The 57,671-nt window shown below is 67.3% G+C and carries 47 protein-coding genes and 2 pseudogenes (1 of these 49 running past the window's edge); 27 read left to right on the top strand and 22 right to left on the bottom strand.

The window, feature by feature from the left end; translation table 11 throughout:
- On the bottom strand, positions 1-27 hold the start of the coding sequence (locus AC5WS7_RS38200) for a DUF3048 domain-containing protein (protein WP_495959525.1). The gene continues 960 nt to the left of window position 1, outside the view; the window shows 27 of its 987 coding nt (coding positions 1-27); the start codon lies at positions 25-27; the stop codon falls past the left edge of the window.
- A 141-nt stretch (positions 28-168) separates the two neighbouring features.
- Here AC5WS7_RS38200 and dapA point away from each other — a divergent pair, with 141 nt between their 5' ends.
- From dapA to AC5WS7_RS38185, 3 genes are all read left to right on the top strand, one after another.
- Entirely contained in the window at positions 169-1,059 is an 891-nt protein-coding gene (dapA, locus tag AC5WS7_RS38195; protein ID WP_495959524.1) for a 4-hydroxy-tetrahydrodipicolinate synthase, read from the top strand.
- A 238-nt stretch (positions 1,060-1,297) separates the two neighbouring features.
- On the top strand, positions 1,298-1,600 hold the full coding sequence (locus AC5WS7_RS38190) for a helix-turn-helix transcriptional regulator (RefSeq protein ID WP_495959523.1): 303 nt from the start codon (positions 1,298-1,300) through the stop codon (positions 1,598-1,600).
- On the top strand, positions 1,597-2,877 hold the full coding sequence (locus tag AC5WS7_RS38185) for a type II toxin-antitoxin system HipA family toxin (protein ID WP_495959522.1): 1,281 nt from the start codon (positions 1,597-1,599) through the stop codon (positions 2,875-2,877). The genes AC5WS7_RS38190 and AC5WS7_RS38185 overlap by 4 nt, the downstream gene beginning before the upstream one ends.
- A 39-nt stretch (positions 2,878-2,916) precedes the next feature.
- Here AC5WS7_RS38185 and AC5WS7_RS38180 read toward each other — a convergent pair whose 3' ends face one another.
- Positions 2,917-4,422 carry a plasmid pRiA4b ORF-3 family protein gene (locus AC5WS7_RS38180; protein WP_495959521.1) on the bottom strand — a complete coding sequence of 502 codons (1,506 nt, stop codon included), beginning with the start codon at positions 4,420-4,422 and terminating at the stop codon, positions 2,917-2,919.
- A 235-nt stretch (positions 4,423-4,657) separates the two neighbouring features.
- On the opposite strand from AC5WS7_RS38180, the pseudogene AC5WS7_RS38175 reads away from it, so the two are divergent.
- The 3 genes and pseudogenes from AC5WS7_RS38175 to AC5WS7_RS38165 all read left to right on the top strand — a co-directional run.
- A pseudogene (locus AC5WS7_RS38175) lies at positions 4,658-4,834 on the top strand (Fic family protein); the annotation flags it as partial.
- An 88-nt stretch (positions 4,835-4,922) separates the two neighbouring features.
- The gene (locus tag AC5WS7_RS38170; protein WP_495959520.1) at positions 4,923-11,273 is read left to right on the top strand and encodes a DEAD/DEAH box helicase; all 6,351 of its coding nucleotides are present in this window, start codon (positions 4,923-4,925) and stop codon (positions 11,271-11,273) included.
- The gene (locus tag AC5WS7_RS38165; protein ID WP_495959519.1) at positions 11,273-13,504 is read left to right on the top strand and encodes a 3'-5' exonuclease; all 2,232 of its coding nucleotides are present in this window, start codon (positions 11,273-11,275) and stop codon (positions 13,502-13,504) included. The genes AC5WS7_RS38170 and AC5WS7_RS38165 overlap by 1 nt, the downstream gene beginning before the upstream one ends.
- A 22-nt stretch (positions 13,505-13,526) precedes the next feature.
- Here AC5WS7_RS38165 and AC5WS7_RS38160 read toward each other — a convergent pair whose 3' ends face one another.
- On the bottom strand, positions 13,527-14,099 hold the full coding sequence (locus tag AC5WS7_RS38160; RefSeq protein WP_495959518.1) for a TetR/AcrR family transcriptional regulator: 573 nt from the start codon (positions 14,097-14,099) through the stop codon (positions 13,527-13,529).
- 164 nt (positions 14,100-14,263) lie between these two features.
- On the opposite strand from AC5WS7_RS38160, the gene AC5WS7_RS38155 reads away from it, so the two are divergent.
- On the top strand, positions 14,264-14,845 hold the full coding sequence (locus AC5WS7_RS38155) for a hypothetical protein (protein WP_495959517.1): 582 nt from the start codon (positions 14,264-14,266) through the stop codon (positions 14,843-14,845).
- Between the two features lie 31 nt (positions 14,846-14,876).
- On the opposite strand, the gene AC5WS7_RS38150 is transcribed toward AC5WS7_RS38155, so the two are convergent.
- Positions 14,877-15,794: an NmrA/HSCARG family protein gene (locus tag AC5WS7_RS38150; RefSeq protein ID WP_495959516.1), complete on the bottom strand. Its 918-nt coding sequence runs from the start codon at positions 15,792-15,794 to the stop codon at positions 14,877-14,879.
- Positions 15,795-15,901: 107 nt separating this feature from the next.
- On the opposite strand from AC5WS7_RS38150, the gene AC5WS7_RS38145 reads away from it, so the two are divergent.
- Positions 15,902-16,474: a TetR/AcrR family transcriptional regulator gene (locus AC5WS7_RS38145; protein ID WP_495959515.1), complete on the top strand. Its 573-nt coding sequence runs from the start codon at positions 15,902-15,904 to the stop codon at positions 16,472-16,474.
- A 281-nt stretch (positions 16,475-16,755) separates the two neighbouring features.
- On the opposite strand, the gene AC5WS7_RS38140 is transcribed toward AC5WS7_RS38145, so the two are convergent.
- From AC5WS7_RS38140 to AC5WS7_RS38115, 6 genes are all read right to left on the bottom strand, one after another.
- Positions 16,756-17,931, bottom strand: coding sequence for a lipid-transfer protein (locus AC5WS7_RS38140; RefSeq protein ID WP_495959514.1), 1,176 nt, complete (start codon positions 17,929-17,931; stop codon positions 16,756-16,758).
- Between the two features lie 71 nt (positions 17,932-18,002).
- The gene (locus tag AC5WS7_RS38135) at positions 18,003-18,407 is read right to left on the bottom strand and encodes a MaoC family dehydratase (RefSeq protein ID WP_495959565.1); all 405 of its coding nucleotides are present in this window, start codon (positions 18,405-18,407) and stop codon (positions 18,003-18,005) included.
- 8 nt (positions 18,408-18,415) lie between these two features.
- Positions 18,416-19,438, bottom strand: coding sequence for a bifunctional MaoC family dehydratase N-terminal/OB-fold nucleic acid binding domain-containing protein (locus tag AC5WS7_RS38130; protein WP_495959513.1), 1,023 nt, complete (start codon positions 19,436-19,438; stop codon positions 18,416-18,418).
- A 9-nt stretch (positions 19,439-19,447) separates the two neighbouring features.
- Positions 19,448-20,617, bottom strand: a complete 1,170-nt coding sequence (locus AC5WS7_RS38125; RefSeq protein WP_495959512.1) for an acyl-CoA dehydrogenase family protein — start codon at positions 20,615-20,617, stop codon at positions 19,448-19,450.
- Positions 20,602-21,666 carry an acyl-CoA dehydrogenase family protein gene (locus AC5WS7_RS38120; protein WP_495959511.1) on the bottom strand — a complete coding sequence of 355 codons (1,065 nt, stop codon included), beginning with the start codon at positions 21,664-21,666 and terminating at the stop codon, positions 20,602-20,604. The genes AC5WS7_RS38125 and AC5WS7_RS38120 overlap by 16 nt, the downstream gene beginning before the upstream one ends.
- Positions 21,667-21,693: 27 nt before the next feature.
- On the bottom strand, positions 21,694-23,946 hold the full coding sequence (locus AC5WS7_RS38115) for an acyl-CoA dehydrogenase family protein (protein WP_495959510.1): 2,253 nt from the start codon (positions 23,944-23,946) through the stop codon (positions 21,694-21,696).
- A 147-nt stretch (positions 23,947-24,093) separates the two neighbouring features.
- Here AC5WS7_RS38115 and kstR point away from each other — a divergent pair, with 147 nt between their 5' ends.
- The 5 genes from kstR (at position 24,094) to AC5WS7_RS38090 (ending at position 31,190) form a co-directional block, all read left to right on the top strand.
- On the top strand, positions 24,094-24,747 hold the full coding sequence (gene kstR / locus AC5WS7_RS38110; RefSeq protein ID WP_495959509.1) for a cholesterol catabolism transcriptional regulator KstR: 654 nt from the start codon (positions 24,094-24,096) through the stop codon (positions 24,745-24,747).
- Between the two features lie 252 nt (positions 24,748-24,999).
- A complete protein-coding gene (gene otsB / locus AC5WS7_RS38105) occupies positions 25,000-27,573 on the top strand; it encodes a trehalose-phosphatase (protein WP_495959508.1) in 2,574 nt (857 codons plus the stop codon).
- Positions 27,574-27,756: 183 nt separating this feature from the next.
- Positions 27,757-28,647 carry a metal ABC transporter solute-binding protein, Zn/Mn family gene (locus AC5WS7_RS38100; protein WP_495959507.1) on the top strand — a complete coding sequence of 297 codons (891 nt, stop codon included), beginning with the start codon at positions 27,757-27,759 and terminating at the stop codon, positions 28,645-28,647.
- Between the two features lie 789 nt (positions 28,648-29,436).
- Positions 29,437-30,270, top strand: a complete 834-nt coding sequence (locus AC5WS7_RS38095) for a metal ABC transporter ATP-binding protein (protein WP_495959564.1) — start codon at positions 29,437-29,439, stop codon at positions 30,268-30,270.
- On the top strand, positions 30,267-31,190 hold the full coding sequence (locus AC5WS7_RS38090; RefSeq protein WP_495959506.1) for a metal ABC transporter permease: 924 nt from the start codon (positions 30,267-30,269) through the stop codon (positions 31,188-31,190). Before AC5WS7_RS38095 ends, AC5WS7_RS38090 begins: the two co-directional genes overlap by 4 nt.
- Before the next feature lie 115 nt (positions 31,191-31,305).
- Here AC5WS7_RS38090 and AC5WS7_RS38085 read toward each other — a convergent pair whose 3' ends face one another.
- Positions 31,306-32,181 (bottom strand): HhH-GPD family protein, encoded by an 876-nt coding sequence (locus tag AC5WS7_RS38085; RefSeq protein ID WP_495959505.1) that lies wholly within the window; start codon positions 32,179-32,181, stop codon positions 31,306-31,308.
- A 246-nt stretch (positions 32,182-32,427) separates the two neighbouring features.
- Here AC5WS7_RS38085 and AC5WS7_RS38080 point away from each other — a divergent pair, with 246 nt between their 5' ends.
- The gene (locus AC5WS7_RS38080) at positions 32,428-33,051 is read left to right on the top strand and encodes a carbonic anhydrase (RefSeq protein ID WP_495959504.1); all 624 of its coding nucleotides are present in this window, start codon (positions 32,428-32,430) and stop codon (positions 33,049-33,051) included.
- Between the two features lie 107 nt (positions 33,052-33,158).
- Positions 33,159-33,842, top strand: coding sequence for a hypothetical protein (locus AC5WS7_RS38075; RefSeq protein WP_495959503.1), 684 nt, complete (start codon positions 33,159-33,161; stop codon positions 33,840-33,842).
- Positions 33,843-33,848: 6 nt separating this feature from the next.
- Here the strand turns inward: AC5WS7_RS38075 and disA are convergent, their stop codons facing one another.
- From disA to AC5WS7_RS38060, 3 genes are all read right to left on the bottom strand, one after another.
- On the bottom strand, positions 33,849-34,994 hold the full coding sequence (gene disA, locus AC5WS7_RS38070) for a DNA integrity scanning diadenylate cyclase DisA (protein ID WP_495959502.1): 1,146 nt from the start codon (positions 34,992-34,994) through the stop codon (positions 33,849-33,851).
- Entirely contained in the window at positions 34,991-36,385 is a 1,395-nt protein-coding gene (gene radA, locus AC5WS7_RS38065; protein ID WP_495959501.1) for a DNA repair protein RadA, read from the bottom strand. Before radA ends, disA begins: the two co-directional genes overlap by 4 nt.
- 570 nt (positions 36,386-36,955) lie before the next feature.
- Positions 36,956-37,639: a copper chaperone PCu(A)C domain-containing protein gene (locus tag AC5WS7_RS38060; RefSeq protein WP_495959500.1), complete on the bottom strand. Its 684-nt coding sequence runs from the start codon at positions 37,637-37,639 to the stop codon at positions 36,956-36,958.
- 282 nt (positions 37,640-37,921) lie between these two features.
- On the opposite strand from AC5WS7_RS38060, the gene carD reads away from it, so the two are divergent.
- The 6 genes from carD (at position 37,922) to AC5WS7_RS38030 (ending at position 42,581) form a co-directional block, all read left to right on the top strand.
- Entirely contained in the window at positions 37,922-38,410 is a 489-nt protein-coding gene (gene carD / locus AC5WS7_RS38055; protein WP_019931623.1) for an RNA polymerase-binding transcription factor CarD, read from the top strand.
- 80 nt (positions 38,411-38,490) lie between these two features.
- Positions 38,491-39,198, top strand: a complete 708-nt coding sequence (gene ispD, locus AC5WS7_RS38050) for a 2-C-methyl-D-erythritol 4-phosphate cytidylyltransferase (protein ID WP_495959499.1) — start codon at positions 38,491-38,493, stop codon at positions 39,196-39,198.
- Positions 39,199-39,212: 14 nt separating this feature from the next.
- On the top strand, positions 39,213-39,680 hold the full coding sequence (ispF, locus tag AC5WS7_RS38045; RefSeq protein WP_495959563.1) for a 2-C-methyl-D-erythritol 2,4-cyclodiphosphate synthase: 468 nt from the start codon (positions 39,213-39,215) through the stop codon (positions 39,678-39,680).
- An 89-nt stretch (positions 39,681-39,769) separates the two neighbouring features.
- A complete protein-coding gene (gene cysS, locus AC5WS7_RS38040) occupies positions 39,770-41,176 on the top strand; it encodes a cysteine--tRNA ligase (protein ID WP_495959498.1) in 1,407 nt (468 codons plus the stop codon).
- The gene (gene rlmB / locus AC5WS7_RS38035; protein WP_495959497.1) at positions 41,176-42,156 is read left to right on the top strand and encodes a 23S rRNA (guanosine(2251)-2'-O)-methyltransferase RlmB; all 981 of its coding nucleotides are present in this window, start codon (positions 41,176-41,178) and stop codon (positions 42,154-42,156) included. The genes cysS and rlmB overlap by 1 nt, the downstream gene beginning before the upstream one ends.
- A gap of 119 nt (positions 42,157-42,275) precedes the next feature.
- Complete coding sequence (locus AC5WS7_RS38030) at positions 42,276-42,581, top strand: DUF4190 domain-containing protein (RefSeq protein ID WP_495959562.1); 306 nt, start codon at positions 42,276-42,278, stop codon at positions 42,579-42,581.
- A 12-nt stretch (positions 42,582-42,593) separates the two neighbouring features.
- On the opposite strand, the gene AC5WS7_RS38025 is transcribed toward AC5WS7_RS38030, so the two are convergent.
- Complete coding sequence (locus AC5WS7_RS38025; protein ID WP_495959496.1) at positions 42,594-43,403, bottom strand: enoyl-CoA hydratase/isomerase family protein; 810 nt, start codon at positions 43,401-43,403, stop codon at positions 42,594-42,596.
- A 414-nt stretch (positions 43,404-43,817) separates the two neighbouring features.
- Here AC5WS7_RS38025 and AC5WS7_RS38020 point away from each other — a divergent pair, with 414 nt between their 5' ends.
- The 3 genes from AC5WS7_RS38020 (at position 43,818) to AC5WS7_RS38010 (ending at position 46,395) form a co-directional block, all read left to right on the top strand.
- Positions 43,818-44,561, top strand: a complete 744-nt coding sequence (locus tag AC5WS7_RS38020; protein ID WP_495959495.1) for an alpha/beta fold hydrolase — start codon at positions 43,818-43,820, stop codon at positions 44,559-44,561.
- A gap of 304 nt (positions 44,562-44,865) precedes the next feature.
- On the top strand, positions 44,866-46,038 hold the full coding sequence (locus tag AC5WS7_RS38015) for an acyl-CoA dehydrogenase family protein (protein WP_495959494.1): 1,173 nt from the start codon (positions 44,866-44,868) through the stop codon (positions 46,036-46,038).
- A gap of 42 nt (positions 46,039-46,080) precedes the next feature.
- Complete coding sequence (locus tag AC5WS7_RS38010) at positions 46,081-46,395, top strand: antibiotic biosynthesis monooxygenase family protein (protein WP_040828321.1); 315 nt, start codon at positions 46,081-46,083, stop codon at positions 46,393-46,395.
- 102 nt (positions 46,396-46,497) lie between these two features.
- Here AC5WS7_RS38010 and AC5WS7_RS38005 read toward each other — a convergent pair whose 3' ends face one another.
- From AC5WS7_RS38005 to AC5WS7_RS37995, 3 genes are all read right to left on the bottom strand, one after another.
- A complete protein-coding gene (locus tag AC5WS7_RS38005; RefSeq protein ID WP_495959493.1) occupies positions 46,498-46,941 on the bottom strand; it encodes an OsmC family peroxiredoxin in 444 nt (147 codons plus the stop codon).
- A gap of 225 nt (positions 46,942-47,166) precedes the next feature.
- Positions 47,167-48,015, bottom strand: a complete 849-nt coding sequence (locus AC5WS7_RS38000; RefSeq protein ID WP_495959492.1) for an ABC transporter permease — start codon at positions 48,013-48,015, stop codon at positions 47,167-47,169.
- Positions 48,012-49,055, bottom strand: coding sequence for an ABC transporter ATP-binding protein (locus AC5WS7_RS37995; protein ID WP_495959491.1), 1,044 nt, complete (start codon positions 49,053-49,055; stop codon positions 48,012-48,014). The genes AC5WS7_RS38000 and AC5WS7_RS37995 overlap by 4 nt, the downstream gene beginning before the upstream one ends.
- 493 nt (positions 49,056-49,548) lie before the next feature.
- Here AC5WS7_RS37995 and AC5WS7_RS37990 point away from each other — a divergent pair, with 493 nt between their 5' ends.
- From AC5WS7_RS37990 to AC5WS7_RS37980, 3 genes are all read left to right on the top strand, one after another.
- On the top strand, positions 49,549-50,745 hold the full coding sequence (locus tag AC5WS7_RS37990) for a sensor histidine kinase (RefSeq protein WP_495959490.1): 1,197 nt from the start codon (positions 49,549-49,551) through the stop codon (positions 50,743-50,745).
- Entirely contained in the window at positions 50,742-51,419 is a 678-nt protein-coding gene (locus AC5WS7_RS37985) for a response regulator (protein ID WP_495959489.1), read from the top strand. The genes AC5WS7_RS37990 and AC5WS7_RS37985 overlap by 4 nt, the downstream gene beginning before the upstream one ends.
- 77 nt (positions 51,420-51,496) lie before the next feature.
- Positions 51,497-52,291 carry an LLM class flavin-dependent oxidoreductase gene (locus AC5WS7_RS37980; RefSeq protein WP_495959488.1) on the top strand — a complete coding sequence of 265 codons (795 nt, stop codon included), beginning with the start codon at positions 51,497-51,499 and terminating at the stop codon, positions 52,289-52,291.
- A gap of 224 nt (positions 52,292-52,515) precedes the next feature.
- Here AC5WS7_RS37980 and AC5WS7_RS37975 read toward each other — a convergent pair whose 3' ends face one another.
- From AC5WS7_RS37975 to AC5WS7_RS37960, 4 genes and pseudogenes are all read right to left on the bottom strand, one after another.
- On the bottom strand, positions 52,516-53,385 hold the full coding sequence (locus AC5WS7_RS37975; protein ID WP_495959487.1) for a TrmH family RNA methyltransferase: 870 nt from the start codon (positions 53,383-53,385) through the stop codon (positions 52,516-52,518).
- Between the two features lie 68 nt (positions 53,386-53,453).
- Positions 53,454-54,233 (bottom strand): phytanoyl-CoA dioxygenase family protein, encoded by a 780-nt coding sequence (locus AC5WS7_RS37970; RefSeq protein WP_495959486.1) that lies wholly within the window; start codon positions 54,231-54,233, stop codon positions 53,454-53,456.
- 184 nt (positions 54,234-54,417) lie between these two features.
- Positions 54,418-56,964 (bottom strand): ATP-dependent Clp protease ATP-binding subunit, encoded by a 2,547-nt coding sequence (locus tag AC5WS7_RS37965; RefSeq protein WP_495959561.1) that lies wholly within the window; start codon positions 56,962-56,964, stop codon positions 54,418-54,420.
- Between the two features lie 242 nt (positions 56,965-57,206).
- Positions 57,207-57,671, bottom strand: a pseudogene (locus AC5WS7_RS37960) (hypothetical protein); the annotation flags it as partial.

Below are 57,671 nucleotides of genomic sequence, written 5' to 3'. Positions count from 1 at the left end.
ACGCGATTTTACGCCGCGCTCGACCACGGCAAGAGTGGTCGGGCCGGTCGCCGGTTGAGGCTTTTGTCCCCGGCCAGCGCCCGTGGAACCACCCCGACGACGCACTTCGCGTGGGCACGGGCCTTGCACACGGGCGGTGAGGTGCTCGCCGGATGTAATCTCACGATCATGGTGGACACCCCCTTCGGTCGAGTCATCACGGCGATGGTGACCCCCATGCACGCCGACGGCTCGATCGACTACGACGGCCTGCAGAACCTCGCCGTATATCTCGCCGACCACGGCCATGACGGATTGCTGGTCAACGGAACCACGGGTGAGTCCGCCACCACCACCGACGAGGAGGACTACGCCTGCGTGCGGGCGGTGGTCGAGGCTGTGGGCGACCGCGTCGCGGTGATGGCCGGCTGCGGCACCAACGACACCGAGCATTCCACTCGTGCGGCGCGCGAGATGGTTGCCTGCGGGGCCGACGCTCTGCTCGTTGTCACGCCGTACTACAACAAGCCGCCGCAGGACTGCATCCTCGAACACTTCCGTCTGGTCGCCGAGGCCGGTGGCGGTGTGCCGGTCATGCTGTACGACATCCCGGGCCGGACCGGGACGGCGCTGAGCACCGATACCATTCGCCGCGCGGCCGACATTCCCGCCGTGCGCGCCGTCAAAGATGCCAAGGGTGATTTCTTCGAGGCCAGCCGGCTCATGTCGCAGACCGACCTGCTCTGGTATTCCGGCGACGACGTCGTCAACCTCCCACACCTCGCTCAAGGCGCGACCGGCATCGTGTCGGTGGTCGGTCACGTCGCGGGCGACCGCTACGCGGAGATGATCGCCGCCGTCGACCGCGGCGACCTGTCTCGGGCACGCGAGATCCACCGGCGTCTCATCCCCGCCGTCGACGCGATCATGCACGTCTCACAGGGCGCCATCCAGTCCAAAGCCGCGATGAAAATGCTCGGCGTCATCTCCTCCGACGCGCTGCGTATGCCATACCGGCAGGGCCCGCCGGAGCATCAGCAACGCCTGCGCGCCGGGCTCGAGGAATCCGGTCTGTTGTAGACAGGCACGTGAACATCACCGTGCAGCAGCCCCGATTACCCTGCTGTACAGCGACCACGACCTGCTGCGGAGGCCGAAGAGTTGTTCTGAATGTCGCCGTACGACGACATCTTCTATTGTCGCCATACGGCGACAGCGCAGCAGATGCGGCCGACGCCTCAAGCGCTCTACTCGGGTCCGACTGAAGTCGCATTGCGGACTCGTGTCGCCATACGGCGACATAAGGTAATGTCGCCGTATGGCGACAGCAAGGGTGGATCGAGCCGACGACCTGGGACCTGCCCTGCGCGAGGTCAGGGTTGCCGACGGCGTCACCCAGTCCGCGCTGGCGGCGCTGGCCGACGTGGGGCGGCAGTGGCTCAACTCCTTCGAGATGGGTGACAAGCCATCCGCACCGCTCGACATGGTCATGCGTGTTGCCGCGGCCCTGGGCGTGACACTCATGCTGACTCCGCCGGAAAGATTCCGAACCGGCACAGACAAGTCCATCGACGATGAACCAATCGACCTCGAAGCGCACCTCGAGAAGTACAACCAATGAGCATCGCGAACGAGCGTCAGTTATTTGTCGTGATGAACGGCCGCGTGATCGGCGATGTCCAGCGCACGGGAAAACGCCGGATGCGACTGCGCTATTCGGACTCTCGCGGGCAGAGTTTCACCCCGCTGTCGGTGTCGATGCCTGGCCCGATAGGGCGATACCGAGAATCGATCTTGGATCCGTGGCTCTCCGGCCTTCTGCCGGATCGCCCCGAAACCCTTCGACAGTGGCGACGTCAGTTCGGCATCTCCCACGAAACCGACGCCTACTCTCTCTTGCGGCATGTCGGCGAGGACCTCGCCGGCGCTGCGCAGTTCGTTCGCCCCGAACGCCTCGACGCCGTGCTGGAACGATCCGGACGCCTGATCAAATTGGATGGTCCTCGAATCGCGGAAATGCTTCGCCGCGCCAAGGCGGACCTGCCTGTATCGGATATCGACAACGGGCAGGGCAAGTTCTCCCTCGCGGGGGCTCAAGCGAAAATCGCACTTCACCGCACCGAAGACGGCTGGACCGACCCGTCAGGCAGCGTGCCGTCCACTCACATCGTCAAACCTGCCATTCCCGGCATGACCGACCAGGATCTGGTGGAGGCCGTGACGTTACGCACGGCGAGCAACCTCGGACTGAGCGTCGCAAAGTGTTCGGTCGAAGAGTTCGGCGATGAGCGCGCCATCGTCGTGGAGCGCTACGACCGCGCCCAGCAATCCGACGGCCGGTGGATTCGCGTGCACCAGGAAGACATGTGCCAGGCACTGGGCATGTGGCCCACCCGCAAGTACGAAAGCCAGGGCGGTCCGGGCGCAGTCTCGCTGGCCGATCTGATTCGCCGCGAAAGTCGGCAACCATCGGATGACGTGCGCCGACTCGTTCGGGCGCTCATCTTCAATTGGCTCGTCTGCGGCACGGACGCTCACGCCCGCAACTATTCGCTTCTACTCAGCGGACAGACCATCCGTCTGGCACCGCTGTACGACCTCAACTCCCATCTCGCCTATTCCGACGGTTCCGGGAACAGCTTGTCGATGTCCGTCGGAGGGATGTTCCATGCCGATCGAATTACGGTCGACAATTGGGTGCGGTTCGCTCCGGCCCTGCACATCCAGCCCGACTGGCTGCGAATTGAGATCGACCGGCAGCGTGAGGGCCTGCTGGACGCAATGGCAGCGGCCGCGGCCTCAGCCGACATCGCCACCTACGACAGCCCGGCCGTTCGTCGACTGTTGTCCAACGCCGCCGACTGGGTGGATCGGCGGTTCGGACGAGGCGGTAAGTGAGTTCGGTCAAGATGCCGTTCCAGGTTGATACATCGGCGATCAGTCGACCAGCGCGGCCTTCGCGAACAGGCGCGCTCCATGCGTCGGTTCGGTATGCAGGCCAAGACGATCCGCGCGTCGAAGTAGGCCAAGCCTGTCGAGCATGTCCCGCACATGCCGTACTCCCGCGGCGGCATCGGCTGAGGTGCAGCAAATATTGTCAGCGGAGCACCAGCCCAGCGCCGTCAACGATCGCGCGGTGACGTCGACGGGTTCCGCGGCGCCGCCGGCGAGCGCGCACAGATAGAAGAGCCCGGCCTCTCGTTCGAAGGTGTTGCGAGTCAGTTCGGGGGTCTTCGCGGCGAGATGTCGCCACAGCGCGACCGGATCCTCCCGCAGCGACTGCGCCGTCTTCGTAACATGCAGTCGCCCACGATGTTTACGAACCAATCCAAGTTTCTGCGCGGACTCGCGAAGCTCGAGCACCTGCGGTGTCATATCCTCCCGGTTCCCCTTGCCGATCCAATGCTCATCCATCCCCAACTCGGTGAATACGGCCGAGACCACACGTGGCGGCAGATAACCCGCCTGCGTCAGCGCGACCCCGTCGACGCCGATGTGGTCGAGCAGGCATCGGTAAGGCCGCACGACACGCTCGGCTTCATCCGCATCGATCTGTACGGGGCAGTCGAATTCGGTTCGACCGATGAGCGCCAACAGTTTTCGCCGAGCGGTCGAGGCCGGCAACCGAGCCCAGAGCGCCGCGAGTACCGCGGGCGCATGCAGTATCGCGCCATCGGCGTCATCGGGCCGCGGCGCAGCCTCGCCGGTACCGAATTCCGTCAGGGCAGAATTGATTCCGTCGATATCGAATGGTGTGGGCCGAAAGTGATCCGGATCGACGTCCCCATGCCACTCGCGGAAGGTCCGTAGCGCCTCGGCGTGATCTGGATGTCCGGCATCGGCTGCCGCGGCGACAAGTTCGTATCCGCCGATCCCACCGCAATCCTCGGGCGGCCCGGGACGCCGCCCGGCCGTGCAGATCGCCCGGCGCGTCACGGCAGAGTGCGGCAATACCGCCTCGAGCGCGACCACATGCAGCCAGTCGTCACCGAAGTCGTAGCAATAGGAGAGGCAGTCGCCGGGATCGACGAGCAGCTCATCCAGACGAACGCGCTCCTCCGCCACTCCGTCGTCATCCTCTTCGAGCATGAATGGACACAGATACCGTTCAACCTCGAGATCGTGATAGCCCGGTCCGCTACGAAATTCGTGCAGATGGCTGTCGGTCCAGCCGAAGGCAGCCTGTAGTACCTCGTGCAGTTCGTCGAGAAACAGATCGGATGACAGTTCCAAACGACGCCACAGAGCAGGCTCGGCGTCCTGCAGGTCGACCCGCACCCGGTAGGTCACCACCTTGGCTCGCCGTGGACGTCGCGGCGAGGGGACGGGGTGGTCATAGTGATCGCCCAGCGTCGACGACTTGCTCGGCGCGGCATCGAACACTGTTCCTGGAACAGCAGCCGGGAAGCCGCTGACGTTTGAAAACCTGGCGTCGTCGGTCACGCCGCGAGGATACGCAGGCCACGCCGAGACGTAGTGCGGCACTGCTTGCTCACACTGGGCAGAGTGGTGAACGGGGTCCCGCACCTCGACAGCCCATACGCCCGAGCAGGAACAGCGGCTACCGATGTCGTGACTCACAACCGCCACCAACCGAGCGATTTCCTGAGCTTGGACCCCATAAACTCAGGGAAGCTCGAGGTTGGCTGCGGTTCGGCGAACGGAGATCACACAGCGTCTTGCAGGCACGAACGACGGGCGTGTCTATCGAGCATTGGGAAAGCTCACCGACATCGGCATTCTCGAAGTGCTGTCGTCGAGCAAGCGTAACCAAATCTGGGCCGCAACCGATGTGCTCGCTGAACTCGATGCGCTCAGCCCGGCCATCGGCAAGCGAGTAACCGAATACGATTGAGCGTCAGACGTATTCACCGAACACAAGGCCGTAATCCGAGTTACAGCAAACGGGGCCTGAACCACCGAACGTCGGAGGGGAGTCGATCATGGGGGCACTGCTGCCCACACTGCAGGCCGACAGGCTGCGGGAAGGTCTGACCGACTACCTCGCCACCACCTTCGCGTTGACCGATGCAGATACCAAGGGTGCGCTGGTCGACTTCATCGACCATCCCCGCGACGGCATGTTCAAGGGCCCCTACCTGCGGCTTCGGTTGCCGTTCGCACCAGCGCGCGGCAACTGGGGCATGCACCTGGACTGGTGGCCGGACGAGTTCGTGCCGTACGGGCACCAGGCGCAGGCGTTCGAGCAGCTGTCGACGAAGTTCCAGTCGCGGCCGCAGCCGACGCTGGTCACCACCGGCACCGGTTCGGGTAAGACCGAATCGTTTCTGATCCCCATCCTCGACCACGTGCTGCGCGCCAAGAAGGCCGGTGTGGCCGGGATGAAGGCGCTCATCATCTATCCGATGAACGCCCTGGCCAACGACCAGGAACAACGTCTAGCGCGGATGATCAGCAGCAATCCGGCACTTGCGGGGGTGACTGCCGGTCTCTATACCGGCGAGAGTTCGACGAGCAGCCGCACGCTGGTCTCGCAGGACGGGCTGATCACCGATCGCCGCATCATGCACGATTCGCCGCCGGACATCCTGCTCACCAACTATAAGATGCTCGACCACATGCTGTTGCGTCCGGACCGGGCGCCGATGTGGCGGCAGTCGGCGGAGTCGCTGCAGTATCTGGTGCTCGACGAGTTCCACACCTACGACGGCGCGCAAGGCACCGATGTGGCCATGCTGCTGCGGCGGCTGGGGTTGACGATCAAGTCGTATTGGACCGAGGACACGGCGGTCACCGACGAGGACCGGGCACGGCCGCTCGGCCGGATCACCCCCGTCGCGACGTCGGCGACGCTCGGGTCCGAAAAGACGCCGACCGCCATGCTCGATTTCGCACACACGGTCTTCGGCGAGGTCTTCACCGAGGGCGCGGTCGTCGGCGAAACCCGGCTGAGCCCGGACCAATGGCTCGCCGATCGCAGCCCCGCCCTGGATCACCTGTACCGCCCGATCCGCCACCCGGCGATCGACGAGGAGAACCTCGACGACCTGAAAAATCGCGTCGCCGACGCGCCGAACAACGCCGCGGCCACCGCATTGATTCTTGCCACCCTGTTCGAACGGGTCGATGCGGAAGGCGGTCTCGCCGAGCGTGCTGCCGATCTGCGAAAGCTCGACGACACCGAACTACTCGACCTGCTGAAGAATCACGACCTCTTCCGGAACCTACTTCGCAAGTGCGTCGACGCGACTTCTCTCGCCGAGCTCGCCGACACCATCTTGGAGACCACGACCAGCAGCCGTGAGCAGCCGCGCGACGTTGCCCGTCGGCAGCGCTATCTGGACTACCTGTTCGCATCGCTGTCTCATCTGCGAGCAGGCATCGGGCGCAGTGCATTGAATGTCGATGTGCACCTGTGGATTCGGGAATTGTCCCGGATCGACCGGAATCTGGCCGCCGCCACCGTATTTCATTGGGCCGATGACGGCGCCGTAGATACGCCCGGCACGACCTACCTGCCCGCCGTGTTCTGCCGGCACTGCGGAAGATCGGGCTGGGGTGCACGTCTGGCGCCTACGGGTATGGCGCTGGACGTCTCCGATGATGACATCCGTCGTCAGCACGCTACGGACGGCCAGCGTATCCGTGCATTGATCTCCGCACCCGTCGAAGCACAACTCGGCAAAGATATCGAGGGCTTGCGGTGGTTACGTGTCGACGAACGCGAAATCATCGAGGAGACACCGGATCCCGAAGGCACCGAGATACTGGAAGGTCGCGTTCTTCCGATCTTGGTGCTCACCGGGCCAGATGCCGAGGAAAATTCCAAGAAGGATATGTGCCCGGCCTGCCGGACCGCGGACGGTATCCGATTCCTCGGCAGCGCGGTGGCCACCCAGCTCTCGGTGGCGTTGTCGAGCATGTTCGGCGATCCCGGACTCGACTCCGCCGAGAAGAAGGCGCTGATGTTCACCGACAGCGTGCAGGATGCGGCGCATCGCGCCGGGTTCGTGCAGGCACGCTCGCACACCCTCAGCCTGCGGTCGACTCTCCGAAATGCCCTCGGGACAACAACTTCCGACGCCGGACTGCTGCCTCTGACAGATCTGTGCGAGGCCGTGATCGACCTGGCCGAACCGAATGCCATGCGCCGGTATCACCTGCTGGCACCGGACATCGTCGAGCGCGACGAGTTCAAGGCGTTCTGGGACGATCAAGCTGTCTCGACCGCTCGCAACAAGGCCCTGCGTCTGGTGCGTAAGCGCCTCCAGTTCGATATCAACCTCGAATTCGGCTTGCAGTCACGACTCGGCCGCACCCTCGAGCTCACCGGAAGCGTTGTCGCCGAAGCAGATCTGGGATCACCGGAGCGAATCGTCGAGCTGGGCACGCGCGCGCTCGGCAACACCGAACACCAGCTGACCTTCGCCGAGCCGGATCCCGTGGCGGTGACCCGATGGGTGCGCGGGACCGTCGAACGGATGCGCACCCAGGGCGCGATCGGGCATCCCTGGCTCGACAAATACATCGCCAAGGATGCGAACCGTCGGTGGGTGTGGGGCGGGCGGCCCAAACACGAAGGGATGCCGGCCTTTCCGAAAGGTCGTCCGGCGCCCGCATTTCCGGCTATCGGGTCACGCACGATTCCCGAGGGTTTCGATGCGATCACTTCCCCGGCTGCCTGGTACGCACGTTGGGCCAGCAAATGCCTGGGGGTGTCGGCCTTCGAGGGAGGTTTCGCGGCACGGGCGCTGTTCGCGGCGCTCGCCGAGCAGCGGATCCTGACCACGAGAACCACCGAGAAAGACCTCACCGTCTACCAACTGGGCTCGGCCTCCGTGTTGGTGGGTGCCACCCGACTGGCAGATCTCGAGGCCGGATCGAATCTGCTCACCTGTGATGTCTGCCAGACACAGATTCCCGGAACAGACACTGTCACAACACAACTCGACGGCGCGTCCTGTCTGCTCGACCGATGCCCCGGCACCCTGCATCGCACGCCGCGCGGGTCGAACTTCTACCGCAAGCTCTACGGCGACTCGGAGATGAAGCGCGTCGTCGCTCGCGAGCACACCTCACTGCTGCCTACCGAGACTCGGCTCGAATACGAGACCAAGTTCAAGCAGACCACCCCCGATCCGACCGCGCCCAACGTCCTCGTCGCGACACCGACGCTGGAGATGGGTATCGACATCGGCGATCTGTCGACGGTCATGCTCGGCTCGATGCCGCGTACGGTGTCCTCCTATCTGCAGCGCGTCGGCCGCGCCGGACGTGCCACCGGTAACTCGTTGGTACTGGCCTTCGTCCGCGGGCGGGGTGAGCACCTGCCCAAGCTCTACGAACCGACCTCCGTGATCCAGGGCGATGTGCGCCCACCGGCCACCTTCCTCACCGCCGAGGAAATCCTGCAACGACAGTACGTCGCGCACATCGTCGACCGGCTCGCGCGAGAGCCGGGGGCGATGGACCCCATCGAGGCCCGAGCGGTGCTGGGCACATTCGACCAAGGCAGTTGGATGGCAACACTTCTCGCCGCCGCAGATGCGGATTCGAAGAAGCTGTTGGATACCTTCCTCGCCCAATTCGACGGACTGCTCGACACACGCACACAGGACACCTTGCGTGCCTGGGCCACCGGGGACGCAGACGGGACACCCAGTGGGCTGGTCGAACACTTGCGTGACGTGGTGCACCGCTGGAACCGTGACGTCCACGAATTGACGGACAGGCGCACAGCCGTCGATGCCGCCATTCCCGAGTTCGAGAAGCGCGCCAACTCCCCCGCCGCCACCGATGAGGACAAGCGTGAACTACGCACGGCCAAAGGTACTTTGCGGGTGCTGGGCAAGCACATCAAGGAGCTCACCACCGAGCATTGGGTGGGCGTCCTCGAACGGTACGGGGTACTGCCCAACTACACGTTGCTCGACGATTCGGTAACCCTGGATGTCGGGATCACCTGGATCGATCCCGATACCAATCAATACGCCGGCGGCACCGCCAGCTACCAGCGCGGTTCACGCGTCGCACTCACCGAGTTGGCCCCGGGCGCAACGTTTTACGCGCAAGGGCTGGCGGTGCAGATCGATGCGGTCGACCTCGGTCCCGGCGAAGCGAACATCCACACCTGGCGGATGTGCCCGCGATGCGGATGGGTCGGCATCTCGCATGCCGCGGACGACAGCCCGCCACCCGCACAATGCCCACGCTGTCACAGCCCAGCCATCTCCGATGTGAACCAACAACTCCAGGTCGTCGAGATGTCGCGCGTTTCGGCAGAGGTCCGCCGTGACGAAGCATCCATCACCGACTCCCGAGACGACCGCAAACGCGAGTCGTTCAAGGTCATCACGGCCGCCGATATCAACCCCGACGATGTGGCGCAGCGATGGTTCGTCACCGACCGCGACTTCGGTGCGGAATACCTGCAGCGCATAGACATTCGGTGGCTCAATATGGGCCGGCGCACCTCCCAGGGAGGCAAACGCGAGATCGCCGGGGAGGAATCGACCAGTGGACTGTTCCGCGTCTGTTCCGGTTGCGGCCAGCTCGACCGCATCGCCGGGCACAACCGGAGCCACGAACACCGCAGCTGGTGCAAATTCCGCACTGCGACCGACGAGAAACACGTGCGTGAGATCGCGCTGGCTCGAACCCTGAACACTCAGGCGGTCCTGCTGCACGTGCCCGGCTGGCTCGAGTACGACTCGTTCACCTACCCGAGCCTGAAGGCCGCGATCCTGCTCGGCCTGCGAGAGGTGATCGGAGGTTCGCCGGAACATCTGGACGTCGCGATCATTCCCGATGCCCTGCACGCACCGAACCAGCACGCACTGCTGATCCACGACACCGTTCCCGGCGGCACCGGATATCTCGCCGAATTCGCCGACGCCGCAAAGGTCTGGGCCGTGCTTGCGGCCGCGCGGCGGGTCGTCCAGGACTGCGAATGCGCCGAACAACAGCGGCTTGCCTGTCATAAATGTCTGCTGCCGTTCGCCACACCGTACGAGCTCGAGCAAGTGTCACGTAAGAGCGCAGCACGGGTTCTCGACGAACTCTTGGGAGTCGAGAAACAAGCCGAACCGCTCTGGAGTGATTGGGAGAACTTCCTGACCACCGAACAACCGCGGCGCAGAGTCGGCAGCGAGGAGTCGGCACTCGAGGGCAGGTTCTATGCCGCCTTCATCAAGCGTATGAAGAATATGGGCGCGACGATCAAGGAGACGCCGGGGACCTACGCCCCTTCTGCGAGGATCACGTTGCCCGGCAAGGTAATTCGAACCTGGACACTGACACCTCAGAGGCGTATGGAGAACAGCCGGCCCGATTTCGAACTGAGTACCGTCGATACGAACGTTCCCGCCATCGCGATCTTCGCCGACGGACGCCGGTTTCATGCGATGTCCGACAAGAACAGGGTCGCCGATGATGCGAGTAAGCGCGAAAACCTCCGAATCGGCAACAAGATCGTGTGGGCCTTCGGTCACGAGGACCTGGTGCGCTTCGAAGCCGGAAAGACGCCCGTTCCGTCGTGGTACAAGGAGCAGCTGGCCAAGGTCACCATGCAGAACGGCAGTCTCCGCCCGGGGCTGTTCAAATTGATCACTGCGGACCCGATCACACAGCTCGTGGAGTTCATGCAGGATCCGGACCGTGAAGCGTGGGCGACCGTCGGACATTGGCTCCCGATGATGTTCATGGGAACCGACCGGGTCAAGGGCGACCTGACCGCGGTCGCCCCCTGGGCGCTGGATCTATTGGACGGTCGTGCACCGTCCATTCCGGAAGGGGACTACGCATGCTGGTCTTATTCCTATGGCCCCCTTGCGATTACCGCTGCACTGCGGCCGGACACGAAAACGATCCACGCCGTGCTCGTCCTCGATGATCGCGACGAGAAGCTGGAAGCTCTCGACGGCCAGGCGTGGAAGGAATGGCTGCGCCTGTCGAATTGGTTCGGGCTGTGCGACAACCACACCATCACCACACGTAGCCTGCTCGCTGCCAACACCGAAGCCCCGAAGGAAACACCGGCCATAAGCGTCACCGATCTGACTCCCGACTACCAGCAGGCATACGGCGACGCGTTCTCCACCGCCGAGAGGGAGCTCGTAATCGCGCTCGCATCCGCGCAGGCACCGGTCCCGGTGGTCGGTGGCGAGAGCGACGACGGCCATGCACTGGACCTGGCCTGGCCGCAGGCGCAGGTGGTGGTGTTGTTCGATGCCGAGTCCGAAACCGCGCAGGTGATGACGGAACGCGGTTGGACCATCTGTCCGCCGGATGCCGGGCGAATCGTGGAAGCTTTGACGACGAACGGGCTGATGTGATGGCGAATATCGTCATAGCGACCAACACCAAGGCGATGGGCAAGCTCGACGGCTCCGTCAAGCGCAAGGTGTACGACTTCCTCGAGAAGCTCCAAGCCGACGACACCGCACCGGGTTTGCATATCGAGCCCATCAAGGGCGCGTCCGACGCACGAGTTCGGACCGGCCGGGTCGATCTGAACTATCGGGCGATTCTGTTCCGCCTCGACCCCGAAGGCGGCGACACCACCTACGTCTATATGGGGACGTGGAAGCACGATGAGGCGAACGATCTCGCCGAGCAGTCGACGCTGCGGGTCAACAAGATCAACGGCACGGTCGAGGGAATCATCGGCGAGATCAACGGCCGCGAAGACCGTAAGAAGGTCTCGGCCATACCTGACGCGACAGCCGAAGACCGCGCCACCGTCGATCGGGACAAACCGCCGTATCTGGTCGGCGCAGGATTCACCACGAGCGATCTCGTCGACCGCCTGGGACTGGATCCCTTGCTGGCCGAACGGGCCATGGCCGCGGCCGACGACTACGCGATCAATGAGATCGCGGCCGATATCGACGGGTGGCAGGGCGACGCCTTGCTGGACCTCGCCTGTGGCACTGCCATCGATGACATTCGCGAGAAGTACTCGTTCACCGATGGCGCCGTGGACGAGAGTTTGGACGAGGACAGTCAGATCCTTGCCGCACTCGAGCATCCTGCGTCGAGGATGCAGTTCACCTACATCGATGACACCGAGGAACTCCGACGCGTCATCGAGGGCGGTGATTTCGCGGCATGGCGCACCTTCCTGCATCCCGAACAGCGCACCTACGTCGAGAAGGACTTCAACGGCGCCTTCCGGTTGTCCGGTGGCGCCGGCACAGGAAAGACCGTCGTAGCGATCCATCGCGCGCGCAGGCTGTGGAGGAGCAACCCGCAGGCACGAATTATTCTGACCACCTTCAACAAAACTCTCGCCAAGGGGCTCGAAGCAGACCTGAAGGTCCTCGATCCCGGGGTGACCATCGCCAAACGTCCCGGCGATCCGGGTATCTACGTCGCGGGCATCGACAAGCTCGCCAGCGATATCGCACACCGGGCAACCGATCTGACGGCCGCCACTACCGCAGTTTTCGGAGCTCCCGTCGATGCGACCCCGAAACGCACGACCCCGGACCGAGTGTGGCGGGAGATTGCTCAGCCCGGCGGCAGCGGTCTCGACCAGCGGCTGTCCACTCCGGCCTTCCTCGAAAACGAGTACGTATCAGTTGTTTTGGCCAACAAGGTGACGACACTGGAACAGTACGTTCGAGTTGCGCGCGCGGGGCGCGGGGTACGCCTGAGCCGGGCGCAGCGAATTGCGGTCTGGAAACTGGTGGAAGCGTTCCGGCGGCACAGTCGCACCGACAGCAGCCTCAGCTTCCCGGAAATCCTCGCGGTGGCCGCCGAACATCTGAAACTCGGACAGCAAGCCGGGAAACCTTTCGTTGCGGATCATGTGCTCGTAGATGAGGCCCAGGATCTACACGCGACCCACTGGGCGCTACTGCGCGCCTTGGTACCCGAAGGCAGTAACGACCTTTTCATCGCCGAAGACTCGCATCAGCGGATCTATGGACAACCGGTTGTGTTGGGACGCATGGGGATAAAGATCGTCGGCCGCTCCCGCCGACTGACGCTGAACTACCGGACAACCGCACAGAACCTCAACTTCGCCGTGGGAGTTCTCTCGGGGGCCGACTACCACGATCTGGAGGAAGGCGAAGAGTCGACCCTGGGGTACCGCTCGGCGCGACTGGGACCGAATCCTGATCGCCATCAGTGCAATTCGCTAGCAGACGAGTTGGATTACGTCGCCGAGACCGTGCATAAGTGGCTTGCCGAGGGAGCCGAACCCGAGACCATCGCAGTGTTGACCCGCGGCCAGAACGACCGCACCCAATTCGTACGAGCGCTCGGTGAGCGCGGGATCGATGCGCGCGCACTCGATGACAACCCTGCGACCACCGGGCACGTCCAAGTGTTGACCATGCATCGGTCGAAAGGCATGGAGTTCTCGCGAGTCGTTCTCGCCGGAGTCGACGAGGCTCACGTTCCCTCGCAGGCAGCCATGCGGACAGTGCCGGAAGAGGAAAAGGCCGAAGCCGAACTGCGCGAGAGGTCCCTGCTGTATGTAGCAGCCAGCCGGGCCCGTGACGAGCTCGTTGTGACCTGGAGCGGAAAACCGTCGACGTTGCTGGGGAACGCGTAGCTCGGCCACCACCGATACGATTTCAGGCGCTCGCTCCCTGACGGCTGCGGTAACCGAGCAGGCCCTCGACCCCTCGCAAAAACGTGTCGCAGATGGGCTTCGGGTCGGCGAGGCACCCTGCCGCCATGGCGCCGTCCCGCAGCATGACGAAGTGCCGGGCGGCGGGGTCGGGGTCGGGTTTGCCTGTGGCGGTGAAGAGTTCGGTCATTGTGGTCAGGAACCAGTTGCGGTGGTTCAGGACTGCCTGGTGGACCGGGTGGGCAGGGTCGGGGAATTCCGCGGCGGCGTTGAGGAAGGCGCAGCCTCGGAAGCCTTTTCGCTGGATGTCGTCGGCTATGGATCGGGCGACGGCTCGGATGATGTCGTCGGGGGGCGCGGCGGGGGCGCGGGCGGCGGCGACCTGGGCGCGGACCGCCTCGTCGGCTCGTCTCAGGTAGGCGACGAGGAGGTCGTTCTTGCCGGGGAAATGCCGGTAGAGGGTGGCTCGGGTGACCTTCGCCTCGCTGATGACGCGCTCGACGCCCACGGCGTGCAGGCCCTCGGCGTAGAAGAGGCCGGTCGCCGTGTCGAGCAGTCGTGCCCGCGCTTCCGACATGTGTTGCCCATCCGTTCCCTCGAAGTGTCGTCACCAGGCTAGCAGAAAGAACGATCGGTCTTGACAACGCCGGCCGGGTACCGCAGGCTCAGGTATACCGATCGTTCTTTCTCTGTGCGGGAACGTCGCGATCGCCCACCGCTTCACCAATCGAGAGGGACCTGATGTCCAGTCCATTCGCCACCGACGCCCGCAGCCTCGATACGGCGGCCGATGCCGCCAACGGCACCAGGACGCTGCGGAATCTGTACTACGCCCGGTTCGGATTCGCCATCGTCTGGGCGGTTCCGATGATGACTGTCGCCGAGACGATCAGCCCGGGAACCGTTGCGCTACTGGTGATTTACCCGCTTTTCGACGTTGCCGCGGCCGTGATCGACTTCCGTTCCTCGGGCAGCACTCGCGCGAAGTCGCCGCTCTACATCAATATGGCGTTGAGCCTGCTCGCCACCGCCGGACTGTACGCGGCGGTCGGATCCGGAATCCCGAATGTGTTGCGGGTGTGGGGTATTTGGGCGATCACCGCGGGGGTCGTGCAGCTGATCGTCGCGATTCTGCGCTATCGGCTCGGTGGCCAGTGGGCGATGATTCTCAGCGGTGGGATTTCCGTCCTCGCCGGTGGCAGTTTCGTCGCGATGGCGGGCGGGCCGAAAGCCGCACTCACCTCCGTCGCCGGGTACGCGATCCTGGGCGGGGTCTTCTTCCTGATCTCCGCGATCCGGCTGCACCGCATCGGAACGAAGTAGATTGTGCGCCAGCCCGTCTCGGGCATGCCGCTCAGGCTGCGGGCCGCAGATATCGCCGGGCCCATTCCTCGAAGCTCGTGACGGCGATACCGAGATCCATGGCGTATTCGGGACGGGCGGGCTGGGGCACCGCGTTCAGGAGTTCCAGAGCAGCACCCATGGCAGGCATTCCGGCGGCGAGTGCTTGTTCCTCGGTCATATTCGGTGCGGACAGCGGCGTGCCCAGTACGCGGGAGAGGACTTCGGCGATTTCGGTCATCGTCAAAAGGTCACTGGCCAAGTCGAGTTCGACGCCGTCGAACCGCTCCGGACCGGTGAGGGCCGCGGCGGCCGCGCGACCGATATCGTCCACCGCGACCAGCGACAGGCGGGTCTCCGGCTTGATGACGCCCACCAGCCCGCCTTCGATGCCACGGGGGAACAGGTACGCCATGGACGGCAGGAAGTTCTCCATGAATGTCGCCGGCTTCAGCAGCGTCCAATGCGGGAAGCCCGCCGCTCGAACCCGGTCCTCGATCGCGACCTTCGCCTTCAGGCTGATCTCGGCCATCGGCCAGCGCCCGCTGATCCAGCGCGGATCTTCGGTGCGCTGTTTCGCGCCGGATACGGACGTGTGCACGAACTGCGCCACACCCGCGGCCCGCGCAGCCTCGACGAGATTGACCCCCTGCGCTATCTCGCCCTCGAAATCCGGTCCTGCCGTGGTGAATTCGGGCATCTGCACGGAGAATACGGCCCGCGCCCCGTCGGCTGCCCGGATGATCGAATCGCGATCGCGCAGATCGCCGGTGACCAGTTCAGCGCCGAGCGCCTCGACGGCCTCGGCTCGGGCGGAATCAGGATCGCGAACAAGCGCTCGAACTCGAACGCCCGCTGCGAGCAGTTCCCGGGCGGTAGCGCTGCCCTGCCGACCTGTGGCGCCGGAGACGAGAACTGGCGCGGAATCCATGGACATAATGCCCCTCACATGCTGATTCACTAAACGGCGTGGCCCGCCGTTTCTGTTCATCTAAGATATGGCGGGGCCCGCCGTTTAGCAAGTCAGGAGGTGACGCGATGCCCGAACACCAGCGCGCCGACGCTCGTCGCAACTACGCACGAGTCCTCGCGGTCGCGGAGGCGGAGATCGCCGCTCACGGCGCCGGCGCGTCCCTGGAGCAGATCGCCCGCATCGCGGGCGTCGGTTCGGGGACCGTCCGCCGTCACTTCCCCACCCGACGCGCCCTACTGGAAGCGGTGTCCCACAAGCGAATCGAAGCTCTCTGCGTCCGCGCAGAGGAGCTGATCGTCGCCGACGACAGTCGCGGCGCACTGCTGGACTGGTTGCACGACGTCCTGACCTACTGCGTCAACGCACGCGGCCTGGCGGCTGCCCTCTCGTACGACAGCGCCGGAACCGACCAGATGCACCACAACGCCTGCTCGACAGCACTAGAAGAGGCCGGAAAACCGTTGCTGCGCCGCGCAATTCAAGATGGCAAGGTCGCAACCAACGCAACTGTAGCGGAACTGATCATGCTGATGGTAGGCATCGCCCTCACCACAGAGGGCGGCACCAATCCCACCACCCAGGCCGATCGACTGTTCCAGTTGACGGTAGTCGGCCTACCCGAAGACCGACCCCGGTAGCCGAGTCCGGGCCACATTCGGTCACAACACCGGCCATGCCGGCGCAGTCGTAATTCGCAGCAGCGCACAATGTCTCGTGACGGCCGCGAATATTCGGCGAAGCGACGATGGCTCGTACAGCGAAATCCACGCCGAAAAGCGGCGACTCCGGCAGGTGATCGGATCCATCTACCAGCGCGGTAGAGATGGTCCGGGGCGTGGAACTGCGGGCTCTATCGATATCTCGCCATACCTGCCGCGCCCCGGGCTGGGCGCGGGCCCGGGGCACGGCATGGCGCGGCTCAGGCGGTGGTGAGGACCAAACCCGATGTGGGAACGCCGGTTCCGGCCGTGACGATGATGTTCTGCACATCGGGTACGGGGTTGACCGAGGTGCCTCGGATTTGGCGGACGGCCTCGGCGATGCCGTTCATACCGTGGATATAGGCCTCGCCCAGCTGGCCGCCGTGGGTGTTCAGCGGGAGACGACCGCCTACTTCGATGGCACCGTCGGCGATGAAGTCCTTGGCCTCGCCGCGGGCGCAGAAACCCAGCTCCTCGAGCTGCATGAGGACGAAGGGGGTGAAGTGGTCGTAGAGGATCGCGGCCTGCATATCCTCTGGGCGCAAACCGCTTTGGGCCCAGAGCTGGTCGCCGACCAGGCCCATTTCCGGCAGACCCGTGAGGGCGTCGCGGTAGTAGCTCGTCATGACGTACTGGTCCGCGCCGGAACCCTGTGCGGCACCGGCGATCACGGCCGGCTTCTGCGGAAGATCGCGAGCCCGCTCGGCACTCGTGACCACGATGGCCACACCGCCGTCGGTCTCCTGGCAACAGTCCAGCAGATGCAGCGGCTCGGCGATCCAGCGCGAATTCTGGTGGTCCTCCAGCGTGATCGGCTTACCGTAGAAATGCGCCGCCGGGTTCACCGCAGCGTGTTTGCGATCGGCAACGGCCACCGCGCCGAAATCCGCACTGGTAGCGCCGTATACGTGCATATAGCGGCGGGCGACCATGGCCACCTGCGCGGCGGGAGTGCCCAGACCCTGCGGATATCCCCATGCCGCGTCGACACCCGAGGAGGTGGGCGCGGCGGCCAGCTGAGTGGAGAACTGGCCGAAGCGATGTCCGGACCGTTCGTTAAAAGCGCGGTACGCCACAACGACATCCGCGATACCGGTCGCCACCGCCATCGCGGCCTGCTGCACCGTCGCCGCCGCCGCACCGCCGCCGAACGGAATGTTGCTGAAGAACTTCAGATTCGGCACACCGACCGCGCGAGCCACCGCGGCCTGGGTGTTGGTGTCCATCGTGAACGTCGTGAGGCCGTCCACATCCGCGGGCGTCAGCCCGGCATCCGCCAGCGCGGCGTTTACCGCCTCGGCGGCCAAACGCAGTTCGCTACGGCCCGAATCCTTCGAGAAGTCGGTGGCCCCGATACCCACGATGGCGGCCTTGCCGCTGATCCCCGTACTCATGCTGTGTCCACTGCGCATGAGCGAGGAGCCTCCGTGGTTACGCTTCGCTGCCGCCTCCGGCCCTGACTCACTCATGCGGTCTCCTGCAGTTCGATCACGGCCTTGGCGGTGATGTGGTCGCCGAGGCTGTCCCGGCCCACCACGTCGATGTGCACCTGCGAACCCTCGACGGCGGTGACGGTTCCGCTCAACGTCAGCGTGTCACCCGCGTACAGCGGCACGCCCAGGCGCAGGGCCAGCGATTTCACGACAGCGCCGGGCCCGGCCCAGTCGGTCACGAACCGCTGCACCAGTCCGGTGTCGGTGAGGATGTTGACGAAGATGTCCTTCGAACCCCGCTGCACCGCCTTGTCCCGGTCGTGGTGCACGTCCTGGAAGTCCCTGGTGGCCAGGGCAGAACTGACCACGAAGGTCGGATCGGCGTGAACCACCAACTCGGGCAACGCATTTCCGACCTGCACTGCCGAAAGTCGCAGAGTCCCGCTCACGACTCCACCTCGCTGACGCTCGGCTCCGTCGTGCGCGGTGCGCCCTGTGCCGATAGCTCGCTCGCAAGCTCACTCACTGGGACCGCCTTCCAGTACGGCAGCGTGTTGTCATCGTCGAGCTTCTCGAAGGCCACCTCGACCGGCGTGCCCACGCCGACCTCGCTCGGCTCGATGCCGCGCAACTCACCGAGCACGCGCACGCCCTCCTCGAGTTCGACCAGGGCGACCACGAACGGCAATGTCCGTCCGGGCACCTTCGGCGCGTGGTGCACCACATAGCTGAATACGGTGCCGCGGCCCGATGCCACGACGTAGTCCGGCGTCTTCTCCTTGTCCTGCCACAGCGCCGGAATCGGCGGATGACGCAGCGAACCGTCCGGCAGACGCTGAATCCGGAGTTCGCCGAGTTTGGCTCCCTCCCAGAAGAATTCGGTGTCCTTGGAGACGATCGGCCGGACCCGCTTGCTCAGATCAGCTTGCGGCGCGGCGGCTTTGCCGGTTCCGGGAATGAATTTCAGCATCCGGAACGACATTTCGGTGACGGCCTCGTCCCCGACGTACCAGGTCAGCAGGTAGGTCGCGAACCAGCCCTCGCCCAGCGCAGTGCGCTTGGGGCCGACCAGATCCTTCAAGCGCGTTCGCGCATAAGGACGCTCGCCGAGCCGCAGATACCGGTGATAGGTCTGCTCGCAGTTCGTGGCCACCACCGAGGTGTACCCGGCGGCGTCGAGCAGGTCGTTGACCGCGTTCATCGGATCGTCCGAGGGCCGCGCGCCGTGCAGGCCGGGCATGGTCCACACCTGCGCCATCGCGGGCGGCGCGACGATGCCCGGATGCCCCGCGGCGCGCGCGGCCTCCTCGTCGACGTAGATCGGGTTCGCGTCGCCGATGGCCTCGACCCAGTTGTTGATCATCGGCTGATTCACCGGGTCGCGACCGTAGCGGGGGGCGCATTCGCCCTCGGCCATGATCCGATCCCCGGCGACGACGATCTCGTCGGCTGTGCTGGTTTCCGGCACTCCAGGCTCCTATCTCGGTACGCGTGGCAGCTGCAGACCGGCGGTGGCGATGAGTTCGCGCATGACTTCGTTGACGCCGCCGCCGAAGGTCACCACCAGGTTCTGCTTGGTGCGCCGGTCCAGCCAGCCCAGCAGTTCCGCGGTCGCGGGTTCGGCGGGATCGCCGTAGCGACCGATCACCTCCTCGGCCAAACGCCCTGCCTCCTGCAGGGATTCGGTCGAATAGACCTTGGTGGCCGAGGCGTCGGCGATGACCCCGTTGGGGTCGGCCGCCGCCTGTTCGGCCTTCGCCGCGACCTGCCAGTTCAACAGCTCGTTGAGCCGGACCATCGCGTGCAGCCGGCCCAGCGCCCGCCGCACCCCGGACTCGCCGAGCACCCCGTGGGCCTTCGCCCAGTCGTGCACGCGATCGTAGAGCTGCTCGATCTTGCCCGACGGCCCGAGGCCCACCCGCTCGTGATTGAGCTGGGTGGTGATCAGCTTCCAGCCCCGATTCTCCTCGCCCACAAGCATGTTCGCCGGGACGCGGACGTTGTCGAAATAGGTCGCGTTGGTGTGGTGCGCACCGTCGCAGGTGATGATCGGGGTCCACGAGTAGCCCGGATCGGTGGTGTCCACGATCAGGATGGTGATACCGCGATGCCGCGACTCGGTGCTGCCGGTGCGGCAGGCCAGCCAGATGTAGTCGGCCTCGTGCGCACCCGTGGTGAAAACCTTCTGCCCGTTGACGATCCAGTCCCCGTCGCTGTCGCGCACGGCGCTGGTCCGCAGCGCGGCGAGGTCGGTGCCCGCCTCGGGCTCGGAGTAGCCGATCGCGAAATGGATGTCACCGGAGAGGATCCCGGGCAGGAACTTCCGCTTCTGCTCGTCGGTTCCGAACTGTTGCAGCGTCGGGCCGACGGTCAGCAACGTGACCAACGGCAGCGGCACATCCGCGCGCACCGCCTCGTTGTAGAAGATCTGCTGTTCGACTGCCCCGAATCCCTGGCCGCCGAACTCCTTCGGCCAGCCCACACCGAGCCGGCCGTCCCGGCCCATCCGCCGCACCACCGCCCGGTAGGCGTCGCCGTGCCGGTTCACCGCCATCTCGGCCTCCTCCTCGGGAGTCACGAGATCGGCGAAGTACGAACGTAGTTCGTTGCGCAGGTTGCGCTGTTCGAGCGTCAGATCGATGAACATCTCGCCCCCAGACGGTCCAGCCGGAACGATTCGCCGCCGAGCCAGCGGGCGATGTCCTTGGCCTCTGAGTAGTAGCGATGCATTGGGTGGGTCACGTCGACGCCGATGCCGCCGTGCAGGTGATGGCATTTCTGCATGGCCGCGGGCAGATCCGAGGCGACCGCGTAGGCCAGCACCTCGAGATCGTCGTCGACCCGGTTCTGATGCTCCGGACTCGGATCCTGTTCGGCCAGTGCCCAGTTCGCCGACACCGCCGCGACGTGCAGGGTGCGCGACACGACATAGACGTCGGCGATTTCCTGTGCCACAGCCTGGAATTCGGCCAGCGGCCGGCCGAACTGCTGACGAGTCCGCACATGTTCGGCGGTCAGCGTCAGCACACCCTTCAGCAGCCCGTCCGCGACCGAACCGATCGTGGCGAGCGCCGAGCGGTGCAGCGTGCCCAGCTCGACGGACAACAGCTGTTCGGCCGGGATGGTCACATCGTCGAATTGCACGGAGAATTCCGGGAATCCGGCGGAGGTAGGGCTCTGGACGCGGCTGATGCCTGCCGCGTCACCATCCACCACGGCCAGGCCCGCATCCGTCGGCACCAGCAGCCACTGCGCCTGATCCGCGTACGGCACGGCGGTCTTGCGGCCGGATATCCGCACCGAATCGCCCTCGGCGACGGCGGTGGTCTTCGGTGTGGTGGTGAACGGCGCACCCGGCTCGTGCAGCGCGGCGGTGAGCACCGCCCCCTTCGCGACGGCGGGAAAGACCTTCTCCGCCAAAGCGTCCGCGAGATTGCCGACCAGCGGCAGCACACCCAGCCCCAGCGTCGCCAGCGCAGGCACCTGCACCGCGTCGGTGGCCAGCTCGGTCAGCATCGCCGACACCTCGAGCAGGCCCATATCGTCGCCGCCGAAACGTTCGGGAAGGGCGACGGCCAGCAGACCGCTCTCGACGAGGGTGGGCCAAAGCTCGATATCACGCTCAGGATTGCGTTCCAGCAAGCTTACGACAACCTCGGCAACAGCGTCCTGGCTCTCGTCTCTGTCGAAATCCAATTCCATACTCCAGATCGAGGTGTGGACCTACGCCTGCGGTTCGCGCGGGAGTCCGAGTATCCGTTCACCGGCCACCGTCAGCAGGATCTGCTCGGTACCGCCCGCAATCGATAAACAGCGCGTCAGCAGGAATTCCTTCACCACGTCGATATCCTGCGCGCCCGCCGTGCCGGCGAGCTCGACGGCGAATTCGGCGACCGCCTGCCGGTGCCGCACACCGACCAGTTTGCGCACGCTGCTCTGCGGACCCGGATCCCCGCCGGCGAGCATTCGCTGCGCCGCACGAGTCTCCAGCAATAGTCCGGCAACAGCGTCGGAGACGAGTTCGCCGATCCGGTCGGCGATCAGCTCCGCTCCCGGGCCCGAGGTCGGGGCCGTGGCGATGAGTTCCTCGAGGGCATCGCCGATTCCGCTGCCGCCCATGGCGACTCGCTCCGAGGAGAGTGTCGAGCGCGCGATCTTCCAGCCCGCGCCGAGCTGACCGACCAGGCAGTCGTCCGGGACGAAGACATCGTCCAGGAACACCTCGGAGAAGCGCGCCTCACCGGTGATCTGCACCAGCGGCCGCACCTCGATGCCGGGACTGCTCATATCCACCAGGAAGTAGCTGATCCCCCGGTGCTTGGGTGCGCCGGGATCGGTGCGGGCCAGGCAGATCGCCCAGTTGGCCACGTTGGCCAGCGAGGTCCACACCTTCTGCCCGCGCAGCCGCCAGCCGCCGTCCACGCGCGTCGCGGTGGTGCGCAGCGCCGCCAGATCCGACCCGGCCTCCGGCTCGCTGAACAGCTGGCACCAGATCACCTCCCCGCGCAACGTCGGCTGCGCGAAACGTTCGATCTGCTCCGGACTGCCGTGCTGCAGCAGGGTCGGCACCGCCCAGTTGCCGATCGTGATGTCCGGCACGGTGATTCCCGCGTTGCGCACCTGCTCGTCGATCAGCGTGCGCAGGATCGGGCCCGCGCCCCGGCCGTACGGCGCCGGCCAGTGTGGCGCGAAAAGTCCGGTGTCCACCAAGGCATCTCGCTGCTGCTCGACCGGAAGTGCCGCGATCCGAGCCAGATCCGCGGCGAGTTCGGTCGCCTGCGCGGCGTCCAAGCCGAGCGACTCCCACGCCTGCGTGTCGTCCCGGGCGGTGTCCCCGAAACCCAGGTCCAGCCCGACCGTGCGCCGGTCACCACGGCGCACCAGCTCGGTCACCCGGGCCCGCCACTGGGCCGAACCACCCAGCAGCTGCCGCAACGCGACCGCGCGCCGCAGGTAGAAGTGCGCGTCGTGCTCCCAGGTGAAGCCGATACCGCCGAGCACCTGGATGCAATCCTTGGCGGTCTGCACGGCCGCGTCCAGCGAGATCGTCATCGCGATCGCGGCCGCGATCGGCAGTTCGGGATTGCGTCCCTGATCGACCGAGGCCGCGGCCGCGGCGTCGGCGGCGACCGCGCGGATCAGTTCCGCGCGGCACAGCATCCAGGCGCAGATGTGTTTCACCGCTTGGAATTCGCCGATCTTGCGGCCGAATTGTTCACGGACCTTGGCATATTCGGCGGCCGTCTGCAGGCACCAGCCCGCGATGCCCGCGGCCTCGGCGGCGACCAGCACGGCGGCCAGATCCCGCACGGCATAACCGGGTTCGAAGATCTTCTCGGCCGGAACCCGGACCCCGGCGCATTCCACGCGGGCCACCGGCGTGCTGTGGTCCAGCGGTTCGAGCGGTTCGATGCGCAGCCCGGCCGTATCCGGCGTGATCAGGCACCACACCTCGCGATCGCCGCGCGACACCGGCAGCAGCACCGCGCCACCGGGGGCCGCGCCCAGCACGGCCGGCCACGTACCGGTGAGATCCAGCTCGCCGGATCCATTGTCCCGCACCCGAACCGGGCCTTCCAGCGCGACGCCGCAGGGCGTATCCTCGGCCAGAGCCGCGCCGGTGACCAGACCGGCCAGGGCGGTCGAGAGCACCGGTCCGCCCACCAGATCGTGGGCCGCCTGCTCGATCAGCACGGCCAGATCGCTCACCGAACCGTCCGCGAGCCCCTCACCCTCGGTCACGGCGACACGGAAAATCCCGAGCTCCACCAGGCTCGGCCAGTACTCACGCCAGGAATCGGCCGCGCTGGGCTCGCCGGAACCGGCCGGAGATCCCGCGTCCCGACGCTCGGATGCCGACTTCGGTGCCGTCCCGCCCAGGCCGGCGCGCATTGTTGCAATCGGGCCGACCGACGCCGCCCACGCGCTCATCGACTCCTGAACGGCTTTATGCTCGTCAGTGGTGGCGATGGTCACAGTCCATACCGCCTTTCCGGCGTGACTCCCACACCTAGAACATGTTCTAATATCCAGGTCGGGCGGATGTCAACCGCCGTCCCACCGAACAGACGAGACGCACCTCCTCGCCACCAATGAGGCTTGTGCAGGAAAGGACTTTCATCGATGGCCAGTCCCTCCCGAGAACAGGCAGCAGACTCGGGGGCGCAGAACGGCGGCCGTTCACGCGCGACCCCGGTGTCCACACTGAGTGAGGACGAACTGAGTTCGACCGCGCAGCGCGAACGTCGTAAACGCATTCTCGACGCCACCCTGGCCCTGGCCTCCAAGGGCGGGTACGACGCGGTGCAGATGCGCGCGGTGGCCGAGCGAGCCGACGTCGCGGTGGGGACGCTGTACCGGTACTTCCCGTCCAAGGTGCACCTGCTGGTATCGGCACTGGCCCGCGAATTCGAGCAGTTCGACAGCAAACGCAAACCGCTGGCCGGGCAGAGCCCGCGCGAGCGCATGCACCTGATGCTGACCCAGATCACCCGGTCCATGCAGCGCGATCCGCTGCTCACCGAGGCGATGACCCGCGCGTTCATGTTCGCCGACGCGTCGGCCGCCGCCGAGGTGGATCGAGTCGGCAAGGTGATGGACCGCTTCTTCGCCCGCGCCCTCAACGAGGACGAGCCCTCCGACCGCGATCTGGCGATCGCCCGGGTGATCAGCGACGTGTGGTTGTCGAATCTGGTGGCGTGGTTGACCCGCCGAGCCTCCGCGACCGACGTCGCCGAGCGCCTGGAACTGACCGTCGACCTGCTGCTCGGCTCGTAGTTCGGGCCCGAATCGGACCGGGAGAATTCACACCGAATCCGGGTGACTCGCAGGCGTGCGCGGACTCGCCGCGTTTGAGAAGTTTGTCGCGGCTTCCCTGTGGCTAATAAGGTGACGCACCGCAGGAGACCTCACAACCTGGGATGCGCACGGCCGAGATGTCCGCGACGTGCGCGAAACACGTGAGCAACCCCCACCCAGTAAGGTTTCTCGCGCCCCCGGTATTTCTCCTCCGATCACAAGGTTGGATGCGTGAGCGCACAGGATCTGCCAATCGAACTTCGCCGTGCGTTGTCGGCGGTGGCCCGCATGCCGCGGCTACTGGTCGCCTCGGACTACGACGGGACACTCGCGCCCATCGTCAGCGACCCGGCGAAAGCCTATCCCCATCGGGAATCGGTGAGCGCCCTGCGCGCGCTCGCCGGCCTGACCGCCACCACGGCGGCCGTCATCTCCGGCCGGGCCCTGCGAGATCTCGCGGCTTTATCCCGCCTTCCGGTCGAGGTTCAGCTGATCGGAAGCCACGGCTCGGAATTCGACGTGGGTTTCGTCCATGCCATCGATAACGACGCCCGCAAGCTACTGCAGGAAGTGCAGAACTCCCTGACCCGCATCGCCCAGGACAATCCGGGCGTATCGGTCGAGGTCAAACCGGCCAGCGTGGCGCTGCACGTGCGCAATGCCGCACCCGAGGTCGGGCGGCGCGCACTGCAGCAGGCGAACCTGGGGCCCGCCAGCTGGGTCGGGGTGCAGGTGACGGAGGGCAAATCGGTCATCGAGCTGGCCGTCATCCAGACCGACAAGGGCGCCGCGCTGGACATCATCCGGCATCAGGAGGGCGCGTCTGCGGCGGTGTTCTTCGGCGACGACGTCACCGACGAGAAGGCTTTCGCGCGCCTGGCCGGGCCGGATGTCGGCATCAAGGTCGGCGACGGCCAGAGCCAGGCCGGATACCGGGTCGCCAGTACCGAGGAGGTGTCCAAGGCCCTGGCGTTCCTGCTCGAGGAGCGCCGCACCTGGCTGGCCGGTGCTTCGGCCCCCCGAATCGAACGGCTGACCATGTTGGCCGGCCCGCGAGCGAAGGCGTTGGTCACCCCCGACGGCACCGTCACCTGGCTGTGCCATCCCGAGCCGGATTCCGCGGCGGTGTTCGCGCATCTGCTCGGCGGACCCGAGGCCGGACATTTCACCGTCGTGCCCGAGCGGCCCGGACTGCCGCTGTCGCAGCGTTACGTCGACGGCACCATGACCGTCGAAACCCGTTGGGCGAGTTTGCAGGTCGTGGACTATCTGCCGCACGACGTGGCCGCCGAGCGGACCGACCTGACCCGCGTCATCACCGGTGACGCCAAGGCCGTGGTCACCTTCGCGCCGCGTCCGGAATTCGGGCAGGTGCCCGTCACGCTGGTGCAGGAACCGGCCGGACTGCGCGTGCACGGCACGAACGATCCGATCGTGCTGCGCTCACCGGGCGTGCAGTGGACCATCCTCGAGGAGGGCATTCACCACGTCGCGACCGCGGTCGTGGATCCCTCGCGCGGGCCGATCGTCCTGGAAATGCGTTGCGGCACTTCAGATCTGGCCCCCGCGATGGTGAGCGAGCCGGACCGCCGCGGCGAGGCGGAGCGGTACTGGAAGGACTGGGCCGCCAAGCTGGAGCTGCCGCCGCTCAAACCCGATCTGATGAAGCGTTCGGCACTGACTCTGCGCGGTCTGGTGCACGCCCCGTCCGGATCCATCCTGGCCGCCGCGACGACGTCGCTGCCGGAGGACATCGGCGGCGTGCGCAACTGGGACTACCGCTACTGCTGGCTGCGCGACGCCTCGCTGACCGCACACGCGCTGGTGGCGCTGGGCTCACTGGCCGAGGCCGAGGAATTCCTGGCCTGGGTGCACCGGGTACTGGAGACGCTCCCCGGTCCCGAACGCCTGCACCCGCTGTACACGCTCTACGGCGAGACGCTCGGCCCCGAGGCGGTGCTGGATCAGCTGCCCGGTTACGCCGGCTCCCGGCCGGTCCGGGTGGGTAACGCGGCCAACATGCAGGTGCAGCTGGACGTGTTCGGCCCGATCGTGGACCTGATCGCAGCGCTGGCCGACGCCCGCGAGCGCCAGGGCGTCGACGACCCCGCGCAGGCCCTGCCCGACCAGGACTGGGAGCTGGTCACGGCCATGGTCTCGGCTGTGCAGCGACGCTGGACCGAACCCGATCACGGCATCTGGGAGATTCGCGGCAATCCGCGGCACCACGTGTACTCCAAGGTGATGGGCTGGCTGACCGTGGATCGCGCGGTGCGGCTGGCGGCCAGGTTCGCCCGGCTGGCCGACCCGGCCTGGACCGACCTGCGCGACACCATCGCCGAGGAGGTCAAGGCCAAGGGCTGGAACGACGAGGTGCAGTCCTACACCGCCGCCTACGACGGTTCGGACCTGGACGCGGCGACCCTGCACATCGGTCTGAGCGGGCTGATCGAGCCGTCCGATCCGCGGTTCGAGGCGACGGTCGTGGCGACCGAGGCGGAACTGCGCAGCGGGTCGACGGTGTACCGGTACCACCACGACGACGGGCTGCCCGGCGGCGAGGGCGGCTTCCACCTGTGCGCGGCCTGGCTGGTGGAGGCGTATCTGCTGATCGGCCGGCGGGCCGACGCGGAGGCGTTGTTCGCCCAGCTCGTCGACGTCGCGGGGCCGACCGGCCTGCTCAGCGAGGAGTACGACCCGGTTGCCGAGCGATCGCTGGGCAACCATCCGCAGGCGTACAGCCACCTGGGTCTGCTGCGCTGCGCTCAGTTGCTGAGTCAGCCGGTTCCGGCGTTGGTGCAGTGACGCGGTAGTCCGCGAGATCGATCGAACGGCCCGTCCGGTTCGGACGGGCCGTTCGCGTATCCACCGGGCGAGTGCGCGGCGTCACAGGGACGAATCGGGCAGACGATACCGCCGGTTCTGGACACGTGAGCTACATTCAAATGGAAATCGTTTCCGTTATCGGTAGTGCCAGGAGTACCCCGCGTGTCCAGAAGTCTCATTGCTCGATTCGCTGTCCTCGCATTAGGGGTTGCCACTGCCGCAACGCTGACCGCGTGCGGAAGTTCGAAGAACGGCTCCGGCAAACCGTCGATCGTCACCTCGACCAACGTCTGGGGAAGTGTCGCCGCCGCCGTCGCCGGCCCGGACGCCGAGGTCGGCTCCCTCATCTCCAGCCCGACCGATGACCCGCACTCGTATCAGACCACCCCGGAGGACGCGGCGAAGATCCACGATGCCGACCTGGTCGTCTACAACGGCGGCAACTACGACGAATTCGCCGAGAAGGCCGCCGCCGGGCGCGGCAAGCCCACCATCGACGCCTTCGCCCTGCGCCCGGCCGCTTCGTCGAAGGATGACAACGAGCACGTCTGGTACGACGTGCCGACCGTCTCCGCCGTCGCCACCAAGATCGCCGCGGAGCTCGGAGCCATCGACAAGGCGCACGCCCAGGCATACACCGATCGCGCGATCCAGTTCGATTCCAAGCTGAAGAACATCAGCGCGATCACCGACCAGATCGCCACGGCTCACCCCAAGGCCCCGGTGCTGCAGACCGAGCCGATCGCCCACTACCTGCTGCTGGCCGCCGACGCCGACGACCGCACCCCACATCCCTTCGAGGAGGCCATCGAACAGGGCACCGATCCGGCTCCCGCCGATCTGGCGGCAGTCCGGGACCTGTTGAACGGCAAGCAAGTTCGCGCCCTGGTCTACAACATCCAGACCGAGGACAAGACCACCCGGAACGTCGCGGCCACCGCGAAGGCCGCCGGCATCCCCGTCGTGAACGTGACCGAAACCCTGCCGGAGGGCACCGACTATCTCGGCTGGCAGACCCGCAACGCCCAGGCCCTGGCCGCGGCCCTGAACTGATCGGCAACACCCATGCCCACCTCTCGCACCACCACCGAACCCGTTGCGGCGGAATCTGATTCGCACACCGCTACCGGAACACCCCGAACCGGCGCCGGACGAGTCACCGATCCGATCACAGAACCGGCCGACGCGACCGCTCGGTCGTCCGCCCCGGCTGCATCCGCCTCCCCGGGGACAGAAGCCCGCGAACGCGCTGCCCACCGAGCGGCGGCTCGGACCGACGGCAGCGGCCGAGCACGGGAAGACTCGACCACCGAACTCGACAACCCGAACGAAACATCCTCTGCCGCATCGGCGCCCGGCACTCGACTCCCGAACACTCTGGCCGCGGCGGACTGTCCCATCTGCGGACCGGCCGAATCTCCGGACGCACAGGTCCAGGTCGTGCGCGCCGAACTGCCCGAAACCCGGTCGGGGGCAACCGAGACCGAGGCGCCGCAAGCGCGCGAAACCAGCGAGAGTTCTGTTCCGCCCATAGCGGAGCAGGGCGCGGTCACAGGAACCTCCGAGGTCGACGGGGCCGCAGCATCGGACCACTCCATCCGCGCGCGGGCCGGGACGCCGAGGACCGCGGGCCGAGATCCCTCGACGCGCAGTTCGACCGCGGCGGACCGCGCTGCGATAAGCGAAACCCGCTCGACGGCAACGCAATCCGGTGCGGTACACGGGCGCGGCTCGACAGGAGACCGGCAAACGCGCGGCGAGGGCATATCGGGCGGTACGACCGTATGCCGAACGGCAAGTCCCGCTGCGGCAGCTGTTCCTGTCTGCACCGATACGGACAGCATCGGCGCGCACGTCGTTTCCGAGGCAGCACCGGATCGCCAGGCGGTGGTGCGGTTGCGGGGAGCACGGCTGGCGTACGGGGAGCGGATCCTGTGGGACGGTCTGGATCTGACGGTGCGGGCTGGGGAATTCATCGCGATCCTCGGGCCGAACGGGTCCGGGAAGACGTCCTTGCTGCGGATGTTGCTGGGGCAGGTCGCGCCGAGTGCCGGAGCGGTGGAGATCGCGGGAGCGCCTGCGCGGGTGGGCAATCCGCATATCGGGTATATCCCGCAGCAGAAGACGATCGATGCGGGCGTCCGGTTGCGCGGGGTGGATCTGGTCGGGCTCGGGGTGGACGGGCATCGGTGGGGGCTGGGGTGGCGCGGACGCAAGGAGCGGCGGCGCAGGATCGCCGAGGCGGTGGCGCGGGTCGGGGCGCAGCACTACGCGCACGCGCCGCTGGAATCGATGTCCGGTGGTGAGCAGCAGCGGTTGCGGGTCGCGCAGGCATTGGTCGGCGATCCGCGGGTGTTGCTGTGCGACGAGCCGCTGCTGAGCCTGGACATGGCCAATCAGCGGCTGGTGGCCGAGCTGATCGACGCCCGGCGGCGCAGCCACGACACCGCGGTGCTGTTCGTGACGCACGAGATCAATCCCGTTCTGCCGCTGGTGGATCGGGTGCTGTACCTGGTCGACGGCAAATTCCGGATCGGCACACCGGACGAGGTGATGACCTCCGAGGTGCTCTCGGAGCTGTACCGCACCGAGGTCGATGTGCTGCGGGTGCGCGGGCGGCTGGTCGTGGTCGGAACGGGAGACGCGATGGATGCCCTCGGCGGGGAGAACGCGTGAACGACAAGCTCACCGACATCTTCACCAAGATGCTCGACTTCCACACGACCGCCGATCTGCTGTCCTACGACTTCGTGCGGCAGGCGGTGCTGGCCGCCGCGCTGCTGGGCCTGCTGGCCGGGTTGATCGGTCCGCTGATCGTGAGCCGTCAGATGTCGTTCGCGGTCCACGGCACCAGCGAGCTGTCCCTCACCGGTGCGGCGGCGGCGCTGCTTGCCGGAATCGGGGTGGGCGCGGGCGCGATCATCGGTTCGGTGGTCGCGGCGGTACTGTTCGGCCTGCTCGGATCGCGTGCGCGCGAACGTGATTCGGTGATCGCGGTGGTGCTCTCGTTCGGGCTCGGACTCTCGGTGCTGTTCCTGTGGCTGGGGCCCAACCGCGCCGGATCGAAGTTCTCGCTGCTCACCGGACAGGTGGTCAGCGTCGGAGACAACGGGCTGACCCTGCTGTCCGTCTGCACGGCCGGTGTCCTGGTCGTGCTCGCATTCATCTATCGCCCACTGCTTTTCGCCAGCACCGACCCGGAAGTGGCGGTCGCACGCGGAGTTCCGGTGCGGGCGCTGTCGGTGGTCTTCGCGGTGCTGCTCGGCATCACCGCCGCGTTCGGCGTGCAGATCGTCGGCGCCCTGCTGGTGCTGTCGCTGCTGATCACCCCCGCCGCGGCCGCCGCTCAGCTCACCGCGAGTCCGCTGCGCGCCGCGGTCCTGTCCATCGTCTTCGCCGAACTCGCCGCGGTCGGCGGCATCATCGCGTCGCTGGCTCCCGGCGTTCCGGTGTCGACCTTCGTCACCACCATCTCCTTCGCGATCTATCTGGTCTGCAGAGCGATCTCGCCACGCCTGAACTCGGGTCGTCGCGCCCGGGCGCAAGCCCCCTCGACGACACCCGGCCCGGCCGAGGTGAGTGCCACGCCGAGCTGATATCGCCCTCGGTCGCTCAGCGCTGCGACCGCACCGCCGGAGGCCGATCCGCATCCGGCGTTCGGCCGACACGGCTGACCGGCTCCGCGCGCGAATGCGGCCCGCGCCGCGACGATCAGGCTCCGGCCTCGCCGGCCAGGGCGAACAGCCCGTCGGGAGTCTGTTCGACCAGGCCGTCGGTGAGCAGCGAGTCCAGGGCCCGGTCGCGCTGACCCGTATCGCGGGTCCAGGCCAGGTCGAGGGCGACCCGTTCGACGGGTCCGGAAGCTCCGCGCAGCACATCAAGGAGCCGGCCGCGAGCCTGCCGGTCCGTACCGTCGTATTTCTGCGTGCGGCGCACCACATCCGAGGCGGGGCGTCCGGCCTCGAGCCAGGCACAGCGCGGCAGCGGGCAGAGAGCGCAACCGGGTGTGCGCGCGGTGCACACCACCGCGCCCAGTTCCATCAGCGCGGCGGAAAACACCGCGGCGCGATCGATTCGGACGGGCAGCAGCGCCTCGGTCTCGGCCAGATCGCGGGCCGCGGGATTGCCCGCCTCGGCGCGGCCGTGCACCGCACGCGCGACGACCCGGCGAACGTTGGTGTCCACCACCGGAACTCGCTGACCGTACGCGAAACAGGCCACGGCCCGCGCGGTGTACGCGCCGATCCCCGGCAGCCCGAGCAGCACGTCGACATCGCCGGGCACCTCGTCACCGTGTTCGGCGGCCAACACCCGGGCGCATTCGTGCAACCGCAACGCCCGCCGCGGATATCCCAGTTTTCCCCAGGCCCGCAACACTTCTCCGGGGGTGGCCGCCGCCATCGCCGAGGGCACCGGCCAGCGCGCAACCCATTCCCGCCACACCGGTTCCACCCGCACGACCGGCGTCTGCTGCAACATGATCTCGCTCATCAGGATCTGCCACGCCGAAACGCCGGGCCGCCGCCACGGCAGATCCCGGGCCGTCTGCTCGTACCAGTCGATCAGCACATCGGAGTCGATGCTCACCCGCGCACCCCCGACCCCCACCCAGGGCACCCGGCCTGGACACTTTCCGGATCCACCGCCCACACGGACGAATTCAGCTGCCGAACGATCACACAACCATGATTCACTCCGAGCCGACCGCCGCTCGCACCCGGCCCACATCACCGGAAATCCGACCATCGGCCCGGGCCGAAACGACACAAGTAATTGCCAGGAAGTAACCAAGCGGACTGGCCGGTAACCACGGCCGTATGGAAAATGGGACGCATGCCTCATACCAACCCGATCAGCGCCTGGAAGTCCCTCCGCGAGGGCAATGACAGGTTCGTGAGCGGTAACCTGCAGCATCCCGGCCAGGGAACCGCGGACCGGGCCAAACTCGTCCACGGACAGCAGCCCTCCGCGATCCTGTTCGGGTGCGGAGATTCCCGCGTGGCCGCGGAGATCATCTTCGATCAGGGGCTCGGCGACATGTTCGTGGTCCGCACCGCGGGCCACGTACTGGATGCCTCGGTGCTCGGCTCCATCGAATACGGCGTCGAGATCCTGAACGTCCCGCTGATCGTGGTACTCGGACACGACAGTTGCGGCGCGGTCGCCGCGACGATCAACGCGCTCGACGGCGGCGACGTGCCCGGCGGTTTCATCCGCAGCGTCGTCGAACGAGTCACTCCGTCCATCCTGATCGGCCGCCGCGAGGGCCTGACCGGCGTGGACGAGTTGGAGGCACGGCACGTCGTCGAGACGAGCCGGCTGCTCATGCAGCGCTCGATGATCATCTCCCAGCGCGTGGCCACCGGCCAGTGCGCGATCGCCTCGGTCACCTACAAACTCGCCGACGGCCGCGCCCAACTGCACCGTTCCGTGGGCAACATCGGCGAAACGGTGTGAGCGGACCGTAGCTCGGGCGGAAAGGTACCCGGTCCCACAGCTGTTCCACACCGACACGCCGTGCCGCTGAGCGGCGGCTCACCCGATCGTGCCCTTACCGTGGTGTCGTGCTGGAACCGACTGGACCACTGCCGCCGGAGATCTACTGGCGTCGTCGCGTGTTCGCCATCGGCGCGATCGTCGTCGTGCTGGCGCTGGTCATCTGGCTGGCGATCATGCTGTTGCACGGCGGCGGCTCGTCCACGTCGACGGCCGCCGCGACCTCCACCTCGGCGAACGCCACCGGACCGGCCGCCGGATCTGTGACGCCCACGGCGGCCGCGACGTCGGCCGACGACGCGGCGTCGTCCACCTCGACGCCATCGGGGACGGTGAATGCCACCGCGGCCAGCGCACCGGCGGCCTGCCCGGATCAATCGCTGGCGGTGAAGGTGACCGTCGGGCAGCCGAGCTACAAGGCGGGTGACAAGCCGGTGTTCGGGATCGTCATCACCAATATCTCCACCGTGGCCTGCTCCCGCGACATGGGTTCGGGCCTGCAGCAGGTGTCCGTGCAATCGCTCGACGGCCAGCGCCGGCTGTGGACCAGCACCGACTGCGATCAGGGCGGCCAGCCCGACGTGCGCACCCTCAACGGCGGCCAGCAGGCGGCGTTCACCCTCACCTGGTCGGGCACCACATCCCAGCCCAACTGCGCGGGCGATCGCGTTCCCGTCCCGGCGGGCTCCTACGCCGTCAGCGCGCAGTTCGGTTCGGTCCACAGCTCGCCGGAGACGTTCAACATCTCCTGACCGAGTTCAGACCCCGCCGGATTCGGCGAGGCGGGACAAGCCCTCGCGAATCTGGCGGGCCGCCTGGGCATCCACGCCGTCCAGGGTCTCCAGTTCGTCGGCGGTGGCCGAGAGCAGGCTCGACAGCGAACCGTACACCGTGACAACCGATTCCACGGTGTTCAGCGGCACCCGGGGGATTCTGGCCAGCAGCCGGTAGCCACGCGGGCACACGGCGACGTCCAGCGCCTCCAGGGTGGCCGGGAAGCCAAGTGCCGGACCGAGATTCGACAGCTCCAGAAGATCCACCTCGAGCAGAGCGTCCAGTTCGGCCAGGGCCGCGTCGAGGCTCCGCTCGTCCACCGGATGCATCCGCAGATAGTCGCGAACCAGCAGCCGCCGCAGCGTGTCCGTCTCGCCCACCAGCTCGGCCAGCTGCAGTGCGAGCTGGCGGCCGTCGATGCCGAGTTCGCCGACATCGGAGTCGATTTCACGGCCGATGCGGCGCACCAGTTCGAGATTGTGCAGAACGGTCAGCACATCGCGCAGAGTGGTGAAATCCTCCAGCTCCACCACCGAGAGCAGTCGCATCGTCTCATCGAGCCGCGAACGGTAGCGCTCGAGCGTCCCCATCGCCTGATTGGCGCGCGAGAGAATCGACTGCGAGGGCTGGACCAGATGCCGCAGGCCGCCCAGATACACCGTCACGATTCCGGTCGAGCGACTCACCGAGACCACCGGATATCCGGTGTGCGCCGCGGTGCGCTCGGCGGCCTTGTGCCGGGTGCCGGACTCGACCGTGGGCAGCGCCGGATCGGGAACCAGATGCACATTGGCCCGCCGGATCCGCGCACCATCGGTCGAAAGCACAACGGCGCCATCCATTTTCGAAAGTTCACGCAACCGCGTCGGGGAGAACTCGATATCGAGTTCGAAACCGCCGTCGCAGATCCGCTCGACCGACTCGTCGTGCCCGAGCACGATCAGCGCACCCGTGCGGGCCAGCAGGATCCGGTCGATGCCGTCGCGCAACTGGGTACCCGGAACCAGCCGCGCGATGACGTCGCGCAGCGCCACATGCCCGCTATCGCGGTGCGGCACAGCGGAATTCGCCGACTCGATGCCGGGCTCGGGCTTGCCGAGCAGGTTGGTGACCCAGCGGCCAGGGTTCATTGGGCAGCCTCCGCATGTTCGCCCCCTCGCTTCGACAAACCACTCAACGCAACCGCCGCACGAACATTCGCCACTTCGCGCACCCGCATGGACAGGCCGGAGCAATCCACGCCCGGCGGCACCAGCGCCTCAGTGAAACCTAGCCGTTCGGCCTCGGCGAGGCGACGCCCGGCCCCCGTGACACGCCGGACCTCACCGGCCAGCCCGACCTCCCCCAGGATCACCAGGCCGCCGGGCAGCGAGATCCCGCGCTCGGAACTCGTGATCGCCAGTGCGACAGCGAGATCCGCGCCCGGTTCGGTCAGCCGCATGCCACCCACCGTGGCCGCGTACACATCGTGTTTGCCGAGGTAGACGTGGCATCGGCTCTGCAGCACCGCGAGCACCATCGACACCCGGTTGTAGTCCAGGCCGCTGACCGCTCGACGCGGCGCGGGCGCGGGCGTCGATACCGTCAGGCCCTGCACCTCGGCCAGCAGCGGACGTTTGCCGTCCATCGCGACCGTGATCGCCGTGCCCGGCACCGGGTCGGCGCGATGATGCAGGAACAGTCCGGAAGGGTCGGGCACCCCGGCGATCCCGTCGTCGTGCAGTTCGAAACAGCCCACCTCGTCGGCGCTGCCGAAGCGATTCTTCACCCCGCGGACCATGCGCAGGGTGGAGTGCTTGTCGCCCTCGAACTGCAACACGACGTCGACCAAGTGCTCGAGCGTGCGCGGCCCCGCCACGTTGCCGTCCTTGGTGACGTGCCCGACCAGCAGCACCGCGATACCGCTGGCCTTGGCCAGCGAGGTCAGCGCCGAGGTCACCGCGCGCACCTGTGTCACCCCGCCGATGACGCCCTCCGCGTCCGCGGCCAGCATGGTCTGCACCGAGTCGACCACCAGCAGCGAGGGCCGCACCTGCTCGACGTGCCCGAGGATCGTGGCCAGATCCGATTCGGCGGCGAGATAGACCCGCTCGTGCACCGCGCCGGTCCGATCGGCGCGCAACCGCACCTGTCCGGCGGACTCCTCGGCGGTCACATACAGTGCGCGTTCCTCCCGCTGCCGTGCCCAGCGGTGCGCCACCTCGAGCAGCAACGTCGATTTGCCCACCCCGGGCTCGCCGGACAGCAGCACCACCGAACCGGGGACGACGCCCCCGCCGAGCACCCGGTCCAGCTCACTCACGCCCGTCGGACGCGCCCGTGTGACCTGCGAATCGATCGTCGAGATAGGCGCCGCGGCCGTCGAGGGCAGCAGCGCGCGCCGACCGGTCGCGACCGATGCGGGCGCCGCGGCCTGCTCGTCGACGGAACCCCATTCACCGCACGAGGGGCAGCGTCCCACCCACTTGGCGACCTCGTGCGAACAGGCGGAGCAGCGGTAGAGCGATTTCACCTTGGGCACGTGCGCAGCCTAGGGATCGACTCCGACAGACTCCGCGCGCCCTGCCCGACCATAGCGTTCACCCGTCTCGACGAGGCCGTTCCGCGTCACCGACCGAACTGCTGGGAACCCGCGGCGGCGCACCGTACCGTTCGCACACCGGCGTGCCCGCGCGATCGGCGAAATATTTCCGCGCGGTCCCCGGCTTTGTTGGCGGCAGCAGCGCAGTGTTTGAGCACGTCGACAGGCGTTCGGCCCTGGGCGGTCCACCCCCGCCTGCGGCGGGGAACAGCCCACGAAGGGCGGCGGGATCAACTCAGCGAAACCAACCACGCCATGCCGCAGGGTCAACCACGACACTCGGCGAAACCAACCCACGACACGCCGCAGGATCAACCCGCTCGCCCCGCCACAGCAGCGGGTCGTACATTGCCGCGAAAGCGCGCCCACAAGTCCGAATTTCCGCGACACTCGGCGAGACGAACCCTCGACACCGCGGAATCACCCCGGACACTCAGCGAAACCAACCCACGCCACGCCGCGGAATCAGCCCACGCCACGCCGCGGAATCAGCCCGCGGCGCGGCCGGGATCAGCTCGCGGCGTGCGGGGCGCTGTCGCCGTCGACCGGAACGTTCACCAGCACGGTCCCGGCCTCCTTGAAGTTGAAGGTCACCGGATAGGTCGGGCCGGGGGTGATGTCCTTGGTCAGACCCGTGATCTCGACCAGGATCGGCTTGGCCGGGCCGGAGGTCGCCTTACCGTCGGCGGCGGGCGGCGTGCTGGTCGCCTGCGCGGTGCTGGTCGGCGCGCTGGTGGTGGTGCCGGAGGCCGGTGTGCTGGTCGAGGTGGTCGGCGAGCCGGCCTGCACGGCCTCGGGGCCGCCCGCGACGACGGTCCGGCCCGGGTCCAGGGTCGCGTCCGACGGGGTGATCTGGACGGTGCCCAGGTCAGTGGTGATGCTGCTGAGCTCGTCGGCCCGGGACGCGCCGAAGTTGACCGCGCTGAAGGCGAGCAGCGCCTTGCCGCCCTTGGCGTTGGTGTACTCCTCGGACTGCGGCAGCAGAATGCGCACGTCGCGCAGCGCCACATTGCCGATGTCGGCGGTATTGCCGTTCACGGCGGAAACCTGGCGCGCGGTCTGCGCGATCTGGCCGGAGCTGCAGCCCGACAGCGCGAGTGCGGCACCCGCGGCCAGCGCGGCAACTGCAACAGCACTGCGGCGCACGGCACTGCGGCGCGCCTCGGACGCTGTGGTGGCTTTCAGGGCAGTCACGGGTTGTCCTCCATGTCGACCGGGCTCACTCCACGATGCAGAGTAGTAGTACGGAGCGTAATAGTTGTCCGGGCACACGGATCGGCAGGGCCCCCGGTGGTTCCGGTGCCGCACCCGCCGCGCGGGCGCCCCGCCGTAACTCGTTCTGGCACAACAGGATGCACACCGAATTGGTTCTGTCAACCCCCAGCGCACGGCTGTTGTGGCCCTGACCTGCGTCGTTGATCGCGCCGTTATCGAGTCGCATGTTAAACTGTGAGCATCGAAAGGGGCACGGGACACATGATTTTTAAGGTCGGAGACACCGTCGTTTACCCCCACCACGGAGCGGCGCTGATCGAAGCTATCGAGACTCGCACCATCAAAGGTGTGCAGAAGGAGTATCTGGTCCTGAAGGTCGCCCAGGGCGATCTCACCGTACGGGTTCCCGCCGAGAATGCCGAATACGTCGGCGTTCGTGACGTCGTCGGCCAGGAGGGTCTCGATCGAGTCTTCCAGGTGCTACGTGCGCCGCACACGGAAGAGCCGACGAACTGGTCTCGGCGTTACAAGGCCAACCTGGAGAAGCTCGCCTCCGGCGATGTGAACAAGGTGGCCGAGGTCGTCCGTGATCTCTGGCGGCGCGAACAGGATCGCGGCCTGTCCGCCGGCGAGAAGCGGATGCTCGCCAAGGCTCGTCAGATCCTCGTCGGTGAACTCGCCCTCGCCGAGGGCACCGACGATGTCAAGGCCGAGACCCTGCTCGACGAGGTTCTCGCAGCGGCCTCCTGATCGTGAACCAGGTGCACGACACGAGTCGTGTCGTGGCATTGGTACCTGCCGCCGGTCGGGGCGTTCGCCTGGGTGAGTGCATGCCCAAGGCGTTCGTGCCGGTCGGCGGCACGCCTATGCTCACACTCGCTGTAGACGGCCTGATCGCGTCCGGGGTCGTGGACCACATCGTGATCGCCGCGCCCGCCGAACTCCTCGGCGAGGCGCGAACTCTGCTGGGCCACCGCGCCGAACCGGCATGCCCCGTGCCGGTGAGCGTGGTCGCGGGCGGCGCGGAACGTACCGATTCGGTGCGTTCCGGAATAGACGCCGCACCGCAGGCTACCCATTTCCTCGTGCACGATGCCGCGCGTGCCCTGACACCCCCGTCGCTGATCGCGCGGGTGGTGGCCGAATTGACGTCCGGTTGCCCGGCCGTCGTCCCGGGTCTGCCCGTCACCGACACGATCAAATCCGTGGACGTCGCCGGCGAGGTGACCGGCACACCCGACCGCGCGGTACTGCGCGCGATCCAGACTCCCCAGGGTTTCCAGGCGCAACTCCTGCGCGACGCCTATGCCGCGGGAATGCACGCCACCGACGACGCGGGCCTGGTCGAGGCGTTCGGCGCGCCTGTCCGGGTGATCCCCGGCGACCCGATGGCATTCAAGATCACCACCCCGCTGGATCTTCGGCTGGCGCGCACACTGCTCGCCGAGCGCGACACTCCCGAAGCGGCGGACGAGATCGCGGATATTCGCACCGCGTCGCAGATCCCGGCGCCCGCGCACGGCTCGGTGTCGCGGTGATCGATCCCACTGGTCTGCGGGTCGGCCTCGGTACCGATGTGCATCCGATCGAACCCGGCCGTCCCTGCTGGATGGCCGGTCTGCTGTTCGAGGGCGAGAGCGGCTGCTCCGGTCACTCCGACGGTGACGTCGGCGCGCACGCGCTGTGCGACGCGCTGTTGTCGGCGGCCGGGCTGGGCGATGTTGGCGCGGTATTCGGCGTCGGGCGGCCCGAATGGGCCGGGGTGTCCGGTGCGGACATGCTCCGCGAGGTCCGGCGTCTGCTGGACGAGGCCGGATATACCGTCGTCAACGCGGCGCTGCAGGTTATCGGCAATCGTCCCAAGATAGGGCCTCGACGTAGCGAGGCGCAGCAGGTACTGGGAGAATTACTCGGTGCACCGGTTTCGGTGTCCGGCACGACCACCGACGGTCTGGGACTCACCGGCCGCGGCGAGGGTGTCGCGGCGGTCGCCACAGCGTTGCTGTGTTGTCGCAGCTAACTCGCTCGCACCCCTGAGCTGCCGGATATCCCGCACCCGGCACCCGCCCTGTACCTTATGCAAAATTCCCGACAGTAGGATGGCTGGTCGTGACTCTGCGCCTGTTCGACACCGCGACGCGGACCCTGCGTGATTTCACGCCTCTGGTCCCCGGCCGAGCGTCGATATACCTGTGTGGCGCCACGGTGCAGGGCGAGCCACATATCGGACACGTCCGCAGCGGAGTCGCGTTCGACGTTCTGCGCCGCTGGCTGCTCGCGGGTGGATACGACGTCGCGTTCGTGCGCAATGTCACCGATATCGACGACAAGATCCTGAACAAGGCCGCCGCCGCGGGCCGCCCGTGGTGGGAGTGGGCCGCGACGCACGAGCGCGCCTTCGACCGCGCCTATGCCGCGCTCGGTGTGCTGCCGCCGTCGGTGGAGCCGCGCGCGACCGGGCACATCACCCAGATGGTCGAGATGATGGAACGGCTGATCGAACGCGGTCACGCCTACGCCTCCTCCGGGAACGTCTATTTCGACGTGCGCAGTTATCCCGAATACGGCGCGTTGTCCGGGCACAAACTCGACGACGTACACCAGGGTGAGAGCGCGGGCGAGGGCAAACGCGATCCGCGCGACTTCACGCTCTGGAAGGCCGCCAAACCCGGTGAGCCGACCTGGCCCTCGCCGTGGGGTCCGGGCCGGCCCGGCTGGCATCTGGAGTGCTCGGCGATGGCCGGGTTCTACCTCGGCTCCGAATTCGATATCCATTGCGGCGGTATGGATCTGGTGTTCCCGCACCACGAGAACGAGATCGCCCAATCCCGCGCCGCCGGTGACGGTTTCGCGCGGTACTGGTTGCACAACGGCTGGGTGACCCTGGGCGGGGAGAAGATGTCCAAGTCCCTCGGCAACACCCTGGCCGTGCCGAATGTGCTGGAACATGTTCGGGCCGTGGAACTTCGGTTCTATCTGGGCAGCGCGCACTACAGTTCGATGCTGGAATACTCCGATCAGGCGCTGCGCGATGCGGCCCAGACCTATCAACGGCTCGAGGCGTTCGTGCGCCGGGCGAGCGAGCGGCTGGGCGAGGTTCCGGTCGGCAAGTGGACCGACGCGTTCGCCGAGGCGCTGGACGACAATCTCGGAATTCCCAAGGCGCTGGCCGAAATTCACCGCGTCGTGCACGAAGGCAACAAGGCGCTCGAATCCGGTGCGTCCGACACCGCCCGCGAAGCGGCCGGACAGGTGCGGGCCATGCTCGGCATCCTGGGTGTGGATCCGCTGGATCCGCACTGGTCCGGGCCGCAGGATTCGTCCTCGGCGAACGACGCGCTGGACATCCTCGTGCGCGCCGAACTCGACCGCCGCCAACGGGCGCGCGCGGCGAAGGACTGGGCCGAGGCCGACGCGGTGCGCGATCGGCTGAACGAGGCAGGCGTCGAGGTCACCGACACACCCGACGGCCCGGAGTGGGCACTGGTATCACCGACGGCACGAAAGGCGAACTGATGGCAGGCAATTCGCAACGGCGTGGCGCGGTGCGCAAGGGCGGCAGCAAGAAGGGGCAGGTGGTCGGGTCCGGCGGCAAGCGTCGGCGCGGCCTCGAGGGCCGGGGCGCGACCCCGCCCGCGACCGAGCGCAAATACCACCCCGCGGCCAAGCGCGCGGCCGCGGCGGCCAAGGCCGCGGCCAAGACTCGCGGCGGCCCCTCCTCCGGCGGCGGCCGGGTCGCCGGTCGCCGCAACGCCGACGGGCCCGAACTGGTGCTCGGCCGCAATCCGGTGGTGGAATGCCTGCGCGCCGGCGTACCGGCGACCGCGCTGTACGTCGCGGTGGGCACCGAGAACGACGAACGGCTCACCGCCTCGGTGAAACTCGCCGCCGACGCCGGAATCTCGATCTTGGAGGTGCCGCGCACCGACCTGGATCGCATGAGCAGCAACGGATTACATCAGGGGCTGGCACTTCAGGTGCCGCCGTACCGGTACGCCCACCCGGACGATCTGCTGCAATCCGCCAGTGGTTCGGGCGAACCCGCGCTGCTCGTGGCGTTGGACAACATCTCCGATCCGCGCAATCTGGGCGCGGTGATCCGTTCGGTCGCGGCCTTCGGCGGACACGGCGTGGTGATCCCGCAGCGGCGCAGCGCGAGCGTCACGGCGGTGGCCTGGCGGACCAGCGCCGGCGCCGCGGCCCGGCTGCCCGTCGCGCGCGCGACGAATCTGACTCGCACACTGAAGGATTGGGCTGCCACCGGGGTGCAGATCGTCGGCCTGGACGCGGGCGGAGACACCGTCCTGGACGAATTCGACGGCACCGCACCGACAGTCGTGGTGGTCGGCTCGGAGGGCAAGGGCCTTTCCCGGCTGGTGCGCGAGACCTGCGACGAGATTCTGAGCATTCCGATGGCCGGACCGGTCGAATCGCTGAACGCCTCGGTCGCGGCGGGTGTGGTGCTGGCCGATATCGCACGTCAGCGGCGGTCCTGACGGGGCGAATCCGCCCGTCCGAGAGGGAGATTCTGCACGGCGACCGCGCCGGTCGATGTGAATTGGCGCGCGTCCGGGCGTTGAAATGGCCCGCGTCACCGTAGACTCGAATGGTGGCCATGTGGAATGAGCAGCCCTACTGGGGAGGAGAGCTGCCCGATCAGCCGATCGGTCAGCCCGTCGAGCATCCGCACGCGACGACGGTGCTACTGCTCGGCGCCCTGAGCATATTCTGTTGTGGCGCACTGGGTCCGGTGGCGTGGGCGTTGGGCAAGCAGGCGCTGGACCAGATCGAGCGGTCCGGCGGTACGCTCGGCGGCCGCTCGCAGGTGTTGACCGGGTACGTCCTCGGCATCGTCGGGACGGTGCTGATGGTGTTGGTGGCCATCGTCTACCTGCTGATGGTCATCGGCGGACGTGCCTGAGGCGAGCGGGTCTCAGTCCAGCCCGGGGCGTTCCGGTTCGGCGGGCACCTCCCAGGCAGGCCATTCGCCGCTGATGCTGCCGGTCCAGCGGGGTGGGCGGCGGTCGCGGAACGCGGCCATTCCCTCGCCGCCGTCGATGCTCTGTGCGACGTAGCCGTTCAGCTCGGTCTCCATCCGGCCGACCGCGTCCTGCGTCATCCCCAGGCTCTCCCACAGCAGCCGTTTTGACAACGCCACCGGCAGCGGCGCGGATCCGCCCGCGATGTCGTGCGCGACGGCCATCGCGGTCGGCAGCACCTCCGATGCGTGCAGGCAGCTGTTGGCCAAGCCCATGGCCGTGGCCTCCTCACCGTCGAAGGTGCGGCCGGTGAGCATGATGTCCGCGGCATTGGCCATTCCGGCCAGCCGGGGCAGCATCCAGTGCGCATAGCCGTCGGCGAGCACCGCACGACGGACCTGATTCAGGCCGTACACCGCGTCGCGGGCCAGGTACCGCAGGTCGCATTGCAGCGCGAGCGCCAGGCCGACGCCGACCGCGTGACCGTTCACCGCCGCGATCACCGGTTTGCGCACCCGCCAGGGCGGCGGGTCGAGGGTGGCGCTGACCTCGCCGACCCGGTGGGACAGATCCGCGCCCGCGCAGAAGGCCGGTGGCGTCCCGGTGAGCACGACCGCGCGAATCGCGTCCTCGATATCGCAGCGGCGCAGTGCCGCGCCGAGTTCCTCCGTCAACTCCGGGGTCAGCGCGTTCTGCTGGGCGGGACGGTTGAGCGTGAGCACCGCGACGCCGCCGGAAACATCGACGTGCAGTTCCGAACTCATGCAATGTCCTTCCGGCGCGGGCGGGTCGCCGCGACAGACCGTCGCAGACGTACTCGACCGCATTTCTTTCCCGCACGACCCGCCGTTACGCGGCGTATCACCGACCGGGCGTGCTGTGTACTTCCGGCACGAGCCGATCCGCCGGACCAGCGCATGCGTGCGACAACATCCTAGGACACCGCCGTCGGGTGTCAGGGGGGCGTGCGCATTGAGGACATTCGGACCGGCCGCGTTATCGGAACCGACCGCTTGGGAACAATGGCCGCTGGACGCGCGCCACCCGACGCGCGACCGCACCCATCCGGCCGCCGACGCCGACGTTCGCCGCCGAGTCGCCGGTAGCCGTGCCGTGCCGTGCCCGGACGAAAGCGCCGGCCGGCGCGCTCGTCGAGGGTCGCCGTATGGTCGGAGCCGATGCTGATCGACGAAGGTGGCACAGGTGTGCCGATTCTGCTGCTGCACGGGCTGATGGGCAGCGCGCGGACGTGGCGCGCACACCTGGACTGGCTGCGCCCGTTCGGGCGGCTGTACACGTTCGAGGCCGCCGGCCACGGCCGCCCCGCCCCGCCGGAGTTGACCACCGAGGCGTTCGTCACGGATCTGGCCGCGGCCACCGCGCGGATCACCGAGCCGATGGTGCTGATCGGTCATTCGATGGGCGGGCTGCACGCGTGGATGTTCGCCGCGGCCCATCCGGAGCGGGTGCGTGCGCTGGTGGTCGAGGATATGGCCCCGGATTTTCGCGGCCGCACCGCGCGGGACTGGGCGCAGATGATCGAAGCCTGGCCGCAACCCTTCCCCGACGAGAACGCGATGCTGGACTTCTTCGGCCCGGTGGCCGGACGCTACTTCCTGCAGGCCTTCGCCCACGGCCCCGACGGCTACCGATTGCACGGCGCGGTAACGACTTTCCGCGATATCTCCGAGGAATGGGGCACCCGGGACTTCTGGTCGCAGTGGCACGCCGTACGCGCCCCCGCCCTGCTGATCGAGGGCGAGCACACCATCACCCCGCCCGGTCAGATGCGTCGCATGGCCGCCGAACATCCGAACGCCCGCCACGTCCTGATCTCCGATGCGGGCCATCTCGTGCACGACGACCAGCCCGCCGCGTATCGCACCGAGGTCACCGGCTTCCTGACCGAAGTCCTGAACTGATCCGCCGCGCGGCCCGGGCGATCGCCTGCTCGCCGGTCTCGCCATGGCTGCCGATCCGGGCTCTGCTACCGCGTCCGCGCCGGGCCTGTTCAGCGCCCGCGGCCGCGGGCGTGCCCCGGTTCGGATCGCTGGGCGCCGGTACAAGGAGCCGACCCAGCGCTGCGCCCCAGCAGCCGGGATCACGGCACCGAACAGGACCGTGACGTGCGATAACGGGTGCAGAAGTATTTGAAGGCGTCTGCCGTCAGTCGGTAGGGCGATGCATCGTATGCTCGTTCGCAGGCCAACGAACGAAGGTGACCAGATGATCGATTTCTCGATTCCCGCCGACCTCGCCGCCGAACGTGATCGGGTGCGGCAGTTCGTCATCGACAAGATCGTTCCGTACGAGCGCGATCCCCGGTTGACCTCGCACGGGCCCAGCGACGAGCTGCGCCAGGAATTGGTCGAGCTGGCGCGGGCGGAGAAATTGCTGACCGTGCAGGCCCCGGTCGAGTTGGGCGGGCGCGGTCTCACCCACGTGGAGCAGGCCGTGCTGTACGAGGCGGCGGGCTGGTCCACGCTCGGTCCGGTCGCGATGAACTGCGCGGCGCCCGACGAGGGCAATATGTTCCTGCTGTCCAAGGTCGCCGACGCGCCGCAGATCGACCGGTATCTGGCGCCGGTGATCGCCGGGCATCAGCGTTCGGTCTTCGCGATGACCGAGCCGGGCGGGGCCGGATCGGATCCGGGTCAGCTGGCCACCACCGCCACCTTCGACGGCGAGAGTTTCGTCGTCAACGGCCGCAAATGGCTCATCACCGGCGCGGACGGCGCCAAGACGTGGATCATCATGGCCCGGCTCGAGGCCAATCCGCATCTGCCCGAGGGACCCACATTGTTCCTCGCCGAGGGCGGCACACCCGGCATCGTCATCGAGCGCACGATGAACACCATGGACCGCAACTATGTCGGCGGGCACGGTGTGGTGCGGTTCGAGAACCTCACGCTGCCAAGGGAATCCGTACTCGGCGAGACCGGCCAGGCGCTGCGGTACGCACAGCTGCGGCTGGCACCGGCCCGCCTGACGCACTGTATGCGCTGGCTCGGCGCGGCCGAGCGGGCACAGAGCATCGCGGTCGAACACGCGCGCACCCGCACCGCGTTCGGCAAGCCCATCGGCGAGCACGAGGGTGTGTCGTTTCTGTTGGCGGACAACGAGATCGCGTTGCACCAGTGCCGCCTGACGATCTGGCACGCGTGCTGGCTGATGGACAACGGCCACAAGGCCCGGCACGAGAGTTCGATCGCCAAATCCAGTGTGTCCGAAGAGCTTTTCAAGGTCGCGGACCGCTGCGTGCAGGTGCTCGGCGGCATCGGCATCAGCGACGAGACGGTGGTGGAGATGATCTTCCGCGATATGCGCGCCTTCCGCCTCTACGACGGGCCGACCGAGGTCCACAAGTGGGCCATCGGACGGCAGGTGCTGCGGCGCTGAGGACCAGGCCGGGGCCCGCGGCTCTAGCGCTATGGTCGAGTCATGGCTGTTGTGAAGATCAATGCAATCGAGGTCCCCGAGGGTGCGGGGCCCGAGTTGGAGAAGCGGTTCGCGGGCCGCGCGCACGCGGTGGAGAACTCGCCCGGCTTCCTCGGGTTCCAGCTGCTGCGCCCGGTCGCCGGGGACAACCGGTACTTCGTTGTCACGCAGTGGGATTCGGAGGAGTCCTTCGCCGCGTGGCGGGACGGCCCGGCCAAGACCGCGCACGCGGGTGATCCGTCCCGCAAACCGGTGTCGACCGGCGCCTCGCTGCTCGAGTTCGAGGTCGTGCTCGACGTCGCGGCCAAGCCCGCGTAGTTCGCATATCCGCCGTTCACCCGGCCGCTGACGGGTGGCTCGGGCCCCGCGTGAGGTGTCACCGGGGCCCGAGCCGTGCGCGGGCGCGACCCGCGCGATGCCTCAGCCCTCGAAGCTCGCGTCCAGTTCGATGTTCTCGACCCCGGCCAGCGCCTTGCTGATCGGGCAACCCGCCTTGGCGGCCTCGGCGGCCTTCTGCGCGCCCGCGGCATCGATGCCGGACACGCGGCCCCGGACGGTCAGCTTGATGCCGCTGAGGTGGAATCCGCCTGCCGGATCCGGTCCGAGCGTCACATCCGCGTTGACGTCCAGGCTCTGCACCGTGCCGCCCGCGTTGCCGATCTCCGCGGACAGCGCCATCGCGTAGCAGGACGAATGCGCCGCCGCGATCAACTCCTCCGGGCTGGTCGTCCCCTCGGCGGTGTCGGCGGTGCGCTTGGGGAACGAGACGTCGAACGTGCCGACTCCCGAGCTGGCCAGCTCGACCCGCCCCGAGCCGTCCTGCAGACCTCCGGTCCATGCGGTGTGTGCACTACGTGTTGGCATCACGGTCCTTTCCGTATCTTTGGCCTCCGCTCCGCTCCGGCGTGTTTGCGGCGCCCGAAGGCTCACCGCTCGGCCCCGTGTCGGGCACTCGTTCCTCGCACCCGCCACGCGTCCGAGCGGCAAGCCGCGCCGCAAACCGGAGGTCGGCGTTATCCGGGTTGGTAATGTCCAGCGTCGACGTTACTCGGAGCTCGGCGTCATCCGGGATTGGGCGATGGATGCGGCTCAGGCCATGTCGCGGCGGTGCAGCAGCCACACCATCGCGAGGGCGAAGCCGACGATGTAGGTCGCCAGAACAACGAAAGATGCTGGGCGCGAGAGAATATCGAGCACGCCCGGCGTCGACTCGCCGGAGACCGTGCGCATCGCACCGGCCAGCGAACCCGCCGCGGTGCCGGGCAGATGGTCGGTGATCGCCCGGATCGGCGCGAAGATCGCCGCGACGCCGCGCAACAGATTCTCCACCACCAGCACCCACACCAGTCCCAGGCCGACCGCGAGGGCCGGACCGCGGGCGAGCACGCCGATCAACGCACCCGCCAACGTCCACATGCCGAGAATCGCCGCGCCCGTGAGGATTCCGAGCAGCGATCGCCCGGCACCGGGCAACGCGAGGGACTGGTGCTGCACAGTGCCGATGATCGCGGCCACACCGGTGTCGACCAGGAACGCGCTCAGAACCAGCGCGACGACCACCACCGCCAGCGCCAGCACCGTCCCGCCCGCCACCCGGGCGCGCGAGGGCCCCTGGGTGAAGACGGTCTTCCAAGTGCCCCAGCCGTATCCGCTTCCGGTCACCAGCGCGCCGAGCACCAGCATCAACGCACCACCGAACATGGCCATACCCTGTGTGAACACCTCGGGTACCGCGGCGGGAAGCATCTGCTGCAACAGGATTGCCCGCGGCTGCCCGTTGGACATGCGCATCGACGAGCCGGTGGTGTAGGCGAGATAGTTGAACAGATAAGCGAATACGAGGTTGAGCACTATCCAGGTGCCCAGGATGATCCAGAACGCCGGCCAGCGGCGCAGGCGGGCGAATTCGCCTCGGGTACAAGCGATCAGGTCGGTCATCGAGAATCTGCCTTGGATACCCCGTCGTTAACGGCGGGAGGGAAAAGTCGTGAGTGTCGCTTGCGGCGCATGGCAAGAGAACCAAGCAAAGACGGGAACCGCGTGAGAGGAACTTCCGATGCGAAGGCGCCGTCAGGCGGAAGAACCGTTAACTCGAAGAAGACCTCCTCCAGCGAACGCTCGTCGCTGCGCAGTTCCAACAGGTCCGCGCCCGCCTGGACGACCGCACGAGCCACCTCGGGCGCCATTGCCGCCGCGGCATCGACTCTGATGCCGCCGGTGGTCAGCAGTGCGGTTCGATCGCCCAGCACGGCGCGCACGGCCGGGAAGGCCAGTTCCACCGGTTCGGCTCGCAGGAAAAGCGTTGCCGTACCGCGTAATTCGCTCACGGTCGATTCGGTGAGCAGGCGCCCCTGGGAGATGACGCCGACGCGATCGCAGATTTCCTGCACTTCGCTGAGCAGGTGCGAGGACAGCACGACGGTGTGCCCGTCCGCGGCCAATCCGGTGATGAGCTCACGCATTTCGGCCATTCCGGCCGGATCGAGCCCGTTGGTGGGTTCGTCGAGGATCAGCAGATCCGGGTTCCCCAGCAGGGCCGCGGCGACCCCGAGACGCTGTTTCATCCCCAGCGAGTAGGCCCGGAACCGGTCGTTCCCGCGGGCGGCCAGTCCGACCCGGTCGAGCGCCTCCTCGGCATCGTCGCGGGTGCGGTTCCGATAACGCGCCAGCACCCGCAGGTTGTCCCGGCCGGACAGGTACGGGAAGAAGCCCGGCCCCTCGATCAACACCCCGATCCGGCGCAGCGCCGCGGGATCGCCGGGCTGTCGCCCCAGGACGGTCGCATGACCCGAACTCGGCCGGACCAGGCCCACCAGCATGCGCAGCGTGGTGGTCTTGCCGGCGCCGTTCGGTCCGAGGAAGCCGTAGATCTGCCCCGCCGCGACGGACATGCCCACGGCATCGACAACGGTATGTGCGCCATAGCGTTTGGTGAGCGCATCGGTGCGCACCGCCGCTACGGGATCCGATTGATTCATGCCGTCGAGAATCCGCCCGCGACCCGGCCGGGCACATCCGCCGGCGGTCGTGACCGGGCGTACGTATCCGGACGTAACCCACCACCCGGTACGCCGGTGCGATCGGCCGCATCCGCATCCCGAAGCGAGCACACATCCGAGCAGTCACACACAGCGGCTCGAACGGATTTCATCGGATATCCGAGCCCGGCCCTCGATTGCCCAACCTGACCCACATGTGCACAAACGCTCGCAACCGTTGCCGGGGAATGAACAGACCCGTCCCAGCGCGCACAGCAGCGGTAACCAAGGCGAGCCGGCCCGCACACAGCATCCCGGCCGACGGGCACACGTCGGAGCAATCACATACGGCATCCGGCACCGTGCCCGGCGCGACCTGACCCGTCACTTGCGCACACAAGGCGTGGACAGCGAGTGGAGCCGGGCGTACGTATCTGGACGTAATTCGCCGCGCGGGGCGTCCGGAAGCGGTGCGGCGGGCTACGGTTCGACTGTGGATGCGCGCATGCGGCCGAGTGGCAGAGTGCTGTTGCCGGCGCTGATCGCCGCCGTCGTCCAGGTGGGGGCGGGCGGCAGGGCGAACGCGCATTGGCACGAGACCGGCTCGCGGCAGCTCGATGCGCTCGGATATGCGCTGTTGCTGGCCGGGCCGGCACTGCTGGCGGTGCGGCGCGCGTATCCGCGCGCGGTGCTGTACGCGGTCATGCTGATCACGCTGGCTTACCTGCTGTCGGGATACGGGTACGGTCCGATCTTCATCGCGCTGGCGATCGCGTTCCTGTCCGCGGCCCGCCGCGGGTCGCGCTGGTACACCTATCCGATCGTGCCGCTGGGGTATCTGCTGATGGTGTGGCCCGCGCCGTTCATCGCGGGGCATCCGACCAATTACTGGCAGATCATCGGGCTGTTCGCCTGGCTGTCGGTGCTGGTGGCCCTCGCCGAGGGCATGCGGCAGCGGCGCGCGGTGCTGATCGCGCGGCGCCAGCGCGCCGAGGCCGCACAGCGCAACGAGCAATCCGAACGCGCACGCGAGCAGGCCCGGCGCGAACAGCGCGCCAGCGAGGAACGTCTCGCGATCGCGCGCGAGCTGCACGACGTTCTCGCGCACAGCCTTTCGCTGATCAACGTGCAATCCTCGGTGGCGCTGGAACTGCTCGACCGCAAACCAGAACAGGCCGCGACCGCGCTGGCCGCGATCAAATCCGCCAGCCGCGACGCACTCGGCGAGGTGCACGCACTACTGCGATCCATTCGGGCCGGAGCGGAAACCGTTGCGGCGCCGAGGGGGCCGGCCGTGCGGGTCGGTGACCTGGACACGCTGATCGAGCCCGCTCGCGCGGCGGGCCTGACGGTTCGAACCGAGGTGTCCGGCGATCCCGTGCGGCTGCCCGCCGTACTGGATGTGGCCGCCGCGCGCATCGTGCGGGAATCGCTGACCAATGTGCTGCGGCACGCGCCGGGCGCGAGCGCCGTTGTCGGCGTGGCCTATTCCCCGCAGGAGCTGCGTCTCACGGTCGAGAACACCGCCCCCGCGAATACTCCACAACCATCCACGACCCCGGGCGGCAACGGCATCCCGGGCATGCGCGAGAGAGCACACGCGCTCAACGGCGAACTGTCCGCGAACCCGTTGCCCGGCGGCGGATTTCGCGTCACCGCACGTCTTCCGATACCCCAGGAGTCCCGATGATCCCCGCCCGAGACGATATTCGAGTTCTGGTGGCCGACGATCAGGCCCTGGTGCGCGGCGGATTCGTCGCCCTGCTGGACGCACAGGAGGGCATCCGCGTCGTGGGCGAGGCCGACAACGGCGAACGGGCCGTGCGGATGTCCAAGGAGCTCACGCCCGACGTCGTGCTGATGGACATCCGGATGCCGGTGCTGGACGGCCTGGCCGCCACCCGCGCGATCGCGGCCGATCCCGCGATGAGCGCGGTGAAGGTGGTGGTGCTGACCACCTTCGAACTCGACGAGTACGTTTTCGAGGCAATGCGTTCGGGCGCAACGGGTTTCCTGGTCAAACACACCGAGCCGGCCGATCTGGTCCGGGCGGTGCGGGTGGTAGCAGCGGGCGATGCGCTGTTGTCCCCCAGCGTGACTCGGCGTCTGGTGGCCGAATTCGCCTCGCGTGCCAAGCCCGCGCCCGCGGCCGAACTCACCGAACTGACCGATCGCGAACGCGAGGTGATGACCCTCGTCGCCGAGGGCCTGACCAATGCCGAAATCGCCGCACGCCTGTTCATGAGCCCGGCGACCGCTCGAACGCACGTCAGCCGAATCCTGTTTAAGCTCAATGCGCGTGACCGGACACAGCTGGTCGTGATGGCATACGAGTCCGGCCTGGTCCGCCCGGGCTGGCAGTAGCGACGCGCCGGCGCGGGAATGACCGACCGGTCCGGAGCGCTGAGCGATAGCGACGAGATGCATTCGCAGGAGGTTCGATGACCATACGATTCGGCACGATGCAGGCCCCGGGATCGGCGGCGGACTGGCTGGAGACCGCCAGAAACGCTGAGGGACAGGGCTATCACACGCTCCTGATGCCCGATACGCTGCGCACCGCGTCACCCTTTCCGGCCCTGGCGGCCGCGGCGGCGGTGACCACGACCCTGCGGGTGCGTCCCAACGTCATCGCGGCGCCGCTGCGGACGGCCGCGGTGGCCGTGCGGGAAATCGCCGCGCTGCAACAACTTTCCGATGGCCGCTTCGAACTGGGCATCGGCATCGGCCGTCCCGATGCGGTGCAGGAGGCCGAGCAACTCGGCCGGCCCGGCGGTTCGGCAGCCGAGCGCCGCGCCCACCTGATCGAGATCGTGGCGGCCGTGCGGGCCGAGATCGCCCCCGCGCCACCGGTCATGATCGCCGCCTCGGGTCCCCGCATGCTCGCGGCCGCGGGGCGGATCGCGGACCGCGTTCTTCCCGCGCTGCATCCGGCGGCCACCGAGAACGACCTGGCCGAGATCATCGCCACGGTGCGCGAGAACGCCGACCGCCCGATCGCATTCACCACTCAGCTGATCGGCATCGGCGACCGGCTGGCCCCGCCGCCGGGCAACTGGCAGGTCCCCACCGCCGCCGAACTGCGTGAAGCAGGTTCGGTAGGTCTCCTGCCCGCCGACCCAGCCGAGGCCGCCGACGTTCTGGAATACCGCCACGAGACGTACGGCATCGACGAGGTGATCGTCCCGGGCGCGCTGGCCGAGGCCTTCCAGCCGATCCTCGACCGCCTGCGCTGAGGACGCAGGTCGATACTCGATCCCCAGTCATCCACACCCGACCACGAACGGCTCGACCGCACTCTCAGGTCGGCACTGTCGACGGTTGGCCGCGCCGCGGACCGACAGCCGATGGCTGACCGCGCTGTCGGGCCGGCACAGTCGACGGCCCGCCCGCGCGCACGGGCGGCATTGCCGGCGGCCCGACCGCACACGCGGGCCGATACTGCCGGTGGCGTGCGGCGTTATCGCTGAGCAGTGCGGCGCTGCCGGGCTGCCTCGTACAGCAGGACCGAACCCGCGGTGGCGGCGTTGAGGCTGCTCGCGCCGCCGCCGATCGGAATGCGGACGATATCGTCGCAGACCTCACGCCAGCGGGCGCTCAGGCCCGTGGTCTCGTTGCCGATGACGATCAGGCGCGGCCCGGTCAGGTCGTAGTCGGCGATATCGGCGGTGCCGTGCTCGTCGGTGCCGACGACGCGCAGCGCGATTCCCGCCTGCTGCCGGTCGCGCACCCAGGACGCGACCTCGTCGGTGGATCGGGCCCGCAGCACCGGCAAGGTGAACAGCGATCCCGTACTGGCCCGCACGGCTTTCGGATCGTAGATATCCGCGGCGTGACCGCTGACCACGACCGCCGATGCGCCGAAGGCATCGGCCGATCGAATCAGCGTGCCGACGTTCCCGGGGCTTACGGGTCTATCGAAGACGATCCCGAAAAAGTCCGGCCCGCAAGCGATTCGGCCGAAATCATCGGGCCGGGCCACACCGACCGCGATCAACTCGGGCTCGCCCGAACCCCGCTCCCCCAACTCGGCCAGCAACTCCGGCGCGACGTCGATGGCATCCGCGTCGCTGCGTGCGATGATCCCGCGAGCCCACTCGGACAACTGCTTGCCCTCCGGGCGCAACAGACTCTCGAACCGCCACCCGTTCGCCGCCGCCATCGAGATCGGCCGCACCCCCTGAATCAGGAACAACCCGGCCCGCTGCCGCTTGTTCCGATTCGCCAGCAACGCCTCCCACTGCTGAAACCTGGCATTTCTGACGGTGACCTTCAGCGGTTCGGCCTTCCTGTCGGGGTCCGGGCGTGCACCGGCCCGCTCACATGACAATCGACCAGAGTACCGGCCACACAGCGAAAGTCGGCACCGCACCGAGGTATCGGCCGCGCCCTGATTCCTCAGCGGGCGGCGTTCTCGAGCCCCAGCCGAATCGCACGCTCCAGCGGGGTGTACCTGCCGTCCGGACGGTCGAGTACGCAGGGCTCGCGCAGGATCAACGGCGGCTGAGCCATGAATTTCGGCCGACCACGCCGATTCGGCTGCGCCGCGTGCACGAGAAAAGGGTGACACAGGTACACATCCCCGGCTCGCCCGGTGGCCAGTGCCTGCGGCAGGTCGGCGGTGGCCGCGTAAACGTCCAGCAGGTCGAGCATCCTTACCCCCGCCTCGCCGTGGGGCGCGAGCACCGGCGGCAGCCGCAGATGGGAACCGACCCGGATCCGTGTCGGCGCGTCGCCGCCGTCCACGTCGGAGAACAGGAACAGCATCAACAGCGCGCGGTCCCTGGTCCACAGGTTGATCCGCCAGCTCGTGTAGTCGTTCGGGTCGTCTCCGAAACTCGCGTCGACGTGCCATCCGTCGTCTCGCGGCGGCGTCGCGCTCGGGAAACGAATCGGCCAGCCGCCCAGACTGTTTCGCGGAACCCACCGTCCCGGACCGACGAGTTGGTCGAACGCCTCGTGCAGTACGGGCGCATTCACTGCCGCATCGAACGGTTCCTGCGCGAATCCTCCCAGCCGGATCACCGGTTCGGTCCAGGTCGACGGGTCATCCGGATCGCAACCGGTTGCCCGCCACAGTATCTCCCGGCCCGAAGCGGCTAGCTCGCGCGAAAATACCTGCTCCACTTTGACGAAGCCGTCCGCCACGAACGCATCGATCTCGGTTTCGGTGAGCATGAAAGCCTTTCGTCGCGCCTCATCGCCAACCATGCGCGACGGGTTGCCGTCGTCGCCACCGAATTTCCCCCGAGCGTCGTCTTACCGAACGCCCAACGCACGCCGCCGCGCGAGCGACGGCGATCGACCGGTACGGCTACGGCCCCCTCCCGCAATGCGGGAGGGGGCCGTAGAAACCTGCCGATTACTCTCCGGACGCGGCGGAGGACTCACCGGCGAGCGCTGCGACCGGCTTCTCCTCCTCTTCGGCCGGCTTGGCGGGCTTGGCCCGACCGACGAAGGTGAACTTGGCATCCTCGCCCTGGCCCTCGCCGTCCCAGCCCTCGACGTCGACCGAGACGATCTGTCCGGGGCCGATCTCGCCGAAGAGGATCTTCTCCGACAGCTGGTCCTCGATCTCGCGCTGAATGGTCCGGCGCAGCGGGCGGGCGCCCAGCACCGGATCGAAGCCGCGCTTGGCCAGCAGGCTCTTGGCCTGGTCGGACAGCTCGATCTCCATATCCTTGTTCCGCAGCTGGGTGGCGACGCGGTTGATCATCAGATCCACCATCTCCACGATCTGCTCGGTGGTGAGCTGGTGGAAGACGATCACGTCGTCGATGCGGTTCAGGAACTCGGGGCGGAAGTGCTTCTTCAGCTCGTCGTTGACCTTGAGCTTCATCCGCTCGTAGTTCGAGCCCTCGTTGTTGGACTGGGTGAAGCCCAGGCCGACGGCCTTCGAGATGTCCGAGGTACCGAGGTTCGAGGTGAAGATCAGCACGGTGTTCTTGAAGTCGACCGTGCGGCCCTGACCGTCGGTGAGGCGGCCGTCCTCCAGAACCTGCAACAGGGTGTTGTAGATCTCCTGGTGGGCCTTCTCGATCTCGTCGAACAGCACGACCGAGAACGGCTTGCGGCGCACCTTCTCGGTGAGCTGGCCGCCCTCCTCGTAGCCGACGTAGCCCGGAGGGGCACCGAACAGCCGCGAGGCGGTGAAGCGGTCATGGAACTCGCCCATGTCGATCTGGATGAGCGCGTCGTCCTCGCCGAACAGGAAGTTCGCCAGCGCCTTGGACAGCTCGGTCTTACCGACACCGGACGGACCGGCGAAGATGAACGAGCCGGAGGGGCGCTTGGGATCCTTCAGGCCGGCACGAGTACGGCGGATTGCCTTGGACACGGCCTTGACCGCATCCTCCTGGCCGATGATCCGCTTGTGCAGCTCGTCCTCCATGCGGAGCAGACGGGTGGTCTCCTCCTCGGTGAGCTTGAACACCGGGATACCGGTCCAGTTGGCCAGCACCTCCGCGATCTGCTCGTCGTCGACCTCGGCCACGACATCCAGATCGCCGGAGCGCCACTGCTTTTCGCGGTCGGCGCGCTTGGCGACGAGCTGCTTCTCCTTGTCACGCAGCCGCGCGGCCTTCTCGAAGTCCTGCGCGTCGATCGCGCTTTCCTTCTCCCGGCGCGCGTCGGCGATCTTGTCGTCGAATTCGCGCAGGTCCGGCGGTGCGGTCATGCGACGGATGCGCATCCGGGCGCCGGCCTCGTCGATCAGGTCGATCGCCTTGTCCGGCAGGAACCGGTCGTTGATGTAGCGATCGGCCAGCGTCGCCGCCGCGACCAGCGCGGAGTCGGTGATCGAGACGCGGTGGTGCGCCTCGTACCGGTCCCGCAGGCCCTTGAGGATGTTGATGGTGTGCTCGACGGTCGGCTCGCCCACCTGGACCGGCTGGAACCGGCGCTCCAGGGCGGCGTCCTTCTCGATGTACTTGCGGTACTCGTCGAGGGTGGTCGCGCCGATGGTCTGCAGCTCGCCGCGGGCCAGCTTGGGCTTGAGGATCGAGGCCGCGTCGATCGCGCCCTCGGCCGCGCCCGCACCGACCAGCGTGTGCAGCTCGTCGATGAACAGGATGATGTCGCCGCGGGTGTTGATCTCCTTGAGCACCTTCTTCAGGCGCTCCTCGAAATCACCGCGGTAGCGGCTGCCCGCGACCAGGGAACCCAGGTCGAGGGTGTACAGCTGCTTGTCCTTGAGCGTCTCGGGGACCTCCCCGTTGACGATGGCCTGGGCCAGGCCCTCCACGACGGCGGTCTTACCGACGCCGGGCTCGCCGATCAGCACCGGGTTGTTCTTCGTGCGGCGGGACAGCACCTGCATGACCCGCTCGATCTCCTTCGAGCGGCCGATGACCGGGTCGAGTTTGCCCTCGAGCGCGGCCTGGGTCAGGTTCCGCCCGAACTGGTCGAGCACCAGCGAGGTGGACGGGGTGCCCGACTCGCCGCGCGAGCCCGACTCCACTGGCTCCTTGCCCTGGTAGCCCGAGAGCAGCTGGATGACCTGCTGACGCACCCGGTTCAGGTCGGCGCCGAGCTTGACCAGCACCTGGGCGGCCACGCCCTCGCCCTCGCGGATGAGGCCGAGCAGGATGTGCTCGGTACCGATGTAGTTGTGGCCGAGCTGCAGCGCCTCGCGCAAGCTCAGCTCCAGTACCTTCTTGGCCCGCGGGGTGAACGGGATGTGCCCGGACGGGGCCTGCTGGCCCTGACCGATGATCTCCTCGACCTGGCTGCGCACACCCTCCAGCGAGATGCCGAGCGACTCGAGCGACTTGGCCGCGACACCCTCACCCTCGTGAATCAGACCCAGCAGGATGTGCTCGGTACCGATGTAGTTGTGGTTGAGCATCCGGGCCTCTTCCTGGGCCAGGACAACGACGCGCCTCGCGCGGTCGGTGAACCTCTCGAACATCGCTCCCTCACTCTCCTGCTCCGACATTCCGGCATCCGGCGCTTCAGACGTCTTTCGCGCAAGCCTGCCATGAAGCCCTGGGGTTGCCTCCCCGGCCTCCACTCTAGTTGGCCGGGGTCGCGGGCGTCTTCCGTCCACCCTATTGCGAACGGCCGACAACTCGACTCATTCATGCATAACGCGGAGGTCCCCGCATTCGTTTCAACCGCGACTATGCCCACAGCGAACAGGGGTCAGTCGGACTATCCACCGGTCACAGGAGCGATGAAGTAGCACGACACCGGTCGCGGGCGCCCCGGATCCAGGGCGTTCAGGGCGAAAGCCGCCGCGCGGGCGCTACCCGCGATGCTCGCGTGTTCGGAGTAGTCCGCTGGACAACAGTCCCGGACCAGGATATTCGTCGTGTGCGGTCCGGAGACGAGACCTACGGTATACGGGACGATCGCCTCGTCGTAGCGGGTCTGGATATTCGTGTAGGTCACTTGCGGCTGGCAGACGCCATCCGCGTCGAGCGCACGCGGGACTGCCGAGGTTCCGGCCATCTGAGCGCAGTCCAGGCAGAGTTTCGCGCTGAGCAGGGCATCCGCGAAGCGAAAGGCTCGGCAACCCCAGCCACAAAGGGTTTTCGGCGCGCACCGCACCCGATGCCCGCCGAAGCGAAGCGAGGCGAAAGCCTGACGCACCCAGCGGCGAAGCGTCTCCGTCCC

Source organism: Nocardia sp. PLKS1-43 (assembly GCF_059510335.1).
This window is presented reverse-complemented; position numbering and strand designations above follow the sequence as displayed.

Coding starts and splice junctions, on each gene's coding strand:
- dapA (WP_495959524.1), top strand. CDS start 169: ATGGTGGACACCCCCTTCGGTCGAGTCATCACGGCGATGGTGACCCCC.
- AC5WS7_RS38190 (WP_495959523.1), top strand. CDS start 1,298: ATGGCGACAGCAAGGGTGGATCGAGCCGACGACCTGGGACCTGCCCTG.
- AC5WS7_RS38185 (WP_495959522.1), top strand. CDS start 1,597: ATGAGCATCGCGAACGAGCGTCAGTTATTTGTCGTGATGAACGGCCGC.
- AC5WS7_RS38170 (WP_495959520.1), top strand. CDS start 4,923: ATGGGGGCACTGCTGCCCACACTGCAGGCCGACAGGCTGCGGGAAGGT.
- AC5WS7_RS38165 (WP_495959519.1), top strand. CDS start 11,273: ATGGCGAATATCGTCATAGCGACCAACACCAAGGCGATGGGCAAGCTC.
- AC5WS7_RS38160 (WP_495959518.1), bottom strand. CDS start 14,099: ATGTCGGAAGCGCGGGCACGACTGCTCGACACGGCGACCGGCCTCTTC.
- AC5WS7_RS38155 (WP_495959517.1), top strand. CDS start 14,264: ATGTCCAGTCCATTCGCCACCGACGCCCGCAGCCTCGATACGGCGGCC.
- AC5WS7_RS38150 (WP_495959516.1), bottom strand. CDS start 15,794: ATGGATTCCGCGCCAGTTCTCGTCTCCGGCGCCACAGGTCGGCAGGGC.
- AC5WS7_RS38145 (WP_495959515.1), top strand. CDS start 15,902: ATGCCCGAACACCAGCGCGCCGACGCTCGTCGCAACTACGCACGAGTC.
- AC5WS7_RS38140 (WP_495959514.1), bottom strand. CDS start 17,931: ATGAGTACGGGGATCAGCGGCAAGGCCGCCATCGTGGGTATCGGGGCC.
- AC5WS7_RS38125 (WP_495959512.1), bottom strand. CDS start 20,617: ATGTTCATCGATCTGACGCTCGAACAGCGCAACCTGCGCAACGAACTA.
- kstR (WP_495959509.1), top strand. CDS start 24,094: ATGGCCAGTCCCTCCCGAGAACAGGCAGCAGACTCGGGGGCGCAGAAC.
- AC5WS7_RS38080 (WP_495959504.1), top strand. CDS start 32,428: ATGCCTCATACCAACCCGATCAGCGCCTGGAAGTCCCTCCGCGAGGGC.
- disA (WP_495959502.1), bottom strand. CDS start 34,994: ATGAACCCTGGCCGCTGGGTCACCAACCTGCTCGGCAAGCCCGAGCCC.
- carD (WP_019931623.1), top strand. CDS start 37,922: ATGATTTTTAAGGTCGGAGACACCGTCGTTTACCCCCACCACGGAGCG.
- ispD (WP_495959499.1), top strand. CDS start 38,491: ATGCCCAAGGCGTTCGTGCCGGTCGGCGGCACGCCTATGCTCACACTC.
- rlmB (WP_495959497.1), top strand. CDS start 41,176: ATGGCAGGCAATTCGCAACGGCGTGGCGCGGTGCGCAAGGGCGGCAGC.
- AC5WS7_RS38030 (WP_495959562.1), top strand. CDS start 42,276: ATGTGGAATGAGCAGCCCTACTGGGGAGGAGAGCTGCCCGATCAGCCG.
- AC5WS7_RS38025 (WP_495959496.1), bottom strand. CDS start 43,403: ATGAGTTCGGAACTGCACGTCGATGTTTCCGGCGGCGTCGCGGTGCTC.
- AC5WS7_RS38020 (WP_495959495.1), top strand. CDS start 43,818: ATGCTGATCGACGAAGGTGGCACAGGTGTGCCGATTCTGCTGCTGCAC.
- AC5WS7_RS38015 (WP_495959494.1), top strand. CDS start 44,866: ATGATCGATTTCTCGATTCCCGCCGACCTCGCCGCCGAACGTGATCGG.
- AC5WS7_RS38010 (WP_040828321.1), top strand. CDS start 46,081: ATGGCTGTTGTGAAGATCAATGCAATCGAGGTCCCCGAGGGTGCGGGG.
- AC5WS7_RS38005 (WP_495959493.1), bottom strand. CDS start 46,941: ATGCCAACACGTAGTGCACACACCGCATGGACCGGAGGTCTGCAGGAC.
- AC5WS7_RS38000 (WP_495959492.1), bottom strand. CDS start 48,015: ATGACCGACCTGATCGCTTGTACCCGAGGCGAATTCGCCCGCCTGCGC.
- AC5WS7_RS37995 (WP_495959491.1), bottom strand. CDS start 49,055: ATGAATCAATCGGATCCCGTAGCGGCGGTGCGCACCGATGCGCTCACC.
- AC5WS7_RS37985 (WP_495959489.1), top strand. CDS start 50,742: ATGATCCCCGCCCGAGACGATATTCGAGTTCTGGTGGCCGACGATCAG.
- AC5WS7_RS37980 (WP_495959488.1), top strand. CDS start 51,497: ATGACCATACGATTCGGCACGATGCAGGCCCCGGGATCGGCGGCGGAC.
- AC5WS7_RS37970 (WP_495959486.1), bottom strand. CDS start 54,233: ATGCTCACCGAAACCGAGATCGATGCGTTCGTGGCGGACGGCTTCGTC.
- AC5WS7_RS37965 (WP_495959561.1), bottom strand. CDS start 56,964: ATGTTCGAGAGGTTCACCGACCGCGCGAGGCGCGTCGTTGTCCTGGCC.